Raw genomic sequence first — 57,671 nt, 5'->3', positions numbered from 1 at the left:
GCTAGCGACAGTGGGTAGCTGTACGGTTATTAGTGACACAATTCATATTGCAGTAAAACCTGAATTGAAGGTAACTAACATTGGAAGCACAGCTATTCCGATTTGTACGAACACCTTATTCCAGTTCAATCCAATAGGAAGTGTGGAGGGTGCTAGCTTTACCTGGACAAGAGCGAGTGTAGAAGGTATTAGCAATGCTGCAGTAACGAATGGTGGAGGCAGTATAAATGAGACCTTAATAAATATTACTAACGCTCCAATTGATGTAATATACATCTATAGGACTATTGGGAATGATTGTATAGGTGAGCCACAGAACCTAGTGGTGCGTGTGAATCCAATACCAGCAATAAATAATGTTCCTACCGATGCAGCTATCTGTAGTGGTAGTGCTTTTGACTTTACCGCTACAAATGCTGTTACTGGTACAACAACCTACAGCTGGGTTCGTCAGCCAGCCGAAGGTATCACAACTACCGCTACTTCTGCAACTGGTGCTACAGCCAGGATAAACCAAGTATTAACTAACACCACGACCAGTCCAGTCGATGTAACCTATACCTACACGCTTACTACAGCAGGTTGTTCTAGCACACAAGATGTAGTAGTGAGAGTGAATCCGAAACCAGCGCTGAGCAGTACACTCACGCCTGATGCAGTCTGCAGCGGCACAGCCTTCACCTACACGCCAGAGAGCGCTACAGCAGGTGCCACCTTCACTTGGACAAGGGCGTCCGTGACAGGTATCAGCAACACAGCCGTGGCCACGCCCACGGCTGTGGGAGGGGGTATCAATGAGACGCTAATTAACACCACTGCCACTCCTAAAGTTGTGACATATCGCATTACTGCAAGCGCCAACGGCTGTCCTGGCACCGCTGAGCTTGTACAAGTAACAGTTAATCCTAGCCCAGTACTTAATTCACCATTAACTGCTAGCACTTGTAGTGGAGCCACCTTCAGCTATACCCCAACAAGTGCTACGGCTGACGTGTCCTTCTCCTGGAGGAGGGTAGCTTCTGCTGGCAATGCAGCAGCTAATGGGGACGGTGCAATAAGCGAAGTTCTTACCAATACAACCAATTCGCCTATCACGGTAACCTACGAAATTACTACAAGTGCAAATGATTGTGAGGGAGAACCTCAGAACTTAGTAGTCACTATCAATCCACTGCCAGCTTTGAGTAGTCCCATGACTACAACTGTATGTAGTGGTAGCCCCCTTGCCTATACTGCAACCAGTACTGTTTCTGGTAGCACACGGTATGATTGGGTGCGTGAGACTGTAACAGGTATAACTACGACAACTGCAGTCAACGGCACTACCACCAGTACGACCGGTGCCAGCATCACCCATGTGCTGACTAACAACACGGCTAATCCGATTAACGTCAAGTATACTTTCACTTTGACGACGAATGGTTGCGCTGGACCTCCTCAGGACGTAGTAGTGACAGTGAACCCACGTCCACAGCTTAGCTCAACGCTTACTCCGGCTGCTGTCTGCAGTGGCACTGCCTTCACCTACACCCCAGAGAGTGAGACAGTGGGTGCCACATATACCTGGACTAGGGCAGCAGTGACAAATATCAGTAATGCTGCGGTGATCACGCCTGTTGCAGGTGGTATCAACGAGACACTTATAAATACCGGCACTTCTCCTGCTACTGTTACTTACCGCTTTACAACCACGTATGCTCCTAATGGCAGTACATGCTCAGGTAGCACGGAGGAAGTAAAAGTCGTGGTGAATCCTTCGCCAAAGCTGAACTCTCCGCTTGCAGTAAGTATATGTAGCGGAGCTCCGTTCAGCTATACCCCGGCAAGTGCCACTACAGGTACTGCCTTTACTTGGGAACGCCAGCCAGTTGAAGGTATAGCAATTGAAGGACCTGTATCAGGCTCTGGGGTAATCAGTCAGACATTTACAAATAACACATCAAGCTTTGTAAATGTAACCTACAGAGTAACAAGCAGTGCAAATAACTGTACTGGCCTGACCGAAAATGTAGTAGTTAGGGTGAATCCTAAGCCTGTTGCTACATTCATAGCTAGAGTAGGTACTACAGAAATTGGCTCAGTCATTAATTCTGATGGTGGAAATGTAACCTTCACTCCTACAGGAGCAACAGGAGGCACTTTCTCAGTTGTGTCCCCGTCCGGGTTGACAGGCTTTACCGCCGGTACCTCAACTGCTACCCTCATTCCATGTACAGCGTTAGGGACAGCGACTACGAGAGAAGTTATCATCCGCTATACTGTTACTGTTGGTTCTGGTAATGATGCCTGTACAAACTATGAGGAGAAGACCTTTACCCTGAAGCGCTCCACCTACAGAGCTATAATAACGACAAATCCGCCCGTATTCTGCAGAGGTGGCGGCGGCACAATCTATACAACTGCAGTATATAGAGATCCGCAGCCAGGTGATATCATTTACCCATACCTAGTAAATGAGAATGGTCAACCTGTAGATGGAAGCGGCGCCTTGATTCCAACAGGACCAGGTAATTTCCCGATACCCAATATGGCATACCCTTTCCCAGCGAATACTCCTGAATCAATCAAAGCTATGGCTTTCAGATTTTTCCAGCCAATAGTTAGTTCTGAATTGAAAGCAAGGCAAGTTACGCCAGGGTCATTCTCTTACCAATGGGGCAAAAATGATGAGCAGAACAGGAAGAACGATACATATCAGACTTCGGATGCGGGATTATCTTCTCAAGATTATTATGAGGTCGAAGTTCGTTCTACTAGCTTGTGCTCATCTGTAAGTATTGAATCAAATAGGATTTACAGCGCTGTACTAGAAGGTTATACAGTAGCACTTACTGCAACACCAAACCCAATTTGTCAAGGAGGGGAGGTTACATTCACAGCAACACTTGGCTCAGGCTTTCCTTGGAGTGTGGCTAATATGAAATTGGATTTTGTGTTATCTAGGGGAAATGTTGTATTGCACAACACTACTTACTCAGGCTCCAATACCTTTACCTTTACAACAGATGCAGCTGTAGCAGGAGGCTTCATGAATGGAGACCAAGTAACAGCAAGGTTTTCTACCGATGTGCTTGATTACTTGCCAAGTAGTAATTGTATCAATGCCCCAATTTCAAATATAATAACAATTGCCGTCCAACAAGCTGCAGCCATTACAGCAGAACTGGATAGCCCAATGGCAAGCTGTGTGGGTAATAATGTAACCTTTATGGTAGCTGCTACAGGTACTAACGTACAGTATGCTTGGTACAAGGCAGGAAGCGCAACAAGATTGGCAAACAGCACTGGTAAGATAAGCGGTGCCACAACTAGCGCGCTTACTATAGCTAATTTAACACTGGCTGATGCCGGAAATTATTATGTTGTGGTAAGTAATCCGACTAACTCTGCTTGCAGTACGCCACCTGTTACATCTAATCAAGCTGCGCTAGTAGTACAATCGCAACCTACAGCTGAACTTGTTGCGCCAATAACGAGCAAATGTGTTGAGGGCACTTTAACTACTTTCAACCTTACAGGCACCACAAACTATCCGGCTAAATGGGAAGTAGTAACTCAGCCGGCTAATGGTCTCGCTAATGTGAGCCAGACTGGTGTCGTGACGGTGTCAGGTAGCGGTACGGTTAGGGTGAGGTTGACGTCAGAAAATACGTCTGCTACTGGTTGCAACGCTGCTACACGTGAAGTAGACCTAACTGTATTCCCTCAGCCAGCAGCAACAGTACTAGTAGAAGGAGAATCAACATCAACAAAATGTCTTTCTACTACGACTGCTACATATACTGTAACAGGTGACTACACAGGCACCACTGCTAACTGGGTACTTTCGAACACAAGTGATTTTGTGATAGTAAATCAGAGTGTGGCGAATGGCGTAGCAACTGCGACTGTAAGAGCGAATAGAGCGGGTACAGCAACGATGACCTTGAATGCGTCTAATTTGGCAACAGGTTGTGCTCCTGCAAGTAGTGCCGTTACACTAACTGCAAACCCACTACCACTAGCCAAGACATTCAATAATCCATCCTACTGCTCATTAACAAGTAATGGTGCGAGAGTAGAAGTTAGTGATCCTCAGGCTGGAGTTGATTATCAAATTGTTGTGAATGGGCTGACTCGCACGTTAACTGTAGATTCTGAGAATAAAATCAGCGTAGACAACATACCCGCAGGTACTTATACAATACAAGGAATAAACAAGCTCACTGGTTGTACCAATAGCTCAGTAGGTGAAGTAACTGTAACGGATACCAAGATAATCGGAGCTGCTGGAAATATTACACACAAATGGGTTGGACCAGAGAAATGGGAGCTGACAGCCGTAGCTGACGAGGTTGTTGGTGTTACCATCCCTTCGGATGCCGTTTACAACTGGCTTGTTAAGTATCCAGGAGCTGATGATTTCGAGCCTTACCCTGGAAGTATTCATACTCAGACAATTATTGTGGAGAACTTACCAGTCGGCACAGAAGTTATAGCAACAGTAGTACTTGCAGATAATTGTCAACTAGTGCAATTCGTCCCTGGCGAAATCATCCCACTCCCAGTAGAACTCCTCTACTTCAACGCTACCAAACGCGGCAACGACGTTGTCCTCGATTGGGCGACGGCTTCAGAGCTGGATAACAAAGGCTTCGAGGTGCAGGTTTCCAGTGATGCGAAGAATTTCAGAGCACTGGGTTTTGTGGAGTCGAAGGTGAATACGACCAGCCTGAAGCAACTCTATACCTTTGTGGACAAGGAGAACGGCAAGCAGGGCGTGCGCTACTACCGACTCAAGCAGGTGGACCTGGATGGCAAGTTTGAGATCTTCAACATCAAGGCGGTACACTTCGATGAAGTGTCGGTGAATAAGGTGAAGGCATATCCGAACCCATTCCACTCTGAAGTGGAGCTGAGCATTGATGCGGAGCTGGACGGTGAACTTCAGATTACCGTAACCACGGCCACTGGCCAGCAATTGCTGCAGCGATCCGTGCAGGTGGCGAAGGGTACCAACATCGAGAAGCTCACGCTTGATCCGAATCTGCCGCGCGGGGTATACATCATTTCCACCCGCATGGGTGATTTTAACAGTCATTTCAAATTACTCAAACAATAAACTATTAGGGTTTAATAAGAAAACCCCGGGTATTTTACCCGGGGCTTTTATTTTTATACCTGACTCATTCCCGCACTTGCCGCATCACCACAAATGAAAAAGGAGCCCAGAAAGCAGCCCGATGACCCATGGCCTTAAGTCCGCCGTTAACCCAACTGTTGCATGTCTTGAAGAGGTGGAATTTACCGTTAGCTTCATAAAAATTGTCGCGGGTATGGTAGCCTTTGCCTTCAATCAACAAAAAATCGCCATTAGGCTGTTGTTGGAAGCTATCCAGAATGTACTGCACCAGGGCCTGGTACTGCGCTTTGGTAATGATAACGGGCTGTTGGTATTTATTCTGCCGGAGCGGTTGGGCAATGTACTCCACGTGCATGGCTGTGCGGGTAGGCCAGAAAAGCGAGGTGATGGCGGTGGTGAGGGTGAGGTCTTTCCACTCGGGCGTTTCCATGTAAAACTGCCGGTCGCCCCAGCCGAAACCCACATGGGTAAAAGAGCTATCGGCGCCGGCGTAGTCCTGCAGGTATAGCTTATCGCGCCAGTCGATAATATCGGTTTTGATGGGCAGCACCAGGTCTGTGTGCACCCCGTTATCGGTCACGAAGATCTCTATACCTTCTGTGGCCTGTGCGTAGCTACTGTTGACAGGTATAGCGCCGAGTGTTATTCCGGCCAGTATGTATAGCACGGTCATCAGGGCTAGTCCTGCCAAAAATGCCAGGAAACCTTTGCCGGTCTTTCGCCAAAACAGATACATAGCAATAGGTACGCACATAAGAAGTTGAATGTCAGGTATAGAAATTAAACCGAAGGCTGCCTGTTAAAATTCCACGCTGATTCTTCTGTTTTTTCTTTGCAAGGTATAGCCAAGCTTTAAAGGTATAAAATTGCCAGATTCAGCTTTTTTGCGCAGATTGTACCTTTATTTCCATACCCTCAACACACCCTCTTTAAAGAGCTAAATCATGCAAAACACATTGAAGCGATTGCTCGCTTTTGCCTTCGTGTTGCTGAGTTTGCAGACTGTCCTGGCACAGCAACAGGCACTGCAGACTCCAGAGCAGTTTTTGGGCTATACCTTGGGCAAAGAATTTACGACGCATGCCCGCATCACCGACTACGTAAACTACCTCGCACAGCAGGCCCCGAACAGAATCCGGGTGCAGGAGTATGGCAAAACCTACGAAGGCAGACCTCTGTTGCTAGCCTACGTGGCCAGCGACGAAAACCTGCCGCGTCTTGAGCAGATCCGGGAGAATAACCTGCGTCAGGCAGGTATAGCCAACGGACAGGTGCAGGGCAAGCAGCCGGCTATTCTCTGGATGAGCTACAACATCCACGGCAACGAGTCGGTGAGCAGCGAGGCGGTGCTGCAGGTACTTTACGATCTGGTAGACCCAAACAACCAGCAAACCAAAAAGTGGCTGGAGAACACTGTGGTGATCCTGGACCCGTGCGTGAACCCGGACGGACGGGAGCGCTACGTGCAGTGGTATAAGCAAACCCAGAACCAGGGCGGCAATGCCTCGCCTTATGCCTGGGAGCATTACGAGCCCTGGCCGGGGGGCAGACCGAACCACTATTATTTTGACCTGAACCGCGACTGGGCCTGGCAGACACAGATCGAGTCGAAGCAGCGTATGGCGCAGTATAACCAGTGGCTGCCACAGGTGCACGCTGATTTCCACGAAATGGGACCAGAATCGCCTTACTATTTCTCGCCGGCTGCTAAACCGCTTCACGAGAGCATCACCACATGGCAGCGTGATTTTCAGTATACCATCGGCGACTACAACCGTAAGTACTTCGACCAGAACAACTGGCTCTACTTCACCCGCGAAAACTTCGACCTGTTCTACCCAAGTTACGGAGACACCTGGCCTACCTTTAACGGTGCTATCGGGATGACCTACGAGCAGGGCGGCTCTGGCCGTGCCGGTCTGGCTTACAAGAAGCAGGACGGCGACACACTCACGCTGACGGATCGCATCGCCCACCACCAAATCGCCAGCCTGGCTACGCTGCAGGCTACAGCCGAAAAAGCAGATCAACTGACACAGGAGTTCCGCAAGTACTACGACAACAACCTGAAGAAGCCCGCAGGCGATTACAAGACTTTCGTGTTCCGGGCCGACGACCGCAGTGCAGGTAACCTCAAAGCGCTGACTGACTACCTAGATCAGCAGCAGATCCAGTATGGCTATGCAGGCAAGAGCAGCTCAAGCAAAGGCTTTAACTACGCTACCGGCAAGGAAGAAAGTGTGAAGGTAGGACAGAATGACCTGGTTGTGAGTATGTACCAGCCCAAGTCCACGCTCGTGAAGGTGCTGTTCGAGCCGAACTCTAACCTCGAAGATTCGCTTACCTACGACATTACTTCCTGGGCCATGCCTTACGCCTTCGGCTTGCAGGCTTATGCACTTAAGAATCGTCTGGAACCAGGCAACCAGAAACCAGCTAAAGCTGCTACTGCAATTAAGGTGGAGCGACCATTTGCCTATCTGGCCCGCTGGAACAGCCTGCAGGACGTAAAATTCCTGACCGAACTAATGGCGCAAAAAGTAAAAGTACGCATGTCGGAAAAGCCTTTCGAGATGGAAAACCGCCAGTACGAGGCGGGCACCCTGATCATCACCCGCACCGGAAACGAAGGTATGGGCGATAAGCTGGATGCTGTGGTACGCGCAACTGCCGAAAAACATGGCGTGCCGCTACAGGCTTCCACAACGGGCTTTGTGAGCAGTGGCGCCGACTTCGGTTCGGGCAGTGTGCGTTTCCTTAAAATGCCGAAGGTGGCTGTGATGTCCGGTGAAGGGGTGTCGCCTTACGCGTTCGGGGAGATCTGGCACTACTTTGAGCAGCAGATTGGTTATCCGGTTACGGTGCTCGGGACCGGGTATTTCGGCAGTGTGCCATTACACGAGTTCGATGTGCTGATATTGCCTGCGGGTTCTTATGGCCGCGTGCTGAACGAGCAGGCGCTGGAGCAGGTGAAGAACTGGGTGCGTGGCGGCGGTAAGCTGATTGCCTTGGAGAGCGCCGCAGGTTTCCTGGCTGGTAAGAAAGACTTTAATCTGCAAAAGAAGGCCGGCGATGAAGCAACTGAGAAAGAAAAAGCCAAAGAAACGAAAGAGGACCCTTACAAGCTGCTGCGCGCATACGGCGACCGTGAGCGTGACGCGATTTCAGAAGATGTACAGGGCAGCGTGTTCCGCGTAAATCTCGATAAAACCCATCCGCTTGCATTCGGTTACGGTGATACTTACTATGCTTTGGTGCGCACCTCAGACACCTTCAGCTTCATGAAAGACGGCTGGAATGTAGGCGTGCTCAAGAAAGACAACTATGCGACCGGTTTTGTGGGTGCCAAGGCAAAAGAGCGACTCAAAGACGTCCTGATCCTGGGTGCGCAGCCAATGGGCAGGGGACAGGTGGTATACCTGGCCGACAACCCGCTGTTCCGCGGTTTCTGGCACAACGGCAAACTGCTCTTCGGTAACGCCGTGTTCCTGGTAGGGCAGTAAGCGTTCCTCAGACAAGCTAAGCTCTTTAAAAGTACATCACATGACAGAAGCAGCGGCCCGGCTATACAAAGCCTGGTCGCTGCTTTTTATCGTGACTGCTTATCAGCATACGCGTATAATTTGTACCTTCACGTATACCTATCATCCTACCACCAAAGCTTAAAACTATGGATAGCATCATCGGCGCACCAAATCCGGCTGAATACGACGAGTTTTTTAACAGTTACATCGGCAACGCCAAAACCGACGATCTTCTGTCTGGGCTGGCGGCAAGCGAAGAGTACATTGTCAACTTCATGCTCTCGCTCAAGGAGCAGCAACTGAGCTACCGCTACCAGCCCGGTAAGTGGACTATCAAACAAATGCTGGTGCACATGGCTGACACAGAGCGCATTTTCGCCTACCGCGCCCTATGCTTTGCCCGCAACGATAAAACGGAATTGCCTGGTTTTGATGAGAATGCTTATGCAGAGCACAGCAAAGCAGATGCAAGACCGATCACGTCTATACTGGCAGAGTATGCAGCCGTTCGCCAGGCCACCATCGAGTTGTTCAAAGGATTTGATGACGAAATGCTGGGCCACACAGGTATAGGCAGTGGTCGTAGCGTGTCTGTCAGAGCCTTGGGCTTTGCCATTCTGGGCCACGAGATCCATCACCTGAACATCATCCGCGAGCGTTACCTGGTTTAACATAGTCTGATAGAGTTCGCTACACACAGGTATAGCAATCACAAATTGCTGCATTCTATACCTTGGTTCAGCGGTTAATTCTGGTTTATAGCTATATTTATATCCATGACTTTAACCAGAAGAAACATTGGCTTGCTGCTGGCTCCTTTGCTGGCTGTGATGATGTGGTGGCTGACGGACAGGCTTGAACCGGAGGCGCGCAAGGTAGCTGCCATCATGGTTTTTTGCCTGGTCTTCTGGATGACCGAAGTGATCCCGCTCTCCATGACAGCCTTTCTGGGGGTGATTATGGCGATACTGACAGGTATAGCGGATGTCAATACGGCTTTCCAGAACCTTGGTCACCCGATCATTCTGCTCTTTATCGGGAGTTTTCTGCTGGCCCGTTCCATGACCCGCCACGGCCTCGATAAGCGTCTGGCCCTCTTTATCCTGGCCCGGCCGTTCTTTCAGAAGAGCCTTTTTAGCATGTTTCTGGGTTTCTCGCTGGTTTCGTATGTGCTGTCAATGTGGGTGAGCAACTCAGTGACGGTGGCCATGCTGCTGCCGCTCACGATTGGAGTGTTGCAGTTGATACCGGATCCTGCCGCACGTAAAAGTTCAGCCCCCTTTTTCCTGCTAGGTATAGCGTATAGTGCTTCCATCGGGGGTGTTAGTACTATCATAGGCTCTCCTCCTAACTTGATTGGCGTGAACTACCTGGCCAAGGAAGGCATCAACATTGATTTTCTGCAATGGATGATCATGGCCATGCCTATTTCGCTCTGCATCTATGCCGCTATGTTGGTGTACGTGCGCTGGTACTTCAAAAAGTTTAACTTCAGTCCCGAAGGTATAAGGTCGTACGTTGAAACACAAACCCGTGAGCAGCCTCCTATATCGAAAGGCGAGCAGATCACGATGGGTGTGTTTATGCTGGCGGTGGTGCTGTGGTTGAGTCCGGGCGTATTTAACTTGTTGGGCATGCAAGAGGCCTATACCTTTATGAGCAGCTATTTTGCCGAGAGCACGGTTGCTGTACTGGCCGCGCTGCTCCTGTTTCTGATTCCGCCTGGGCAGGAGAACGAAGGAGAAGGAACTCTCACAACCGCAGACCTGGTCCGCATCGACTGGGATACGATCCTGCTTTTTGGCGGGGGCATGGCATTGGGGCAATTGGTGGTGAGTTCTGGCCTTGCCGACGCAATAGGCGCCAGCATCACTTCTTTCATTGGTCCGGACCAACTGCTGGTACTGGTGTTTTTGCTGGTGGGCGGTGTGATCATGGTGACCGAAGTAAGCTCCAATACTGCCATTGCGATCACTTTTGTGCCGATCGTCATCGGGATTCTCAATCAGCTGCAATTCCCGCAGCTATACCCTGTGCTGGGTGTCGTGATTGCCTGCAGCATGGCGTTTATGCTGCCTGTGGCAACTCCTCCCAACGCTATTGTGTACGGGAGTAAACAAGTGCCCATCGGTACCATGATGCGTACAGGTATGGTTTTGAATGTAGTAAGCACTGTTATCATTACGGCCTGGATTATTTTCTATATGTCGCTTTGATTTTATACTTTGTAATTTGCACTTTAATAGACACATATGGCTAACCGACGATTATTCAGAATTTTGCTCGCCATCGCCTGCTTTGTATTTGCAGGTGTAAAAGGCTGGCAGATATGGCAGGGAGAGTACGAATGGATAGATGTCTTTATCCTGATTGCTTTTTTGGCCTTTGGGATCATGTATGTAGTGGTACTGACCAAGAACACACCGCAGGAATAGGCTAAAAAGAGAAAAGCCTGAAAATTAAAAAATATCTTGGCAGACATTCTCAACTTTCAGGCTTTCAACTTTTAGCCAAAGGTACTCATTATACGCCCCTGTTTTTGATTGGGTTACGATTGCACCAGAAAAGTGAAATAATTTTTGGAATGCTTCGTTAGAGGAGGTTTTGTTAAGGAGAAAATTGCACTAATTTTTCTGATGTTTCGGGTGGGGATTGGGGAGGGAAGAGGTCGCTGGGGACTTTTTTTGGCAAGGGTCGCTACCCCCTGAGGTGAATTACCTCCCCTAGCCCCTCCTAAAAACAGGAGGGGGACTTTTGGCTATTGTTTTCCAGTTTGTCATTCTGGAAGGATCTTGGTAGAAGGGAGGGCAGGTAGTTGCTATAACACACCCCTGCCCCTAGGCGGTGAGTCTGTAGCTGCCAATTCAAGGTATAAGCTTTGAAGCACAGTGCACTGGCACGCATTGAGAGACATCCTTGCCCCGGAAGCAACGAATCAAACAGCCTTAGCCATGTGCGCTTTTCGGCGCTCCACTGTTTGAGCGTTCAGCGAGTGGGGGTAGGGGCCCTCGATTTGTGTCAAGACAAAAAGTAAGTGCCCGCCGCACAGACGAAGCAATGAAACAAAATCATTTGCTATACCTACAAACCAGCCACGCCGGCCAGACAAAAAGCCCTAGCTATACCTACAAAAACCAGAATTAAGCTAGCATCAAATCAAGCTGGATCCACATCCGCAACTACCCGTATCCCCTTAAAATCAGGCAGCAGGTACAGCTGTTGTATTACTTTAGAAATGGCCTGCTTGGCAGCTCTGAGGTTCACATTCTCCCTCGGCAGCTTCACGTGGATCTCATTCAGGAAAAGATTCCGGATCTTGAAAATGTAAGGTACTTCCGGTCCCAGCACCAGCTGTGCACCTAGCTGATCAGTCAGGTCTTTGGCCAAAACAATCGCAGCATTTTCTGATACCTTCTCGTCCATGTGCTTCACCGTGATACGGATCATGCGGGCGAAAGGAGGGTAGCCGAAGCGCATGCGTTCCTCGATCTCGTGCTCGTAAAGCGAGGTATAATCGTTGCTGTGCACCTTGCGGAAAATCGGCTGCAGCGGGTCGCGGGTTTGAATGAGCACCGTGCCCGGTTTTCCTTTGCGGCCGGCACGCCCGCTGACCTGCACAAACAGCTGATAGGCACGCTCGTGCGCCCGGAAATCTGGGAAATGGATGATGCTGTCGGCATTGAGTATACCTACCAGGCTTACATTTTCGAAATCCAGACCTTTGGTTACCATTTGGGTACCGATCAGCACATTGGTTTTGCCGCTTTCGAAGTCGGCGATGATCTGCTGGTAACTGTTCTTCTTCTTGGTTGTGTCCAGGTCCATGCGCTGTACCTCGGCATTGGGCAACATCAGTTTCAGGTCGTCTTCAACCTTCTCGGTGCCGAAGCCCATGCTTCTGAGCGTAGTGGCGCCGCAAGCCGGACAGTCGTGCGGCATGCGCTCGTGGTAGCCGCAGTAGTGGCAGCGCAGCTCGTTGTTATACTTGTGGTAGGAGAGGCTCACGGCGCAGTGCTGGCACTTGGGAATCCAGGAGCACTCGTCGCAGCTGATGAAAGGCGCGTAGCCGCGGCGGTTCTGAAACAGGATCACCTGTTCGTGCCGCGCCAGCCGCTCTTCAATGGCGGTAACCAGTTTGCCCGAAAAGTGGTTGTGCATGTTCTTACGCTGCTGTTCTTCCCGCACGTTAATCAATTCGATGGTAGGCATCTGCGCCTCACCGAAGCGTTTACTCATGGTCACCAGGCCCCAGCGGTCGGTCTTGCAGTTGTAGTAGGTCTCGATGGAAGGCGTGGCAGAGCCGAGCAGGGTTTTAGCTCCCTGCAGGTGTGCCATCATCAGGGCCGTTTCGCGGGCGTTATACCTAGGGGCCGGGTCGTACTGTTTGTAGCTGGGCTCGTGCTCCTCATCCACTATCACCAGCGACAGGTTATGGAAAGGCAGGAACACCGCCGAGCGTACTCCCACCACCATCTGGAAACGACCTGACAGCACACCCTGCCATACTTCAGCGCGCTCGTTGTCGGAGAACTTGGAGTGGTAGATACCTAGTTTATCGCCAAACACTTTTATCAGTCTCGTCACGATCTGCGCGGTTAGCGCAATCTCGGGCAGCAAGTATAGCACCTGTCCTCCGGCCTCCAGCGCATGCTTGATCAGGTCGATGTATACCTCGGTTTTGCCGCTGCCCGTTACGCCATGCAGCAGCACCGTGTCTTTTTCTTTGAACAGGCCCAGTATTTCGTCTTTGGCCTGTTCCTGGTGCTCCGACAGCTTCATAGGCTGCAGTGGCACGGTGTTGTCAACAGGGAAGCGCGAAATGATCTGGTCAAACTGCTCGAAGACGCCTTTTTTGATCAGCGAATCAATGGATGACTTGGAGAGGTGCGGGTTGTTGGCCAGTACGCTCTTCTCTATACCTGCTGCGTTGAGGTGGATGTTCTGATGCACTGGCACCTTCTGCAGGTAGTTGAGCAGAATGTCGAGCTGCTTGGGTTTGGTGGCGAGTTGGTTGAAGAGCTCCTCCAGCATACCTTCCTCCTGCACAAAATGCTCCGTGAGGCGAATCTTCTTGACCACTTTAGGCGAAAACCGGTCGCTCACCTGCTCAAATATGATGATCGCTTCTTTCTGGATCAGCGATTTGATGTACTTGTGGTAACTCTTCACCTGCAGCAGGTTTCCCACCTCCGTAAAAGTAAGGGCTGGGTTTTGCTGCAGGGCGTAGATGATCTTGACTTCCTGCGACGCCAACGGAATATCGTCTTCTTCCGGATTAAAATGCGGGTGCAGCTGTATGCGCGATTCGCTGCTGAGCTTAAGAGCCGAGGGAAGCGCCGCATTGATCACCTCACCGATGGTACACATGTAGTAATCGGCGATCCAGCGGAAAAGCTTGAGCTGTGGGGCCGTTACAATGGGCTTGTCGTCCAGCACATCCAGAATATACTTGGCCTGGTAGTCAGCAGGGGCGTTTTCGTGAATGTCGGCCACTATACAGCTGAGCACCCGCTTAGCGCCAAACTGCACAATTACCCGTGCGCCCACCAGCACCTCGTCGTTCATTTCGAAGGGGATGCGGTAGGTATACAGTTTCGGCAGGGGCAGGGGCAGAATCACGTCGGCAAAAAGCGTGACGCGATCCACGGCCGGCTCCGGCGGGTAATTGAAATTGAGTAATTCAGACAAGGGCGCAGGTATAGGTTGTGTATGCAAAGGTCGCAAAAAAGCCTGTAAATCCCGAAGGCTTTCAACAAGGTATAGCTATACCTGTTGCCTCACCGGAAGTACCGGAACAAGCTTTGTCCTTTGTGAAGTGATGGCTATACCTACAGCGATGGGAATTTCGGGTTTTCTCCATTTCCTTTCTGCAACTGCTCCAACGCTTCTGCGGCGGTGTGCACCGGCAGCTGGCAGGTCCTGTTATAGCACACAAATACCGTTGTTTTCCCATTGATGGCGCTGCGGTCTTTTAACAACGGTAGTTCGCTTTTACTTTCAGTGCCGGCCAGCAGCATGTTGGGGATGTAAAATGAGCTGAGCTCGGAGCGCATTTCCGGTGCCTGATGTCCCACAATAGCAACCTCGGCAGTAGGTTGCAGCTGGTGGTAATACAGACTGGCCCAGTTGCCCATGTGGCCGGGCTCCCTCACCACAAGTTCTTTCACCTGCGCCAGCATGGCAGCTGCAAGTTGCTGGTAATGCTCCTCGTCGAAGTAAAGCCCCAGCAGGTATAGGTTGGTGGCCATCACCGAGTTGGAAGACGGAATCACATTGTCAAGTAGCTCTTTTTTGCGGGCCACCAGTTTTTCTGCGCTCTGGTCTGTAAAGTAAAACAGTTGCTCCTGTTCATCCAGAAAGTTAGCCAATGTATAGTCTGTCAGCTGTTTGGCCTCCAGCAAGTATTTTTCGTCAAACGTGATCTCGTATACCCGGATCAGTGCCCGGATCAGCAAGGCATAGTCCTCCAGAAAACCGTTAATTGACGCCTTCCCTTCCTTATAATTATGGTATAGCCGATCACCCTGCTTGAAGTGGCGGAGTATGAAATCTGCATTTCGGATGGCAAGTTGCAGGAAGTGCTTGTTCCCAAAGGTATAGTAGGCATCTGCCAAGCCCTTGAGCATAATGGCGTTCCAGGAGCAAAGGATCTTGTCGTCCAGACCCGGACGAACGCGCTGTGACCGAACCTCCATCAGCTTTTCCTTCCAGGTTTTTACCATCTCCTCCAGCACCTCCAGTTCCAGCTCGTTTTCTTTGGCAAAATGCGCATCGCTGATGCGGCGGTGCAGGATATTCTGACCCTGTTCAAAATTACCAGTCGAGGTCACATGGTAGTATTTCGACAGGATGGGCTCTTCTGCTCCGAACAGGTCCTGCAGTTGCTGACGGGTAAACACATAGAACTTGCCCTCCACGCCTTCGCTGTCTGCATCAAGTGACGAGTAAAAGCCGCCCTCTTCGCTCATCAACTCACGCTCTGCAAATGCAATCGTTTCGTATACCACATCTTTGTAGAGCGTCTCTTTTGTGAGCAGATAAGCTTCTGCATATAAACTGATCAGCTGCCCGTTATCGTAAAGCATCTTCTCAAAGTGCGGCACCAGCCATTTTTCATCAACCGAGTAACGGGCGAAGCCACCCCCAATCTGGTCATACATGCCGCCATAAGCCATTTCATGGAGTGTGAGATTGATGTGCTTCAGAGCGGCTGTATTTTCGGTATGAGCATAATAGCGCAGCAAAAACAGCAGATTGGCCGGCATCGGAAACTTGGGGGCAGTACCGAAGCCGCCGTGCTTTTTGTCGAACTGCCGGGCCAGGTTACTGTAGAGCTCCTCAAACTCCTCCCCGCTCACTTCCGTCTGACTTTGCTGAAGTCCGAATCTTTTCAGTTCGTTCAGGTTGAGGTGTTGCACAAATTGCTCTGCTGACTTGTCGAGTTCCTGCCGGTCCTTCGTGTAAGCTTCTGCGATGTTGAGGAGCAGCTTCACCCATTGCTGGGGTGTAAAGTAGGTGCCGCCATAAAACGGCTTGGCCTCCGAATTCAAAAAGACATTCAGTGGCCAGCCTCCCTGCACACCCATGGCCTGCAAAGCGTCCATGTGCACGGCATCCACATCCGGCCGCTCTTCCCGGTCTACCTTGATGCACACAAAGTGCTCGTTCATGACGCTGGCAATCTTCTCGTTTTCGAAAGACTGATGCTCCATGACGTGGCACCAATGGCAGGCCGCATAGCCAATGCTTACCAGGATGGGTTTATCTTCCTTTTTGGCCTTCTGCAGCGCTTCCTCTCCCCATGGGTACCAGTTTACTGGGTTGTAAGCGTGCTGCAACAGGTAGGGACTGCTTTCGTTGATCAGTTTGTTCGGTGTCTTCTTGTTTTGGGCCATGGTCGTCGTATTGCGGGCTGCTGGAACTCTATACCTACGGACAAGGCAGGTAAAAGTATGCTGACGACGGGCTGATCAAAAGAATAAAGGGAGCAGTAGCTAGGGTAGGGGCTATACCTGAATTTACTTGACCAGCTGTTGCTTCAGGGCCTTTTCTTCTTCTGAAATATCCAGTTTATACCTATCCGCCAGCTGCTGTAATTGCTGAAGGGTGGTTTTTAGGAAGCTTTGGTGTGCATCTGATTCTGGATGAAAAGGCCGGTGGGCAATGGCTCTTCGCATTTTCTCCCACGCTTTAAGAAAGCCCCTGAAATCCTCGCCCAGGTAGGCATTCACAAACTTGTCCCAAATGTAATCTTCTGCCACTTCCGTCGGGTGTACCATGTCGCGTCCATAGAAACGGTAGTCGCGCAGGTCGTCCATCATGATCTCGAAGGCAGGGAAGTAGTGTGCTTGCTTGTTGTTTGCAGTAAGCTCGTGGCAAAGGAGCCGCAAAATGGATTTGCTGACACTATTGACTTCAATTGTTTCCTTGATGTGACGTACGGGGCTTACGGTAAGCAATACTTGAAGTGCGGGGTTAAAGCGCCACAAATCCTCTAGTGTCTGCTGCATATCGGCACGCAGGGCATCAAAGGAGAGGAGTTCGCGGCTGAACTGGCGGGCGGGCAGTTTATGACAATTGGCCACCACTTCACCGGAGCTTTGCAAACGATAGCCCACTGCTGTGCCGAGCGTTATGATCAGCAGGTTGGCTTGCTGTAAGGTATGGCGTGTCAAAGAGAGGCGTTCATTGATGCGCTCCAACAGGGTTTCACGAGAGGTGGAGGAGAGGGAGGAATGCAGGTCATAGCCATACCAGATGCCGTTGTGCTGCACCAGACTATCCGCGATCGGATGGGAGCCGCCGATGGAGGCTCGGAGCAGCTTGCCCACGGATAGTGGGTTAAAGATCGTTCCGAAAAGGTTCACCAGTACCTGCGCCTTATTTTCCTGTAGCCTGTGGCCGATTACTTCTGCAAAGCAGGAGCCAATGGTCAAGATGCCACTCGACAGGCTCAGATCAAGGCCACTGGCAGGTATGTGCAGTTCAGTCCGGAACATAGGTATAGGTATAGGTATAGGTATAGGTATAGGTATAGGTATAGGTATAGGTATAGGTATAGGTATAGGTATAGGTATAGGTATAGCGCAAATTAACCGGAAGCAGTAAATAAAAAAAGCGCCCTGCTTTTAGGGCAGGGCGCTTTTTGTGCTTGGTAGCGGCTAAGATTACTCAGCTACTACGTTGAAGCGGATCTGATGCTTCACTTCTTTGTGCAGGCTCAGCGTGGCAGTGTATTCGCCAGCTGTTTTCACGTCCTGATCAAAAGAAATACGCTTGCGGTCTACATCGTGACCTTTAGCCTTCAGAGCCTCAGAAATTTGGTTGGTTGTAACAGAGCCGAAGATCTTACCAGTCTCGCCTACTTTCGCAGGGATTTCCAGTGTGATATCACCGATTTTGTTTGCCAGTTCCTGCGCATCGTTCTGGATTTTCTCCAGTTTGTGGGCAGCCTGACGAACGTTCTCAGCTACAATTTTCTTGTTGGTTTTGTCAGCCAGCACTGCCAGTCCTTGTGGGATCAGGTAGTTACGGCCATATCCTGACTTTACAGTAACGATATCGTTCTTGTAACCAAGATTTTTAACGTCATCTTTAAGTATTACTTCCATGTTCGTTACCTCCTTATTTTAAAGAATCAGTTACATAAGGTAAGATAGCCAGGTGACGTGCGCGGGCAACAGCCTGGGCCACTTTACGCTGGAACTTCAGGCTGGTGCCTGTCAGTCTTCTTGGAAGGATCTTGCCTTGCTCGTTTACAAACTTAAGCAGGAAGTTGCCATCCTTATAGTCGATATACTTGATACCGCTCTTTTTGAAGCGGCAGTATTTCTGACGATTTTCTTGCTTGTGTACTCTTTCGTTAACTAGGCTCATTATGCTTTAACCTCCTCTTTTTTAGCCTGTGATTTGAATTCACCTTTTCTTCTGCGCTCGTTGTAAGCAATTGCGTGCTTATCAAGGGCAGTAGTTAAAAAGCGAACAACTTTTTCGTCGCGGCGATAAGCCAGCTCAAGCACATCAATTACAGTAGATGGAGCCATAAACTCGATGAGGTGGTAGAAACCAGTAGATTTCTTCTGGATTGGGTAAGCAAGCTTACGCAGACCCCAGTTCTCTTCGTGGATAATGTCGGCGCTATTTTCCTTAAGCACCTGTCTGAACTTCTCGACCGTTTCCTGCATCTGCGTCTCGTTCAACAGAGGCGTCAGAATGAAGACCGTTTCGTAATTTTTTAATTCCATTTGGTTATGAGAATTTTTTGTTTTAGGGTGCAAATATACGCCAATGATTCTGTAATCCAAAAACTTGCACTAAAATAAATCCTCGGTTAGGCAGGTTGCAGGCTTTGCGGTTGAAAGTTGAAATGGCGTCCAATTGGCGATAACATCAGATAGCGGACGCACTTTATAAATCGACTAATTCTATATATATAATAATGAGTGCAAAAAAACCAGGCGTGAGTGGTAGGGAGAGAGGAAAATTGGTCCGGAAATTAAATGAAAGCTAACGACAACAAAATCAACGTTTTATAAGTTCAAGTGTAGGTGTGCTTGCGGAGGCGGCTAAAGCAAGAAAAAAGTGGATAATTTTGTGCAGATTACACAACCTCTGGATGGGCTTATTTAGAATAATTTTAAATAAAATAGCCGATTCTGATAAAATAATGCAGAAAATAGTCCCTAAGTGATTGTACTTAAAGGGATATTGTCTATAGGGGTAAAAATAAGCATATAATATTTGATTAATGGGTTTCAGGTAGTAGATTTGTGCCCGTAAAGTAAATTCACCATTATACTAAACACAAGCGTCCTGGCTATGATTAGCTGTATACAAAGAGCAAAAACCAAATTCTTGATTGCCTTCTTGTTTACCCTGGCGGCCTCTTTCGGAGTGTCGACTACAGGGTTTGCACAAGGCGCAAGTCTGCCTGTTGATGATGCAGGTATTGTAAGTGCAGGCGAGTCCCTGTATAAGAACAACTGCGTGGTTTGCCACTCTGTGGGAAGCGATGTAGTGGTTGGCCCAGGTATGAAGGGTGTAAACGAACGCAGAACGCAGCCCTGGCTACTCAGTTGGATCAAAAACTCGCAGGCTTTGATCGCTTCCGGCGACAAGGACGCTGTGGCTATTTACAACCAGTTCAACAAACAGGCGATGCCTTCCTTCGCTTTCTCAGACGAGGAGATTGTGTCTATCCTTACCTATATCAAGTCTGCTGAGACTGCCGCTGCCGAGGCTCCTGCCGCTGGCGCTACAGCTGCTGCCGCCCCAGGTGAGAACGTGGGTACAGACGCCGTCGGTGCAGTTGGAGGCTATCTGGATATTATACTGGTAGTGCTGATCGTGGTGTTGATCGTGCTGGTTGTGACGCTTCTTTTGATCACATCGGTACTGAAAAACTACCTGAACAAGAATAAAAAGCTGGACGAGTACGACAATGAAATCGTAAACCAGCGCTTCGACTTCTCTAAGGTATACAAGTCTAAGACCGTAAGAACATTGGTGGTGCTTATCTTCGTGGTAGTGCTCATCGACCTGACGCTGGACAAAGCGATGGGTATTGGTATACAGCAGGGATATGCTCCTACGCAGCCGATTGCTTTCTCACACAAACTGCACGCTGGTGAACACCAGATCGACTGTAACTATTGCCACACAACAGTATACGAGAGCAAGAGTGCCAGTATCCCTTCGGCTAATATCTGTATGAACTGCCATAGCCAGATCAAAGCAGAGTCGCCTGAAATTCAGAAGATTTACAAAGCGATTGAGCGTAACAAGCCAATTGAGTGGGTGCGTATCCATAACCTGCCTGACCTGGCCTACTTCAACCACGCACAGCACACGCAGGTGGGTGGCGTAGAGTGCCAGACCTGCCACGGTCCTATCCAGGAAATGGAAGTGGTGTCTCAGTACTCACCGCTCACAATGGCATGGTGTATCGACTGTCACCGCGAAACTCCTCTTAACACAGAAGGAAATGCCTATTATGACAACCTGGTGAAACTGCACGAGTCAACTACGAAGAGTGCCTTCACAGTGTCATCAAACGGTGGTGCAGAGTGTTCTAAGTGCCACTATTAATCAGTTATAATTAAGGGTTCGAGTTTTCTAGATATAACATGCAAGACAGAATAAAATACTGGAAAGGAATAGAGGAGCTTGATAATACTCCTGAATTCGCGAAACATGCTCACAATGAGTTTCCAGAATTCCTGCCGATAAACGAAGCCAGAGGCGAGAGCGCATCCACAGGTTTGGCAGCTCCGCGCAGAGACTTCCTGAAACTGCTGGGCTTTGGTCTGGCTGCCGCCACATTGGCTTCATGCGAGGCCCCTGTAAGAAAGGCAATCCCATACCTGAACAAACCAGTTGACGTGGAGCCAGGCGTGGCGAACTGGTACGCTTCTACTTACTTCAACAACGGTGACTTCAACAGCATACTTGTAAAGACACGCGAAGGTCGTCCGATTAAAGTAGAGCCAAACCCTAGCTCAACGCTTACTCCGATGGGTACAAGCCCGAAGGCACAAGCTTCTGTGCTAAGCCTATACGATAACAATAGACTTCGTACGCCACTCATTAAAGGCAAAGAAGCTAAGTGGGAGCAGGTTGACAGCGAAATCCGTTCAGCTCTTGCCAGAGTAAACGGCAAAGTTGCCTTTGTTTCTTCTACTGTAATCAGCCCATCCACCAAGCAACTGATTAACGAGTTTGGTGCAGGACAAGGCAGCTTTGAGCACGTAACCTACGATCCGAACTCAGCTTCAGCCCTGATCGGCGCCAACGGTGGTGTTGTACCTGGTTATGATTTCAGCAAAGCCAATATTATTGTAGGCATTAGCGCTGATTTCCTGGGAACATGGGTAGCTCCGATCCCATTTGCTAACCAGTACATTCAGAAAAGAAAAATCACGGCTGAGAACTCCGACATGTCACGCCACTACCAGTTTGAGACGATTATGTCGCTTACAGGTGCTAACGCTGACGTACGTGTTCCTATTAAGCCATCCGAAGAACTGGCGATTGCTACAGCGATTTACAATGGTCTGTCAGGTCAGGGCGTAAACGCTCCAGCCAGCGTTGACAAGAAGGCCCTGGAAAACGCTATCAGAGACCTTCGTGCCAACAATGGCCGTGCTTTGGTAGTATCCGGCTCTAACGATCCAGCTGTACAAACGCTGGTAACAGCTATTAACAAAACGATCGGTGCAGAAGGCACAACCATTGATACCGCTTCTCCATACCTGGTGAAGCAGGGTAACGATGCCCAGATGCTGCGTCTGATCGAGGAAATGAATAATGGTAGCGTAGGTGCAGTGTTCTTCTACAATGCTAACCCTGTTTATGACCATCCGCTGGCAGACCGTGTGAAGACCGGTTTAGCGAAAGTGGCCCTGAAAGTTTCTTTTGCCGATAGAGTAGAGGAGACAGCAGCCCTTGTTGACTACGTAGCACCGGACAGCCACTACCTGGAATCCTGGAACGACTACGAGCCGAAGAGAGGCTTCCTGAGCCTGGCACAGCCAGTGATCAGCCCAATCTTCATGACGCGCCAGGCACAAGACAGCTTGCTGGCCTGGAGCGGTAACAAAACAACTTTCTACGATTACATCCGCAATAACTGGAAAAAAGGCGCAGCAGGAACTGATGCGCAGTGGGAGAAAGTTGTGCACGACGGTATACTGGAGAACGGAACCAGCATGCTGGCGTTGAGCCCGGCTACTGCCAGCACATTGACAGCGGCAGATGCAGCAGGCAGAGCTCCAAGAGCAGTTGCTGGCGGCAGCGTAGAGGCTGTAGTTTATGAAAAAGTAGGTATCGGCACAGGTTCAGAATCCAACAACCCATGGTTGCAGGAAATGGCTGACCCGATCACGAAAGCGACCTGGGACAACTACATTACGATGCCACGCAAGATGGCGGAGGAGTTGGGTGTTTCTCAAGGTAACGTCCTGAAAGTAACTTATGCCAATGGCAAGACACTGGAGCTTCCGGCGCTGGTACAGCCAGGTCAGGCACAAGGCACTGTAGGTATAGCCATGGGCTACGGCCGTCAGCTGGACTCTATGCCAACTGCCAAAGGACGTGGTGCTAACGCTTTCCCAATAGCGACAGTTGCTGACAATAGCATCCTGTTCGCAGGTGCAGTTAAGCTAGAGAAAACAGGTTCTACAGTGGAGATTGCCCAGACACAGACGCACCATACCATTATGGACCGTATTGTAGTGCAGGAAAACACACTGGCAAACTACAAGGCAAATCCAAAAGAGGTAACGCAGTACGTTAAAATAGCCACGCACGAAGGCCCTGCTAAACCTTCTGCTATCTCGCTTTGGGATGACTACGAGTACAAAAACCACCACTGGGGTATGGTAGTTGACCTTAACTCATGCATTGGTTGCGGTGCTTGTACCGTAAGCTGCCAGGCAGAAAACAACATTCCGGTAGTAGGTAAGGAAGAAGTACTGATGCGTCGTGAGATGCACTGGATGCGCATCGACCGTTACTACAGCGCGGTTGAGCACGAAGCGAAAGATTACAAGACAATGGAAGATCCGGCGGAGAATCCAAGCGTAATCTTCCAGCCGATGATGTGCCAGCACTGTAACCACGCGCCATGCGAGACAGTATGCCCGGTTGCCGCTACAATGCACAGCTCTGAAGGTCTTAACCAGATGGCTTACAACCGTTGCGTAGGTACCCGTTACTGCGCAAACAACTGCCCTTACAAAGTGCGTCGTTTCAACTGGTTCGCTTACGCTAACAATGACAAGTTCGACTTCAACATGAACAACGACCTTGGCAAGATGGTGTTGAACCCGGATGTAACGGTTCGTTCAAGAGGCGTGATGGAGAAATGCTCTTTCTGCGTACAGCGTATACAGTTAGGCAAGCTAGAAGCGAAGCGTGAAAGCAGAAGACCGGTTGACGGTGAGATTGTGACGGCTTGTGCGCAGTCATGCCCTACCAATGCGATCATCTTTGGTGATATGCTGGATCCGGAAAGCCGCATCTCAAAAACTCTTGCACGCGAGAAAGGCGAAAGAGCCTTCCACGTACTGGAGGAAATGAACGCGCAGCCGAACGTGACGTACCTGACAAAAATTAGAAACTTAGCTTAATTTATAAATTAGATAGCGCTATGCAGCACGTATCTCCGATAAGAGAGCCTCTGGTAACGGGGGGTAAAACATACCACGATATCACCGAAGATGTCTGCAGACAGGTGGAGGCCAAGCCCAACGCACGTTGGGCGGCAGCCCTTGCTGTAGCTCTTGTAGGTCTGGCTATTTTCATTTATTCCACTTACCGCACACTGTGGTTCGGTATAGGTGAGTGGGGGCTTAACAAAACTGTAGGTTGGGCATGGGACATCACCAACTTCGTGTGGTGGGTAGGTATCGGTCACGCCGGTACGCTGATTTCAGCGATCCTTCTACTGTTCCGCCAGAAGTGGAGAACTTCCATTAACCGCGCGGCAGAGGCGATGACGATCTTCGCCGTAATTTGCGCCGCGATGTTCCCGGTTCTGCACATGGGCCGTCCCTGGTTGGCTTACTGGGTTCTCCCACTGCCAAACACCTTCGGTTCGCTTTGGGTAAACTTCAACTCACCGCTTCTTTGGGACGTGTTCGCGATCTCTACTTACTTCTCTGTTTCGCTTGTATTCTGGTACATCGGTCTTATACCTGACTTTGCTACCATCCGCGACAGAGCAACTGGTCCAATTGCCCGCAGAGCCTACGCAGTTCTTTCCATGGGCTGGACTGGCTCCGCAAAAGCATGGTCTCGTCATGAAACTGTATCCCTGATCCTTGCTGGTCTCTGTACACCTCTGGTACTTTCTGTACACACCATTGTATCCATGGACTTTGCAACGTCCGTAATTCCAGGCTGGCACACCACTATTTTCCCCCCATACTTTGTGGCAGGTGCGATTTTCTCCGGTTTCGCCATGGTACTGACGCTCATGATCATTACCCGCAAAACGTTCAAACTGGAAGATTACATCACACTGGAGCACGTGGAATCCATGAACAAGGTAATTATCCTGACAGGTTCTATCGTGGGTGTGGCATACATTACAGAGTTCTTTATTGCCTGGTATTCCGGTGTAGAGTATGAGCAGTACGCCTTCATCAACCGCGCAACCGGTCCTTACTGGTGGGCTTACTGGTCCATGATGACATGTAACGTAATTACGCCGCAGCTTTTCTGGTTCAGAAGCATCAGAAGAAGCCTGACAGCTACTTTCATTATCTCCATCTTCGTAAACATAGGTATGTGGTTCGAACGATTCGTAATCATCGTAACCTCACTGCACAGAGACTTCCTGCCATCTTCATGGGCTATGTTCTCTCCGACTATCATCGACATTGGTGTCTATGTTGGAACAATCGGTCTGTTCTTCACGCTCTTCCTGTTGTTTGCTAAGTTCTTCCCAGTAATCAACATGTTTGAGGTGAAAGCCATTCTGAAGTCTTCATCTGAAGTGAAGCACCACCCGAATGATGCAATGCACGGTACTAACAAGGATTCGCACACTAATACACATCCATAGCAATGACTAAAAAATTCGTTCTAGGTATCTACGATGATGAGGATGTCCTGCTGCAGGCCATCGAGAACGTCCGGGCTGCCGGTACTAAAATTTACGAAGTTTTTTCGCCGTACCCAATTCACGGAATCGATGATGTATTAGGTATCAAGCGTTCAAGGCTTCCAATTGTAGCATTTTTATGCGGTCTGTTCGGAATGTGTTTCGCGCTCTGGATGCAGATCTGGATGCTTGGTTTCGACTGGCCGATGATCATCGGTGGTAAGCCGCACATCGCCTTGCCAGCATTTATTCCGGTAACATTCGAACTTACCGTTCTATGCTCTGCATTCGGTATGGTGATCACTTTCTTTATTGTCACAAAGCTGAAGCCTTCCATCAAGGTGAACGTTTTTGACAAGCGCTCCACGGACGACAAGTATGTGATGGCGATAGAGGTAAAAGAAGGTGTGACTGATATTTCAGCCCTTAACAACCTGCTTCGCTCAAATGGTGCCATCGAAGTAAACGAGAAGGAGGTAATCAAATAATGAAAGGTCTACTAAATTTAGGTATTAAAGCCTCTGCCGTACTATTCTCAGGTGCCGTGCTGGTAGCATGCAGCAGTGAGAAAGACCCAGGTCTTGAGTATGCTCCGGACATGTACCACTCTGTGGCGTTGGATCCTTACTCTCAGGTAAAGGAAAACTTATACAACCCTGGCGGTATGAACATGCGTGAACCGGCTCCAGGTACGGTAGCGCGCGGTAAAATGGGCTACAACATGTACTTGTCCAAAGACGAGGCTGAAGTAGCAGGTGCTGAACTTAAAAACCCGCTGGAAAAGAATGGGCTTAATCTGGCAGAAGGACAAGTGCTTTACACCAGATTCTGTGCTCCTTGCCATGGTGAGCAGGGCGACGGACAAGGTCTTGTAGGACAGAAGTTCAAAGGTGTTCCCTCTTACTCTGCTGGCCGGGTAGCCACTCTTCCTGAAGGTCACATTTACCATGTGATCACAAATGGACGTGGCCGCATGTTACCACATGGCTCACAGGTTAATCCGACGGAGCGTTGGAAAATTGTCATGTATGTGCAGCAGTTACAGGGTGGCGAAGTGCCAGCTCCTGCAGCGGCAGATACGACAGCAACAGGTACTACACCTACTAACTAAGTCTAAGGCATAATATCAAAAGGATAATGACAGAAGAAAGACTCATCATTTCCAGAAAAACAAATAACAAGTTTTTCTTGATGATAGCTATAGGTGTTGTATTGCTTATAGCCGGTATAATCATAGCTGCGCTGAGTGGTGGCCACCAAGCCGAAGGGCATGGTGAAGCGGCCGCCGCCGGACACGAGGCAGCTCATTGGTCCAAAAGGCTCTACATGAACCTTTGGTTGAATAACGTTTACTTTACTGGTATTGCGCTGGTAGGCGTGTTCTTCGTAGCCGTACAATATGTGGCTTACGCAGGTTGGTCTGTACTGATCAAGCGTATACCTGAGGCCATGGGTTACTACCTGCCAATAGGTGGTGCCGTGATGCTGATCACATTCCTTTTAGGTGGTCATGACATTTTCCACTGGACACATGATTACCTATACAACCAGTTCTTAGAGGATGGTGTGACGCCAAACCCTCAGTACGACCCCATTATTGCTGGTAAGGCGCCTTACCTGAACTTCTGGTTCTTCCTGATCAGAATGGTAGCTTACTTCGTGCTATGGATATTATTCTTCAACTGGTTGAGAAGAAACTCTCTTAACGAAGACCTGAACGGAGGCACTAACTACTATCACAAGAGTATTAGAATCTCTGCTATGTTCCTGGTGGTTTTCGGTGTGACTTCTTCTACTTCTGCCTGGGACTGGGTACTTTCAATTGATACACACTGGTTCTCAACCATGTTTGGCTGGTACGTATTCGCCAGCTGGTGGGTATCTGGCCTGGCGGTGATTACGCTGACTGTGATCATGCTAAAACAGAACGGCTACCTGAAAATGGTAAATGCAAACCATTTACATGACCTGGGTAAATTCGTATTCGCTTTCTCCATCTTCTGGACATACATCTGGTTCTCTCAGTTCATGCTGGTATGGTATGCAAACATTCCGGAAGAATCTATTTACTTCATCGAACGCCTGGGTGGAAACGGCGGCCATTTCAAGTGGATATTCTTCGTTAATCTTTTAGTTAACTTTGCATTCCCTTTCCTTGTTTTGATGACAAGAGATGCAAAACGCCAGATGATTATGTTGAAGATTGTTACAATCGCCATCCTGATTGGCCACTGGCTGGACTTCTACCTGATGATGATGCCGGGTACACTGCGTACAGATGCTGGTATCGGATTTATTGAGATTGGCACTACATTGATCTTCCTGGGAGTTTTCCTGATTACATTCACAAAAGGGTTGGCAAAAGCCTCTCTTGTGCCAGTAAATCACCCTTTCCTGGAGGAGAGTGTTCACCATCATGTTTAGTCATACTAAAAGCATTATACAATGATTACGTTAGCCATAGGTTTATCCATCGTCCTGTTACTAGTAATACTGTTCCTGCTATTCAGGATCGGTACGCTAGCCTCCATTTTCAGAGGATCGACACAGCGCGCTGCAGGAACCACCAAGACAAGTAACAAAGTAAATAGCATTCTGATGCTCCTCTTTCTGATTGTTGGAGGAGCGGCATTTGCCTGGTCCTTTGCTGATGCATGGGATGACATGAACCAGCCGATTGCCTCTGTGCATGGCGCCTGGACAGATAGTCTTTTCTGGACTACGATGATTGTGATCGGAATTGTATTCGTGATCACGCAGATTCTCCTTTTCTGGTATTCTTACAAATACCAGCATAAAGATGAAAAGCGTGCCTACTACTACCCTCACAACAACAAACTGGAGATTGTTTGGACCATGATTCCTGCAGTTGTAATGGCACTATTGGTATTTGCCGGTTGGAAAACATGGACAAACATCACAAGTGCTGCACCTGCTGACTCTGTAGTAATAGAGGTGATGGGCAAGCAATTTAGCTGGTTAGTTCGTTACCCAGGTCCCGATGGGAAATTAGGAGAAGCCAATGTGCACCTCATTGACGCTACCAATGAAATAGGCGTGGACTTCAGTGATCCAAACGCTATGGACGACTTTATGCCACGTGAGATTCACGTGCCAAAAGGTAAGCCCGTACATTTGAAGATACGCTCCCGTGACGTTATTCACAGTGTGTTCCTGCCGCATTTCCGTGTAAAAATGGATGCCGTGCCAGGTATGCCGACTAAATTCTGGTTTGTGCCAACAAAAACAACAGCTGAAGTACGCACCGAAACCGGAAACCCTGATTTCAACTTTGAATTGGCTTGTACTGAAATCTGCGGACGTGGCCACTTTGCGATGCGTTTTATCTTAGTTGTTGATGAACCTGAGGAATATGAGGAGTGGTTAGCTTCGCAGACGCCTTTTATCGAGCAGAACCCACAGCTTCTTACAAAGTTCACCCAGGATTCAAAAGATCAGGTGGTACTGGAGAAGAGTACAGAAGAAGTAAAAACAGAGTTGTAGCATTAACTAAAATCAACAATGTCGAGTACAGATATCTCTCTAAATAAGGATGTACATCATGCTCACGACGAGCATGATCATCATCACGACCAAAACTTCTTTGAGAAGTACATCTTTAGCCAGGACCATAAAGTAATTGCAAAACAGTTTCTTTTTGCAGGTATCTTCTGGGGCTTTATTGGTGGTTTCCTGTCTATTATTTTCCGTTTACAGCTTGGCTGGCCTGAAGCTACTTTTACTTTCCTGGAGCCTATTTTAGGTAACTGGGTTGTGAATGGCAAAATTGATCCGGAGTTTTACCTGGCACTCGTTACCATGCACGGTACAATCATGGTGTTCTTTGTACTGACAGCTGGTCTGAGCGGTACATTCAGTAACTTCCTGATTCCGTTGCAGATCGGTGCCCGCGACATGGCGTCTGGTTTCATGAACATGCTTTCTTTCTGGATATTCTTCCTGGCAAGCGTGATTATGTTCTGGTCACTGTTCATCGAAACAGGTCCTGCTGGTGGTGGTTGGACGGTTTATCCGCCACTGAGTGCATTACCACAAGCTATCTCCGGCTCAGGTTTGGGTATGACGTTGTGGTTGATAAGCATGGCATTGTTCATTGTATCGCAGTTGCTGGGTGGTGTAAACTACATTACCACTGTGATCAACCTGAGAACAAGAGGTATGTCGATGACGAAGCTGCCTTTGACAATCTGGTCTTTCTTCCTGACTGCCATACTGGGTCTGCTTTCTTTCCCGGTTCTATTGTCAGCTGCATTGCTTCTGATCTTTGATCGTAGCTTTGGTACAAGTTTCTTCCTTTCTGATATCTACATTGCAGGAGAGGCTCTTTCAAACACTGGTGGTAGCGCCATTCTGTTCCAGCACTTATTCTGGTTCCTTGGTCACCCAGAGGTATACATCGTAATCCTTCCAACTTTCGGTATTGTTTCCGAGGTAATTGCTACCAACTCTCGTAAGCCGATCTTCGGTTACAGAGCCATGATCGGTTCCATGTTGGGTATTGCCGTGCTATCGTTTGTAGTATGGGCTCACCATATGTTCGTGACAGGTATGAATCCGTTCCTGGGATCAGTCTTCATGTTCCTGACCCTCATTATTGCAGTACCATCTGCAGTGAAGGTGTTTAACTGGATCGCAACTCTTTGGAGAGGTAATATCCGCTTCACTACGGCAATGATGTATGCGGTTGCCTTCGTATCGCTCTTCATCTCGGGTGGTTTGACTGGTATCATCCTTGGTAACTCAGCATTGGATATTCAGCTGCACGATACCTACTTCGTAATCGCTCACTTCCACCTTGTGATGGGTGCTGCAGCTTTCTTCGGTATGTTCTGCGGTATATACCACTGGTTCCCGAAGATGTTCGGCCGCATGATGGACGAAAAACTCGGAGCCGTTCACTTCTGGTTGACATTCCTGTCTGCTTACCTGGTGTTTATGCCAATGCACTATATCGGTATCGCAGGTTTCCCAAGAAGATATTATTCCTGGACTGGTTTTGATGCGTTCAACACCTTTACTGACCTGAACAGCTTCATCAGTATTGCGGCTATTCTGGGCTTTACAGCACAGTTGATCTTCTTGTTCAACTTCGTATACAGCATTTTCAAGGGTCGCCGTGCTACTGCTAACCCATGGCACTCGAACACACTGGAGTGGACGACTCCTGTTAACCCGGGACACGGCAACTGGCCAGGTGAGATCCCAGCTGTTTACAGATGGCCTTATGATTATAGCAAACCAGGTGCTCCTGAGGATTATATTCCACAGAACGTGCCTTTCTCTCAGACGCAGTCTTCAAACCTGCCTTACGAGAGAGATTTAGAATAGCTTAAATGATAGATAAATCTTTTCCATACAAAAGGTTTAGGAATATTGGAGTACTAACAGTATTAGCTGTTTACTTTCTAATATTAGTTGGAGGAATCGTGCGGAGCACGGGCTCAGGAATGGGATGTCCGGACTGGCCCAAGTGTTTTGGCAGTTGGGTTCCTCCAACTGATGTTAGCCAATTACCAGATGATTATCTGGAAGTCTACAAGGAACAACGTGTAGAAAAGAATCAGAAACTAGCAGGGTTTCTGGATAAGGTAGGTTTTGACAAAGCCGCAGGCGAACTACGCGATCACCCACTGCAGCACATTGAAACAGATTTCAATGTGACAAAGACGTGGATTGAATATATCAACCGTCTGGTAGGGGTCGTGATCGGGGTTTTAATTTTCCTGACGGTACTGTATGCTATACCTTACCTAAAAACTGACAAGTCTGTTTTCTATCTCTCGCTTCTAAGTTTTATACTGGTTGGTTTCCAAGGTTGGCTGGGCTCTATTGTAGTGTCTACTAACCTGCTGCCGGTTACTATTACGATACACATGGCACTGGCCCTTGTGCTGGTGGCATTACTGCAGTATGCAGTTATTCGTTCACAGGCTACTTTTATTTCGCCACGGTTTAAAGCTTCCAGGCACCTGTTTTTTGTCATTGGACTCGTAGCCGCCGCTACTTTTGTTCAGATACTGATCGGAACGCAGGTACGTGAGGAAGTGGATGTCGTAGCTTTTGAAATGAATGGAAGTAACAGAGATCTTTGGGTAGATCAGCTTGGGCTGAGTTTCTATATCCATCGCTCTTTCTCAATCCTGTTACTGGCGATGCATGTTTATATGGCTTATTTAATTTATAAGCTAAAAGACCGCCAGTTGAATATGATGGTAAACTGGATGATGGTGCTGCTCGTTGCTGAGATCGCATTTGGGGTAATCATGGCTCATTTTGCTATCCCTGCAGTTTTGCAACCATTGCACCTGACGATAGCTACCCTGCTATTCGGTGTTCAGTTTCTAATATTGATTTTTTATTACTACGCCTCTAAAAAGGCGGTCGAAAAACCGGTAGTGGTTCTTAACTAATGATTACAGACAGATCAGAATCGGTAGTGACTCTAGCCAGTACGGCAGAAAAGGCATCAGCATACTTTAAACTCCTCAAGTTTAGACTGAGTTTTACGGTGGCTTTCTCAAGTGCCATAGGCTATATACTAGGGCACCCGGGAGGAAGTTGGATAAAGATTGCATTGGTGATGCTGGGAGGGTTAATGGTCACAGGCGCAGCCAATATTGTGAACCAGATACTGGAGAAGGACCTCGACAAGTTAATGAAGCGCACGGCAAACAGACCGCTTCCAACGAGTACGCTTAGTGTAGCGGAAGCTGCTACTTTCGGTGTGCTGATAGGAGTAGGGGGCTTGTCGATTCTGGCCGGTTTCTTTAATACGCTGACGGCAGCGATTGCGCTGTTGTCGCTCATTCTTTATGGATTCATTTACACGCCACTAAAGCGAATCAGCCCCATCAATGTTTTTGTTGGAGCTATACCTGGCGCATTGCCTCCGCTGATCGGTTGGGTAGCTGCGACAGGAGTCGTAAGTGTGGAGGCATGGATTCTTTTCGGGATACAGTTTATCTGGCAATTTCCGCATTTCTGGGCGATTGCCTGGGTGCTGGACGAAGATTACAAAAGAGCTGGATTTAAAATGCTTCCAATGGAAGGAGGAAAGAATCTGAAAACTGCGATACAAATCATGATCTATACCTTGCTTCTGATTCCGCTTAGCTTGTTGCCTTTGCAGTTTGGGATGACAGGTACTACCTCAGCGCTTATCGCTGTGATCTGTGGTGTATTGTTTTTGGCTCAAACTTTTCATTTGATGCGCACTTGTACCAATAAGGCCGCAATGAACATTATGTTTGGGTCGTTTTTGTATTTGCCTATCGTGCAGATAGCTTTCGTTTTAGATAAAATTTAGAATATGGATATGGTTGCCAAATCATTGGGGGAGGAGAACAACACAGGAGGAATTCATCCATTAAAATTCACACTGTCGTTGCTTATTATTAGTATAATTATGATGTTTGCAGCCTTTACGAGCGCTTATTTGGTGCGTCGTGCGGAAGGCAACTGGTTAGAGTTTGACCTGCCAAACATCCTATTGATTAACACGGTGGTTATCGCCCTGAGCAGCGTTACCATGCAGCTTGCCCATAACGCTGCAGCTCAGGACAATATAGCCAGGCTGCGCCTTATGTTGTACTTAACGTTCGGGTTAGGCATCGCTTTTCTGATCGGACAGTGGAACGGATGGGCCGAATTGGTAACCAATAATGTGTACTTTGGAGGAGAAGCAAGTAACCCTTCCGGTTCATTTATGTATGTATTAACAGGTGTACACGGTTTTCACCTGATCACTGGCCTTATTTATGTGGCAGTGGTAATAATGTCAAGTTTACGTTACAAGGTCCACTCCAAGAACATGCTGCGTATACAGCTATGCACCATTTACTGGCACTTCCTGGGCGGCCTTTGGCTATACTTGTATATATTTTTGAGATTAAATCACTAAACACGTTTTTTTCAATACTAAACTATGTCTACATCAACTACGCTGGAAGAACCTAAAACAGGTACATGGGATGGTGGCAATGAACCACTAAAAGCGAGCTATGGAAAACTCATGATGTGGTTTTTCCTGCTCTCTGACGCATTTACTTTTGGGGCATTCCTGATCGTTTATGGTTTGTCGCGTCACAGTCACCTGCCTTATACAGGCAGTCCGGAAGACTTTCAATTCTCAACGGAATGGTGGCCTATACCTGAGAAAGTGTTCAATGCTTTCCCTGGTTTTCATGGTGTAGATCTGCCGCTGGCATTCGTGGCCTTGATGACCATGATCCTCATTCTGAGTTCTGTAACAATGGTACTGGCTGTGGAAGCTGGTCACCGCATGGACAAAAATGACGTTCAGAAGTGGTTGCTTTGGACAATCTTGTTTGGTGGTACTTTCCTTGGTTGCCAGGCTTGGGAGTGGACACACTTTATCGTGGGCACTGACGAAGGTATGCTAATGGCTGACGGCTCCAGGGTTTTTGGTGCTAACATGACCATGAACCAATATGGTCCGCCTTTGTTTGCTAACCTGTTCTTCTTTATTACTGGTTTCCACGGCTTCCACGTAACTATAGGGTGGGTACTCTTGGTGATTGCCTTCATCAGTACAGTAAACGGAGTATACCATAAGCGTGGCCATTACGAGATGGTGGAGAAGATTGGTCTGTACTGGCACTTTGTAGACTTGGTATGGGTATTCGTATTTACTTTCTTCTACCTGATCTAATTAATAAGTCAAACTCTAAAACAGATGCAGTATCCGTGGAATACCGGATACTGCCTTATAAAAATAAAGCATACTATGGCAGCTCATTCGGATCACTCCAACGATTTTCACCAGACAGGTGAAATACCTAAAGCGCAGACAAAGGTTATCTGGAAAACGTTTTTTATCCTGGTAGCCTTAACGGCGGTTGAGTTTCTTTTCGCTTTTACAATGGATGCAGGTACACTGCGTAATGCTATCTTCATTGTGTTGACCATTTTTAAAGCATTCTATATTGTAGCGGAGTTCATGCACTTAAAGCATGAAACGAAGGCTTTGGTCTGGTCTATCATTATACCGCTGGCCCTTATCATGTGGCTTATGGTAGCACTTATTTCGGAAGGAAGTTATTACTTCGATTCCATTACAAACTACTTCAACTAAGTACATAGATTATGAGTAACTCAAAGGCACTAATATTAGGGATCCTACTATTAGTGCCTCTTCTTATTTTTATATTTATCGGTAGTTTTGGTGAACACCACTACACACTCCGTAAATATTTCCCGCAGGTTACCGCTACCGGCGATGTTGTACGTGATGCACAGGGGGACACCCTATTCAACCAAGTACCTGTCTTCGAGTTCACTTCCCAGCAAGGGCAGACAATTTCTCAAAACGAGCTGGATGGCAAAATCTATGTAGCGGACTTCTTCTTTGCGACCTGTCCGGATATTTGCAAGGAAATGTCGTCGCAAATGGTTCGTGTGCAGGAAGCCTTTCAGGATGAAGAACAGGTAAAACTTGTATCTTTTTCTGTTAACCCGGAGCATGACACCCCGGAAGTGCTACGTGAGTACGGAGAGCGCTATAATGCCGATCCTGCCAAGTGGTACTTCCTAACCGGAGACCGCGATAAAATTTACAACCTTGCACAGAAGGGTTTTTATTTGCCCGTGATGAAGGTAGAAGGTCAGCAGGACTTTATTCACAGCGAAAAATTTATGCTGGTGGATAAGGACAGGTATGTGAGAGGTATTTATGATGGTACCGACAAAGAGGATGTGGATCGCCTTATACTGGAAATTAAAGTTCTTTTAGATGAATACAGTAAATCGAAATAGCCCCGCTGCTGGTAATGACAGGAAATTCTTAGCAGTAATAGCTATTTTGTCGATTGCTATACCTGTCGTAGTGGCCATGCTTTTCTTTATGCCAAAGGAAGGTTCAGATGCGATTGATGTGTCTTTCCTGCCAACACTACACGCCATTTTGAATTCCCTGACCGCCACTCTCCTGGTTATCGGTTATTACAATATTAGAAAAGGCAATATAAGAGTCCATCGCACGGCCATGGGCACCGCTTTTGGGTTGTCTGCTATCTTCCTGATATCATACGTGACTTACCATTTTCTGGGAGAGCGCACGATATATGGCGGAGATGGCATCTTGAAGCTTTTCTACTACTTTATACTGCTCACGCACATTGTGCTTGCCGTGGTGATCGTGCCATTGGTACTCCTCTCCGTGTATTTTGCCTTTTCTGAGCAGTTTGCACGTCACCGTCGTATATCAAAGTGGACCTTCCCGATCTGGCTCTACGTGGCTGTAACGGGTGTACTTGTCTACATTTTGATTTCTCCGTATTATAGTTAGAACCAGGAACATTAAACGCTTGTTTTAAGATTATGAAACGCCAATCATTCAGAATACTTTTTGCGGGCTTGCTGATGCTTACGCTGATTTTTGTGTCAACTGATGCCTATAGCCAATGCGCCATGTGCCGTGCCACTGTAGAGTCTAACGTTGGAACCGGTAAAACAGACTCTGACTCGCAGGTAGGAGCGGGGCTGAACACGGGCATCCTATACCTCATGCTGATTCCTTATTTACTTGTCGGTACAGTAGGATTTATGTGGTATAAGAGCAACCGAATGAAAAAAGCAAAGGCCGCTTAAGCAGCAAGTTTTGCAGCTATATCTGGCCGAATCGCTTAAATTTAATTACGGTCATTTCTATTTTTTACAGAGGACCACATACAGGCTAGTTACCCTGTATGTGGTCCTTTTTAATAGGTTGATGATTTCTGGAGTGAAATTTGATCCGCTATTGCCATGGAATGCGCACGTATTCCTGAATTAAATGTGGCTGTAGGCCATCGATTGCATTTTAGCCACCTATTAGTCATGCTCTTATAACACGAATTGCTTAAATTCGTGGGTAATCCATGTTGCCTTGAATCGGAATATTGCGCCAATAATCTTATTTGCCCTTGCTGTGCTGTGCTTTATGGCGACAGCTTTTTTGCATTATAAGGTACCGGCTTCCTGGCTTGATACTGAAAGAGAGCAGACCCAACAGCACATAACCAAGCGGGTACAGGCGCTCTTGTCAGATGCACAGCAGGAAGCAAACCGCTTGGGGAATCAACTTCAAAAAGATCAGATAAGCTTTTCAAAGCTGCTCTCCAAGACGCATTATCCTACTTTTATCTATAAGAATGGGCGACTGGTGTTCTGGTCCGACCATACGGTTATACCTGACCTGGATCTGCCACCAACAGCCCGCTCCATCTCGACCATCCGGAACAGTTACGGTACTTTTGTAGTCATGCCGCATCGTGTCAGCAATTATCATATTTTCACTTACATACCGCTGCAGGTTGATTACGGTAAGACCCAGGATTACCTGTCGTCGGGTTTGCAACAGAGTATTTTCGGAAAGGCGGATGTGCGCCTGGTGCTCGAAAATCCGGGAAGATTGCCGCAGGTAAAGACCAGTGGGGGAGATTTTCTTTTCGCAGTTGATCATGGGTCAGGAAGGATCGATGCCGGGTTTGACAGCCTGCAGCTTGTCCTGCTTATCCTGGGGACCATCTTCTTTATCTGGTTCAGCGTTTCGTTAAGCAGGTTTTTTTTAAAACGACAGTGTTATACTGAAGGCATTGTGTTACTGCTGGTGCTGCTGATAGGCTTTCGGTTTGGACTTTTATTTCTCAACCTTCCGTTTCTGATTGTGGAGACGGAGCTGTTTGATCCGCGCCTTTATGCCGCTTCTTTCTGGTCTCCTTCTGTTGGTGATCTGGCGCTTAATGTGTTACTCCTCGTTACAGTAGCCTGGGCTGCTTATTACCTCTTTCACAAAAACGAAGTCCTCACTGCTGTTAAAGCCTACTCACCGGAAAAGAGCAATCTAGTGCTCGGGATTGCCATGCTTGCCTTCTTTGTGCTGTTGGCCATTCTGTTCCGATTTTACTATGGTATATACCACAACTCTCCGCTTGCACTAGATATCAACCAGTCCATCGAACTGGAGCGGTATAAGCTAGTGATGTACAGTCTGATGTTTCTGCATACCGTGGCCCTGAGTCTTTTTGCCTATATGCTGGCCTCGGTCGTGAATGTGCTGCTGCGAAAGTCAAATGGCTGGTGGCCATATAAGCTTTTGCTAGGTATAGCGGTTGTACTGACAGTGCTGGCGCTGGTATTCAATATGCGCTGGGTACCCGTGCTCCTGATCGGTATTGTTTTCTGGGCACTCATCCTGTTGGCAGCACAGCATCGGCAGGCGATTAGTTTGCCCTACCGGACCTACCTTTTTTTCTTTTTGATCATCGCCGTCAGTAGTTTGACGGGTGCTGCATCGCTTTACACACACTTCCAGAGTGAGTTATTGGCTTATAAGCAGAAGTTTGCATTTGACTTGATGCAGGGCAACGACGTGTTGGCGGAGTATCTGCTGGAAGAGGACGTAGCGGTGCGCGTGTCAGAAGACGTGCTGATTCAAACGAAAATGAAGGGCCCCTATGTGGATGCCTTCTTTATCAAGCGGAAAATATCCCGTCAGTTTCTGCCGGACTATTTTGATAAGTATGAAGCTAACATTCTTTTGTTTGACAGTCAGGGGCGTACACTGGAGAGTGCCGATACAACAGCTGCTACACTAGACGAACTGCGGAAAAAGTACGCCACGGCACGCAACAAGACAGAGTACGAGAACCTATACCTGGTAAATGACCCGGCGCGACCGCATACCCGTTTTTATTTAAAGCTGATCGAAGTGCCCCTGGGGACGCAGTTGTATGGGACTATCGTACTGCAGTTGAGCCTGAAAGAGTTGCTCCCAAACAGCCTGGTGCCAGAGCTACTGGCAGGGCAACAGCATCAGCAGCCGTTTCGGGCCGATATTCTGAGTTACGGAATTTATGAAAATGACAGGCTGACATACAGCGAAGGAGAATTTGACTACGCGACCAATTTCGACCGAAGTCAGTTGAAGCACAAGGAGCTATATCGGCAGGGAGCCACCGAAGAGGGCTTTCACCATCTGGGCGTAAAAACCGATTCTGGTCCGACGGTGATCATCACGACAAGTAAGTACGGAGCCCGCGAAGTGCTTTCTAATTTTTCGTTCCTCTTTCTATACTTTACTGCCTGCCTGATTGTGGTGGCCTTACTCTATGTTTTACTCAATCGGGAGCGACTGCGTGATTTTCAACCTAACTTCAGTACCAAGATTCAGCTTTTCCTGAATTTCGGCATTCTGCTGCCCTTGATGCTGGTGAGTATCGTGACGGCTAGTCTGGTAACGGGCTCTTATAAAAAAGATCTGCTTTCATCTTACGAGAAAAAGGGAGAGGCCATTCAGGATCATTTGAGCAGGCCAACTACACTCGAAGTGATGCCGGACCGCAATCACCTGCTTCGTCGTGTTGCTTCTATTGCGGCTTTGTCAGAGGCTGATGTCAGTCTTTATGATCGTAACGGGCGCCTGATGGTAACCAGCCAACCGCTCATTTTTGAGTCGGGCCTACTTTCCAAACTGGTTAATCCGCATGCTTTTGCGGCCATATCAGAGCGACAGGCCCTGCGGGTGCTCTTCGATGAACATGCCGGTAACCTGAGCTTCAATGCGCTATACCTACCGCTGCGTCCGGACAACGACCCCGAAAAGCTGATCGGCTTTATTGGTATACCTTTCTTTGACTCCGAACGGCAACTGGACCTGAAACTGATTGAGCTGATTACGACCACAATGAATATCTTCACCGTGATGTTTATCGTGTTCATCATCCTGACTTTCTTTGCCTCCAGAGCCCTGACGGTGCCGCTGCGCATGCTGGCCGATAAGCTGAAGCATACCTCCCTGACAGGTAAGAATGAGATGCTGGCGTATGAAGGAGCTGATGAGATCGGGATGCTGGTGAATGAGTATAACCGCATGTTGCTGACGCTGGAGCAGAATAAGGTAGAACTGGCGATGCGTGAGAAGGAAGCAGCCTGGCGGGAAATGGCAAGGCAAGTAGCGCACGAGATCAAAAATCCGCTCACACCTATGAAGCTCTCGCTACAGTACCTGCAGAAGGCGATTGCTGAGAAGAACCCGAACACGGAGCAGATGATCAACAAAATCTCGCATACCTTGATCACACAGATCAACATCCTGAGCGACATTGCGACCTCCTTCTCTAACTTCACCTCCATGCCCGAGCCGAAAGCTGAGTTGATGGACCTGGGGGCTGCCCTACACAAAGCAGCGGACCTGCATACAAACCCGGCCTCTGTGAAAACAAAGCTGCGCCTGCCTGAGAACCCGGTGATGGTGATGGCCGATGAGGCACTGCTGGTGCGTACCTTTAATAACTTGTTGCTGAACGCTATACAGGCCGTGCCAGCGGAGCGGAAGCCTCTGATCAAAATAGATTTGAAGGTAGAAACAGATAACACAGCACTTGTGTCTATTGCTGATAACGGGAGCGGTATACCTGCCGACATTCAGCACAAGGTGTTTATACCTAATTTCAGTACCAAGTACACGGGCTCAGGTATAGGACTGGCCGTAGCCAAGAAAGGAATTGAAAACGCAGGTGGTCGCATTTGGTTTGTGACAGAAGAGGGAGAGGGGACGACGTTTTATATTTCTTTACCGATGGCCAACACATGACGCGATGCCTGATCACCGGTGTTCTGCTTTTGCTGCTGAGCCTGCCTGTGCTGGCCCAGGCACCCGTGAACAACCGGCATTGCAAGTGGCTATACCTGACCGACTACCCCCAGCAGCTCGATACGCTGACTATTGACGTCAATACCATCACGATTGTAGGTCCCCGCAAAAACCAGATTAAGTTCGAATACAATTACTATACCCATGAGTTCAGGTTAACCGAGTTTCCGGCACCTACTTATCAGATACTCGATACGCTGGGAAACATGGTGCCTATACCTGACTCGGTGCTGGTTTGCTATAGAACGTTGCCACTGAGTCTGGCCAAGCCCGCTTACCGCCGCGACATTATGAAGCTGGATCGAAGCGGCTCACCCAAGGAGTTATATAAGGAAGATTTTGCCCAACGGGAAGAGATTTTCAAGACGCCCGGGCTGAACAAAACAGGTAGTATCTCGCGCGGTATTTCCTTCGGTAACACACAGAACGTATTTGTGAACTCTGCGCTGAACCTGCAGCTCGACGGAAAACTGACCGACGACATCAGCATAACGGCCGCTATCACGGACCAGAATATACCTTTCCAGCCGGAGGGAAATACGCAGCAACTGAATGAGTTTGACCGGGTATACATCACGCTCAAGCATAAGCAATGGCAGTTGTCGGCTGGGGATGTGGTGCTACGAAGCAAGCCGTCCTACTTTATGCAGTTTTACAAGAACGTGCAGGGTGGCGCCTTTGAGACTACCTTTGGCAAATCACCCGAGAAACTGGGTACTACTACTGTGGCTGCTTCAGTGTCGAAAGGGAAATTTGCATCGCAGGCAGTAGAGGCGCTGGAAGGCGTGCAGGGACCTTACCGATTGCGTGGACCAAATAACGAGCGCTTTATCATCGTGCTGGCCAACTCGGAGCGGGTGTTTCTGGACGGTCGCCTGCTCACACGCGGTTTCGACTTTGATTATGTGATCGACTATAACCAGGCCGAGATCACCTTTACAACCCGCCACGTCATCACCAAAAACTCCCGCATTCGGGTAGACTTCGAGTATTCTGACCTGAACTATAGCCGCAGCATCTACCACGCCAGTCATTACCAGCAACTGGGCAAGGCGCAGGTATACGCCAACTATTACAACGAGTCCGATAACCCGAATAACCTGCTGCACCTCGACCTGCGCGACGATGAAAAACGCCTGCTCGCAGGTATAGGCGACAGTTTGGACATGGCTGTAACCTCGGGCGCGACGCAGGTTCCTTTTGATCCGGCACAGGTGCTGTATGCTCAGCGCGACACGATGGTAGATGGCCTGCCCCAACAGGTATATGTGTTCTCCAGCAACCCGGATTCAGCGATTTATAATGTGCGTTTCTCTGAAGTAGGAGTTAACCGGGGCGACTACGTGTCATCCAATAATGCGGTGAATGGCAGGGTGTACCGCTGGGTGGCTCCGGTTAATGGTGTTTCGCAGGGTAACTATGCTCCGGTACGTATACTGCCCACACCCCGCAAAAAACAACTGATCACGCTGGGTGGGAATTATGAACTGCAGAAAGGCGTGAACTTCTTTCTGGAAGGGGCCGCTTCGCAAAATGACCTCAACCGCTTCTCGCGCCTTGATGCGCAGGACGACAACGGGGCTGCCATGCGGGTTGGGTATACCATACAGGACCGGGAGCTACCTTTTCTGGGCAAATACCGGCTGAACAGCACGCTTAATTACGAGTACACTGACGTGAATTTCGAACCAATCGACCGGTACCGCCCTATTGAGTTTGATCGCGACTGGAGTCTGGACAACCCGAATCAGAAAGCCGAAGACCATATCTTTAATTTTTCGGTAGGAGCGGTGCAGGATCCGCAGAACCTGGTGAACTATCGCATCAGCCGGCGATACCGGCACCAGCAGGTGGATGGTACACAGCACCAATTGGATCTGAACCGTGCGTTTGGCAAGCTGGAATTGCGCAACAGTTTCTTCATGCTCCACAGTGACCAGACTACCCGCGAGTCGGAATGGTATAGAGGCGATGTGGGGGCCAGGTATAGACTCGGCAAAATTGAGCCCGGCTATATTTACCGTTTCGATAAAAACAAACTTACGGCCCTCGGGAGCGATTCGGTGACAGGCTCCGCGATGTATTTTGATGAGCATGTTTTTTTTGTGGAGAGCCCCGATACAGCCAAAACCCGCTTCCGGGTAGATTACAGTTACCGCACCGACCTACGCCCAACGGCAATGGGAGAGATGGGGGCACCGGAAGTAGGGCAGACTTACAACGCCATGCTCCAGCGCAGGTATGGCCGCGACAGCGACATTGCCTTGCAGGCCACTTACAGGAACCTGGAACTTGAGCAAGGGCAGGATGAAGAGACTGTGCAGTCGCGCATCGATTGGAACACTTCTTTCTTGGATGGTAGCTTCCGCTCCGAGATGAGCTACTCGGTAGGTACGGGTCGTGAACTGAAGCGCATCTTTGTTTTCAGGGAAACCATGCCGGGGCAGGGTACGCACTACCTGCGCGAAGGCGGCAACCCGAATGACCTGAACGATTACCTGGAGGCACAGACGGTGGACCAACGCCGCTTCATCAAAGTTTTCCTGCCGACAGATGAGTACATCAACGCCTACACTAACCGCTTCACGTACCGGCTGAACAGTAACGTACCCCGTAGCTGGCGAAGCGCTGAAGGCTTCAAAGGCTTTATGGCGAAGTTCTCCGCCCTGAGTTTTGTGAGCATCGACAAGAAAACGACGGATGATGAGGTGATGAATCGATTTAACCCGTTCAGTGAAAATTTCGAGGATGAGTTTCTGATCTCGCTGATAAAGTCGCTTCGCAATACGGTTTATTTTAACCGAAGCAACCCAAAGTACGGGCTGGAGTACACCTTGCAGCAGAATCAGCAGAAATCACTGTTGGCAAACGGCACCGAAACCCGAAGCGTGGAGAACCACCAAGTAATTGCCCGCCTGAACCTGAATGAAGTACTGAGTTCTAAGGTCAGCCTGGCTCAAAATGTGCGCGACAACCGCTCCAATTTCCTGAGTTCGAAGAACTTCAGCATCGTGTCGCAGGAGCTGACACCGGAGCTGGCTTATCAGCCCAATGCCAAGCTGCGCTTTACGGGCACATATCAACTGGCGCTGCGTGAAGACAAACTCTCTCCCGCTGATGCTGAGCAGCAAGCCACTTTCCATGAACTGGGATTGGAGACGAAGCTAAGCCAGGTGAGCAAGCGCACCGTATCCGGCCTTGTGCGATGGGTGAATATCGAGTTCGATGGGGATATGAACTCCTATGTGGGATACGAGATACTCAATGCCCTGCGTCCCGGGAACAACCTGACCTGGTCATTCAACGTGCAACAGCGTCTGAGCAATGGCCTGAACATTTCCCTCAACTATGACGGGCGCAAGGCAAACAGTGTGGGCGCGGTGCATACCGGGCGTACGCAGGTTTCGGTGCTGTTTTAGTAGTTTACTTTTCTGCTTATTTTATCCGAATTTGCTAGATTGAATGGAAATTGTGCAGCATCTATATTTAGAGGCTTGAGCATTGTTTACATTTTATTATCAATCAGATGAGATACGCGATGTTGGTTTTTGGTATATTTTCTTTCTGCAGCACCTTTGCTGGGACAAGAGTATGCTGTCATACCTAATAATTTGAAACCGCTGCATCAGAGTGGTTGGGCTTGGGAATTGAAGGAACCAGTAGGCGACCAAGGTCTCGACAGCGCAAAATAAAAACCACTAAAAGTATTTAGTAGTTATCAGAAATATAAATGCCCCGCTTATGGTTTCATATGCGGGGCATTGCTATACCTGCCGAAAGATAAATCATTCAGTTTGCATCGTTAATAATACTTTCCCTCCATCAGGTAGTTCTGCACATAATCCCTCACACCTTCCTCTAAGGTATAGAACTCACGATCGTAACCGATAGAGCGAAGCTTATTCATGTTAGCTTCGGTGAAGTATTGGTAATTGTCGCGTAAGTTCTCCGGGGTGTCCATGAAGTCGATGCTAGGTGCAATACCCATGGCATCGAATGTGTTGAGTGCCAAAGCCATAAAAGTACGGGCTTTACCAGAACCAAGGTTGTAAATGCCGGAGTTTTTGCGGTGCTGCATCAAAAACATACATACCTCTACCACATCTTTTACATACACAAAATCACGCATCTGTTCGCCGTCAGCATAGTCGGGGTTGTGCGAGCGGAAAAGCTTCATGCTGCCCTTTTCTTTGATCTGATTATAGGCATGGAAAATAACGGAGGCCATCTTGCCTTTGTGGTACTCGTTGGGACCGTACACATTGAAGAACTTTAGTCCTGCCCAGAAGAAAGGCTTCGCCGTCTGCTCCAGTGCCCATTTATCGAAATCGTTTTTAGAGTCGCCGTATGGGTTGAGCGGTTTTAACAATGGAATGGTTGCTTCTTCGTCGTCGTATCCGAGAGTGCCAGAGCCGTAGGTGGCTGCTGAGGAAGCGTATACCAGCGGAATCTGGTACTCGCAGCAGGCATTCCATACCTGCTTGGAGTAGTTCAGGTTGAGCAGGTCGAACACATCTTTATTGAACTCCGTGGTATCGGTGCGGGCACCCAGGTGGAAGATGAATTCGACCTCTTCGTAGTTACCGTCGAGCCACTCAAAGAAACCGTCACGGTCTACATATTCCTTTATCTTTTTCCCTTTCAGGTTTCCTTCTTTTTTGGCGACAGAGAAATTGTCCACCACCACGATATCATTAAAATTAGCTGCGTTAAGCCTGCTCACAAGGCAACTCGCAATAAAGCCGGCAGCACCAGTTACAACGATCATAATTCAGTTTTATAGGCTGTAAAGTTATATTGCGTTAAATTTACGAAAATAAACGGAGCCGAAGCGCACATCGCCCTGGCGCTCCTTCAATCAGAAACCGATCTATACCTTGTATCCATACCTGAACAAGTTTTTGACAGTATGTCTGCTGCTCTTTTGCTGCGCCTGCGGCTCGGGCAAGGAAGAACAGGCAGGGGAGGAGTTGGTGCTGCAGGATGACCTGGGACGTGATATTAAGCTAAAGAGACAGCCGGAACGGGTGATGGCCTTTGCCTCTTCCATGACCGAAATGCTGTTTGCCGTTTGCGACACGGCTGCCATTGTCGGGCGCACGCCCCAATGCGACTACCCGGCTGCCGTATATAGCAAGCCTGTCGTAAACAATTATCCTGTTGATCTGGAACAGGTACTGGCCCTGAAGCCTGACCTGATCTTTACGGTAGAAGGTATAACTCCCCTGGATATGGCTGCCCGGCTGGAAGAGTTAGGTATACCTGTCTATTATCAAAAGTACCGCAGCGTAGCGGATATTCTGAAAGGTATAGAAGACATTGGCCGTATCATGAATCGTGAACAACAGGCAAATTATCTGGCCGATTCGCTGCGCCAGCAGGTGCAGGAGATCGAGCGCAGGTATAGCAGTCAGGCAAAGCAACAGCACGTATTGGCAATTACCTGGAGCGACCCGATCTATGTGTATGGGCAGAACACTATTCTGACAGATCAACTACGTATACTCGGTGCCCAAAATGCCGTGCAGGAAGTATTTGATCAGCCCTACCCGGCACTCACACGCGAATATATTCTCAAAATGAACCCGGATGTGCTGTTAGGAGGAAGTGTAGAGCGACTGGAGCGAGAGTTTTTCAGTCTATACCCAGAGCTACGTAAAATCGCCGCTTACCAGAACAAGCGCATTTACCAACCTACCGGCAATCTCATCGAACGGCCAAGCCCCCGGGTAGTAGAGTCGATCCGCGAACTTGAAAGCTTCCTATACCCATGAGCAGAGCGCTATACTTTGCAGGGGCTATTCTGCTGATCCTGGTGGCGCTGGTGTTCGGGCTGCAGGTAGGTACATTTGAGGTGGATCTGGCTACGATTCAGGAGGCTTTCTTTCATTACGACCCGGATAATACGACGCACTTTGCTATTACGCACCTTCGTCTGCCCCGACTTTTGCTGGCCTTGGTGGTAGGAGCATCGCTGGCTTTTTGCGGTTACCTCATGCAGGCCATGGTCAATAACGGACTGGCCGATCCATACCTGTTGGGTACTGCTTCCGGCGCATCGTTAGGTGCAGTGATCGTGTTCTTTGGTTTTGTTGAAGTGTCGATTGGAGGCTTTTACATGCCGCCCGTGTTTGCCCTAATAGGAGCCTTTGTGGTAACGCTGGTCGTGGTAGTGCTAGGCTATCGGAAGCGCCAGCTTATACCTGCGCAATTGCTGTTAGCAGGTATAGCCATCAGTTCGCTGGTGACGGCTATGGTCGGGTTACTCACTTTTCTGTCTGATTCAGAAGGGAAACTCAAGTCGGTGATATTCTGGTCGATGGGGAGCTTCGAGCGGGCTAGCTGGTCACTGCTGCCATACCCTGCTACAGCCTTGCTTGTTGCGCTCCTGCTATTTGCTTTTCTGCAGAAGCAGCTGAACATTTTGCTGCTTGGTGCCGACCGGGCACAAGCTTTGGGAGTGAATGTGGCGAAAACCCGATGGGCCATTCTGGCTGCTGTTTCAGTGGTAACAGGCTTTGCGGTGGCTACCTCCGGACCCATCGGATTTGTAGGCCTGATCATTCCGCACGTCACCCGCGGATTGATGGGGGCAACAGGCAGAAGCAACCTGCTTTTCTGCGCTTTTGTAGGCGGTCTGTTCATGCTCCTCTGCGATCTTTTGTCCCGTATCTTATATCCGCCGGCCGGCCTGCCAATTGGAATCATTACATCGTTCTTTGGTGTTCCTTTCTTCGTATATTTGCTGTCCCAAAAGAATTATAAGTTTAGCAGTTAAATGATTTACGTAAGCAGATTAGAGCATTTTAACGCAGCCCACAAGCTGCACAACCCGAACTGGTCGTTGGCGAAGAATAAGGAGGTGTTCGGGCCGTGTGCGAATACCAACTGGCATGGGCACAATTATGAACTGATCGTGACCGTAAAGGGCAAACCAGACCCGGATACCGGTTTTGTAATAGACCTCAAAAAGCTGAGCACGCTTATCCGCAGGAACATCATTGAGAAGGTAGACCATAAGAACCTGAACCTCGATGTGGCCTTTATGGAAGACAAGCTGGCCAGCACCGAGAACCTGGTAGTAGAGTTCTGGAAAATTCTGGAACCTAAAATCGCTGAAATTTCTCAAGCCAAGCTGCATAGCCTCAAATTATATGAAACCCCACGCAACTACGTGGAGTATTTTGGCGAATAAGCAATCATAGCCATTTGGCTATACCTGTTCCATTGCTTTCTTCGTTTCTGCCTTAGTCAGGCAGCCCCAAACGCATACACATTACATGAAATATTACATTATAGCCGGCGAACGCTCAGGCGATCTGCACGCTTCTAACCTCATCAAACAGCTCCGGGAAAAAGATCCCGAGGCTGACATAAGAGGGTGGGGAGGCGATATGATGCAGGAGGCTGGCATGCACCTGGTCAAGCACTACCAGGAGATGGCCTTTATGGGCTTTGCGGAGGCTGCCGTCAATTTTTTTAAGATACTGGGCTTTTTGCGTGAGTGCAAAGAGGATATCACAGCCTTTAAGCCGGATGCGATCATTCTGGTGGACTATGCCGGTTTCAACATGCGGATTGCCAAGTTCGCCAAAGAGCATGGTTTGAAAGTGTTCTATTATATCTCCCCTAAAATCTGGGCTTGGAACCAAGGCCGAGTGCACAAGATCAAGCGCCTTGTAGACCGCATGTTTGTGATCATGCCCTTTGAAGAGGAATTCTATGGTCGCTTTGACTACAAGGTGGACTATATCGGCAATCCGGTAGCAGACTCAGTGAACGACCACGTGGTGGCGCCTGATTTTAGAGTCCGGAACCATATTCAGAACAACAAGCCCATCATTGCACTGTTACCGGGTAGCCGTAAGCAGGAGATCGAAAACATGCTGGAGGTGATGCTGAGCGTGCTGCCTTCTTTCCGCGATTACCAGTTTATCGTAGCCGGCGTTTCGAACTTCTCAAAAGAGTATTACGAGCAGTACAACAAAGATCCGAACATCAAGGTCGTTTACGACCAAACCTACGACCTGCTATCGCACGCAAAAGCTGCGCTTGTCACTTCAGGCACGGCTACACTCGAAACCGCATTGTTTGACGTGCCGCAAGTAGTATGCTATAAGACCAGCGCCATTTCCTATGCTATCGGTAAGCGTGTGATCAAGGTGCCATATATCTCGCTCGTTAACCTGATAGCCGATAAGCCCGTCGTAGCTGAGCTGATTCAGGAAGATTTCACTGCCAAGAAAATTGTGGCTGAGCTGAAAAACATTCTGTTTGATAAATATGCCATGCAGAAGCAGCAGGAGGGCTATGCGCTTGTGAAGAAGAAAATAGGAGAGTACCGTACCGCCGAGCGTGCCGCTGAACTGATGGTAGGCTATCTGAAAGAGAAAATATAAATGCCGCGCGTTTCGCTTAACTGCTATACCTGAAAAGAGCAGCTATACCTAAAAATAGAAGGCCTCAGCTGATTACAGCTGAGGCCTTCTATTTTTATAGTGTCTTTATACCTTAAGCAACACGAAGCTGCTTCAGAGGCGATTTGTCAAATTTATCGCGGGCATACTCGCCCGTAATCACCAGTTCTTTAGCGCCTTCCTCAGACGGCAGTTCAAACATAGCATCCGTCATGATGCCTTCGCAAATGGAGCGTAAACCACGGGCGCCGAGCTTATACTCTGCTGCTTTCTCTACAATGTAGTCCAACGCATCGTCATCAAAGCTAAGGCTGATGTTCTCCATTTCAAACAGACGCTTGTACTGCTTCACAATAGAGTTTTTAGGCTCCAGTAAGATCAGGCGAAGCGTATCTTTATCAAGCGGGTTCAGGTGCGTGAGCACTGGCAGACGACCGATGAGTTCAGGTATAAGGCCGAAGTTTTTCAGGTCTTGCGCAGTCAGGTAACGCAGGAAGTTCTCTTTTTCTTCTTCGTCGTCCTGCTTTGATTTTGAGAAACCAATCGGACGCGTGTTCAGTCTGTTTTTGATCAGGCGATCTATACCTACAAAGGCACCACCGCAAATGAAAAGGATGTTCTCGGTGTTTACCGTGATCATTTTCTGCTCAGGGTGCTTGCGACCACCTTGCGGCGGCACGTTCACTACCGTACCCTCAAGCAGTTTCAGCAAAGCCTGCTGCACCCCCTCGCCACTCACGTCGCGGGTAATAGATGGGTTATCGCTCTTGCGGGCAATCTTGTCGATCTCATCAATGTATACAATACCGCGTTCAGCAGACTCTACATTATAGTCGGCTGCCTGAAGCAGGCGTGTCAAAATGCTCTCTACGTCCTCGCCTACATAGCCAGCCTCCGTTAATACAGTCGCGTCCGCTATGCAGAAAGGCACTTGCAGAATACCAGCCATCATGCGTGCCAGGTAGGTCTTGCCTGTACCTGTCTCGCCTACCATGATGATGTTTGACTTCTCGATCACCACATCATCTTCGTTGGTGCGCTGCATCAATCGCTTGTAGTGGTTGTATACGGCCACTGACATTACTTTCTTCGCCTCGTCCTGTCCTACCACAAACTGATCAAGGTACTCCTTCATCTGTCGCGGCTTCATCAGGTTAAATTTAGGCGTGCGGCTGTTGGCGCGTATCTTATTTTCCTCATTCAGGATTTGCTGTGCCTGTCCGATACAACGGTCGCATATATGCGCGTTGATTCCGGATATCATCACAGATACGTCTTTTTTGTTCTTGCCACAAAATGAGCAGGTAATTTCAGCCATAAAAAAGTTTGTTCAGAAGATTTTATTGGCCCTCTCGGGTGTAATTCAGAAGCAAAGGTACAAAATTGAAACCTTACTAAGGTAGTATTTTAATTTCTAAAATGTTGATATGGTTATAAAAAGTAGCCATAAATTAAAAAATTGCTATTACTGTATCTTGATTTAAAAGCCTGTAATTCAGTAATTTGTAAGCTTTTAGTATCCACATACCTGTGTTGATAAATTTTTAGGTATAGTTCTATTTTCAGGATTGGTATTATAATGGTGCAATTCTTTCTTGCAAAATAAAATAGCAAAGCCCATACCTGTGTACAGGATGGACTTTGCTATTTTACTCACAGGACATTACTGTCCGTATGGGGCTTAGTCTTTCTTGCGGTGCAATACTTCGTCAATCAGGCCATACTCTTTCGCTTCTTCCGCTTTCATCCAGTAGTCGCGGTCGGAGTTGTCGTATACCTCTTGGTATGATTTGCCAGAGTGCTCTGCCAGAATCTCATACAGCTCCTTCTTGAGCTTCAGGATCTCACGGGCTGTGATTTCAATATCAGAGGCCTGTCCCTGCGCACCACCCATTGGCTGGTGAATCATGACGCGGGCGTGCGGCAAAGCAGAGCGCTTGTTCTTAGCGCCACCGGCCAGCAGCACAGCACCCATAGAAGCGGCCAGACCTGTACAGATCGTCGCTACATCCGGGTTCACATACTGCATAGTGTCGTAGATGCCGAGGCCGGCGTATACGGAACCACCCGGGCTGTTAATGTACAGCAAAATGTCTTTCTTCGCATCAGCTGATTCCAAAAATAGCAATTGGGCAGTAATAATGTTGGCGATAAAATCGTCTACCTGCGTACCCAGGAAAATAATGCGGTCCATGATCAGGCGTGAGAACACATCGATCTCACGGAAGTTCGTCGGACGTTCCTCAATTACAGAGCGCGTCATGCTTTCAATGGTATGCATGGCACGGCCTTCTACATGACTAATATATTGATCTACGCCCAGGCCACTCATGCCCTGGCCCTTTACGGCAAATTTCCGGAACTCGTCTTTGTTAAACATCATCTTGTTTAGATTTACGGTTTGGTCAAAAATAAAAAAGTCCTTTAAATAATAAAGGACTTTTTAGGTTAAATATTATTAATCGTTATTACGATAGGTTTTTGAAGTCCTCTGTAGATATTGTCTTCTCTACAACAGTCATCTTTTCTTTTAGTTTAGCGAGCACCTTCTCGGCCAGCAGTTGCTCGTACTCATTAATGTAGTTACGGCCATTGTCCTGCTGCAGATACTGGTTAGCATAGTTATTCATGCTCTCTACCAATTCCTCCGGAACCTCTGGCATGTTGAACTGCGCCAACATTTTCTCTTTCGTGCTGCTTACCACCTCTTCGTTGGATACTTTCAGCTCGTTTTCTTCTACAACCTTGTTCTTGATCATAGACCACTTCAGCTCCTTCAGGTACTTGTCGAAGTTCTCTTCGATCTGCTCTGTAGTCAAACGGCCTTCATTGGTCACCTGCAACCAGCGCTTGAAGAACTCAGTCGGAAGCTCTGCCTCTACGTTGTCCACTAAGGTATCAATGATATTGCGGTATAGCAAGTTGTCTGCCTCGCGCTCGTAGTTCTCCTTGATCGTCTCACGGATCTTAGCGTCGAACTCTTCTTCCGTTTTCACTTCGTCCTTACCGAACAGCTTGTCAAACAGCTCCTGGTTCAGTTCAGCAGCCTCAGTACGGTTGATTTTCTCTACTGTGAATTCGAACTCACCGTTCAGGTCAGCTACTACATCTTTGCTCAGGCCAGTTACGTGAGCCAGTGCGCTGTTGTCATCACCAAATGCCTTGCGGATATCGAAACGGATCACGTCACCGGCTTTTACGCCCATGAACTGATCTTTACCTTCTACTACACGGCTTGTAGGGATTAGCGTTTTAGACTCGAACTCGCCTTCTACTTGCTTCAGGTCACCGTAGATGAAGTCACCTTCTTCAGAAGTTTCCGGGTTTGTTGTTTTGCCGAACTGGCGCTTCAGGTTTTCGTAAGCTTCGTCCACTGTAGTCTGGTCCAGCTCCACAGTGTAACCCTCTACGCTTTTATCCAGCGGAAGGTTGAAGTCTGGCAGTAGACCAACGGCATACGTAAATTCAAAATCTTTCTGGTTGTCCCAGTCAATGTTCTCCTGGCTTGGCTCCGGAAGCGGCTCGCCCAGCAGTTTTACATCGTTGTCCTTGATATACTTAGAGATCTCCTCCTGAAGAAGTTTGTTGATCGCCTCAACCAGTATGCTCTTGCCATACATCTTCTTGATAAGTCCTGCAGGCACTTTACCAGGTCTGAAGCCTTTGATCTGAGCTTTCTTGCTGAATTCTTTTACTTGCTGGTCAACTTTAGTAGCATAGTCCGCCTCTTCCAGGACTACCTTCAGTTGCGCGTTAGTGCCGTCGGTTTGATTTAATGTAATATTCAAGGCTTACAAAAATTTTAGTGATGATACATCTAGTAAAAACAAACCCCCAACATGGGCTGTTGAGGGTTTCGTTTGTGTGCGGATGGAGGGACTCGAACCCCCATGCCTCGCAGCGCTAGATCCTAAGTCTAGTGCGTCTACCAATTTCGCCACATCCGCATGTGTGCTTGTTTGTAATGATGGTGCAAATTTACGAACGCTATCTTTAAATGCAAGAGTGAGGTCTAAAAAAAGCGAATATTTTTTATTCTCTATCCCGAGCAGTGCAGCAATTGAGAGCTTAGTGATTCAGCATCAACAAATTGCACGATTCGCATAGCATTGTGTGCATGAAAGCGGATATTCATGTATATTTGAAACTTAAAACGCCTCTGCCTCACTTATACCTATAGAGAAGTAGAATAAGGATGGCTGCAGGCTCGCCCGGCCTGAGCACCCTATACTTTCCAGCTTTAGCATGAACATGATCGATCCAGAAGCAGAACGCAAAGAGATCCTTAGACATTACCGCAGATTACTTCGGCACGCCAAGCCTTTCCTGAAGGACAACGACGCCAAGATCATCAAAAAGGCTTTTAATACTTCTGTGGAGGCCCATAAAGACATGCGCCGCAAATCAGGAGAGCCTTACATTCTGCATCCACTGGCTGTGGCGCAGATCGCGGTGGAGGAGATTGGGCTCGGTACCACTTCTATCGTAGCGGCCCTGCTGCACGACGTGGTAGAGGATACCGATATGGAGGTGGATGAGGTTGAGCGTGAGTTCGGTACGAGTGTAGCGCGCATCATCGAAGGATTGACCAAGATATCCGGCGTATTTGACTATGGTACCTCGCAGCAGGCCGAGAACTTCCGTAAGATGCTGCTCACGCTGTCGGATGATGTGCGGGTTATCCTGATCAAACTGGCCGACCGCCTGCACAACATGCGTACGCTCGACAGCATGCCACGCCACAAGCAGCTCAAGATTGCTTCCGAAACCATGTACCTGTACGCCCCGCTGGCACACCGCCTCGGGCTTTATGCGATCAAGTCGGAATTGGAAGACCTATACCTGAAGTACACCGATACCGATACTTATAAGGACATTTCGACCAAGATACGGCAGACGCGCAGTGCCCGAGGAAAGTTCATCAAAGACTTCATCTCTCCGATTGAAGAGGAATTACGTCGGCACGGCTTTAAATTCAACATCAAAGGCAGACCAAAGTCTATCTACTCCATCTTAAAGAAGATCAAGAAACAGAACATCACGTTTGAGGAGATCTACGACCTGTTTGCCATACGCATTACGTTGGATGTGCCACTTGAGCATGAAAAAGCAGCCTGCTGGCAGGTATACTCTATTATAACAGACTTCTACCAACCAAACCCGGACCGCCTGCGTGACTGGGTGAATACCCCAAAAGCCAATGGCTACGAGTCGTTGCATACGACTGTGATGAGCAAATCCGGTCAGTGGGTGGAGGTGCAGATTCGGACCAAGCGTATGGACGAGATCGCAGAACGCGGCTACGCCGCGCACTGGAAATACAAGAGCGACGGTAGTGGGGGCGAGTCCGGCCTGGAAATGTGGATAAACAAGGTGCGCGATATGCTGGAGAATAACACAGCCAACGCACTGGAGTTCATGGACGAGTTCCGCAAGAATCTGTTCGTGGAAGAGGTTTTTGTCTTTACTCCTAAGGGCGAACTGCTGATTCTGCCCGACCGGGCCACCGCCCTTGACTTCGCGTTTGAGATTCACTCAGAAATTGGCTTGCACTGCCTTGGGGCTAAGGTGAACCAAAAACTGGTACCGCTGAGCTTCCGGTTGCGCAATGGTGATCAGGTAGAAATACTGACGTCGCAGAAGCAGAAACCAAACGAAGAATGGCTGGACTATGTGGTGACCTCCAAAGCCCGCTCCCGTATCAAAGAGTACCTTCGCGAAGACCGCAAGAATAAATCGGAGCAGGGCAAAGCAATGCTGGAGCGTCGCCTCGTATACCTGAAAGTGCCTGAAACGCAGGGAAATCTAAATAAGTTGATGGCCTTCTTTAACGTGCCAACGGTGCAGGATCTGCACTATCGCATCGCCACCGGCCATATTGATATCAAGAACATCAAAGAAGTGATCTTTTCTGCACAGGCAGAACGGGGCGCTTCAATGCTCGAGCCCAAGTCCTTTGACCGGGAAGTGCAGAAAATACGCGGGGTGACTTCTGATATGCTCGTGATAGGGGAGAACACCTCGAACATGAATTATAAAGTAGCCACATGCTGCAACCCTATACCTGGCGACGAAGTGTTTGGCTTTGAGACAGAGGGGGACGGCATTGAGATTCACCGCACCACCTGTAAGAAAGGGATAGAACTAATGTCTAACTATGGCAACCGCATCATCAAGGCCAAGTGGACGGATCAGAAGGAACTGGCTTTCCTGGCAGGTATACGCATCAAGGGAACAGACCGCGTTGGTCTGGTAAACGACCTAACCCGCATCATCTCAAACAGCCTTCGGGTAAACATGCGCTCCATCACAATAGATTCGCATGATGGAATCTTTGAAGGGAACATTATGGTTTTTGTTAATGACACCGGCCATTTGGACAAGTTGATCCAGCGCATGGGCAAGGTGACGGGTGTGCTGACAGTCGAACGATTCGACTAAGTCGCCACACCTATTATATATAAGAGCGAAAAGACATGGTAACAGACCTGCAGAATAGAATAGAGCAAGTAAAGAAAATTTTCACAGCATACCTGGAAAGCAAGGGGCTTCGCAAGACGCCGGAGCGCTACGCCATCCTGGAAGAGATCTACTCCCGTTCCGGTCACTTTGATGTGGAGTCACTCTACATCAGCATGAAAAACAAGAACTACCGCGTGAGCCGGGCCACGGTATACAATACCCTGGACTTGTTAGTGGAGAACGACTTGGTAAGCAAGCACCAGTTTGGCCGCAACCTGGCTCAGTACGAGAAATCATACGGCTACCGGCAGCACGATCATGTAATCTGTACGGAATGTCACAAGGTGGTGGAGTTTTGTGATCCGCGTATCCATAATATACAGACCATGGTGGGCGACCTTCTAAATTTTCATATCTTGCACCATTCCCTAAATCTTTACGGGGTATGCGGCGATTGCCGCGCCAAAAAAGCAACAGAACAACAGCATGAAGTATCAGACAGAGCTAAAGGATAATGTCCTGTTCATCAGACTGGAGGGAGACCTAGTTGCAGGACCGGATACCCAGCAACTGATGAACGTTGCCGAAGAGCAAGTGGAAAATAAAGTAATGCTGTGTGCTGTGGACCTTTCCAGTGTCCGCTTCATGGATAGCAGTGGCATGGGCGTGCTTGTTTCGCTGCTAACAAAGTTTCGGAATAGGGGAGGAGAGTTGGTTTTGATTAAGCCTTCTGACCACATTCGAAAACTTTTGATCGTTACGAAGCTGAATGCCATTTTTACCATCGCGGAAAATGATAACTTCGCAGCGCAATTCTTAAAGGAATCAATTTACTAACTTATAAATGGCAGTTGACATACTTATAGGTCTGCAGTGGGGCGACGAGGGCAAAGGCAAAATCGTCGACGTACTGGCTCCTACCTATGACATTGTGGCCCGCTTCCAGGGAGGCCCTAATGCAGGACACACACTCGAATTTGAAGGCACCAAGCATGTGCTTCACCAGATCCCTTCCGGTATATTTCACCCGCATATTCAGAATATTATTGGTAATGGCGTTGTGCTAGACCCAATCGTGTTTCGCATTGAGATGCAGAAACTACAGGATCGCGGTGTAGATGCATCCCAAAATCTGTTTATTTCTAAAAAAACCTCCTTAATCCTGCCATCGCACAAAATGCTCGACCGAGTTTCGGAAGAAGCCTTGGGCACAGGGAAGATCGGTTCTACACTGAAAGGTATAGGTCCGACTTACCAGGATAAGATCGGCAGAGTGGGACTGCGTGTTGGCGATATTCTGGCAGATGATTTTCAGGATCGTTATAATAAGCTGGTAGACCGTCACCGCAAAACAGTGGAGTTCTATGGCCAGTCCCTGGACCTTGGCGAGCAAGAGCAGATTTTCTTTGAAGCAGTAGAATACCTGCGAACGCTTAAGTTGGTCGACAGCGAGTATATGATCAACGATGCCCTGAAGAATGGCAAGCGTGTATTGGCTGAAGGAGCGCAAGGTTCATTGTTGGATGTTGACTTTGGCACATACCCATTTGTTACATCTTCCACTACACTGGTAGCAGGTGCCTGCACAGGTCTTGGAGTAGCGCCTCGTCACATTGGTGAGGTATACGGGATCTTCAAAGCATACTGCACAAGAGTAGGTAGCGGACCTTTCCCTACAGAATTGCTGGATGAAGTAGGCGACCAGATCAGGAAGTCAGGAAATGAGTTTGGCTCTACCACAGGGCGTCCGCGTCGCTGTGGCTGGGTAGATCTCCCAACCCTGAAGTATTCCATTATGCTTAATGGCGTGACGCAGCTCAATATGATGAAAGCTGATGTGCTGACAGAGTTCGACACAATCAAGGTATGCACGCATTATAAGCTCGCATCTGGCGAGATAACGGATCGATTGCCGCACTCTTTGGATACAGAGACCATGGAGCCGATCTATGAAGAGCTACTAGGTTGGAAAGTCGACTTGAATCAGATTGATACAGTAGAAGCATTACCGGAAGCCTTCAATAACTATATGACTTTCCTGGAGCAGCATCTGGAGGTACCAATTACTATAGCATCAGTTGGTCCTGACAGGAAGAGCACATTAAGAAGAGAGAAGGTGAGCATATAGCGAACAAGGAGATTCTATAAAAGAAAGGCTTTACTCTGAACGGGTAAAGCCTTTCTTATTTAATGATGGATAAGAATAGCTTAAGAAGCGAAAGAGCTAAGCATAAATGAAGGGATTAAAATTCGTCAGGAGAGGCCTCTAAAAATACAGTCAATGTGGAACTTAAGAGTAGAAGTAATGTGTTATCTCTAAGCTGTAGCTGAACAAGTATAGGTATAGTTAGACAAGTATAGGTATAGTTAGACAAGTATAGGTATAGTTAGAAAGAATAGCGAGTTAAATGGTTAACTGTATCTTTATAGAAAGGAATTTCCAACAGCGAGGGCCAGGAAAGTAAAAACTGAATAAAAATATCAAAATGATTCCCGGTGCTTTTCAGACAGTTAGGCGAAACCCTCTCAGTACGGGGGCCAAAGTTGGTAGGGACTGCTTGCATGTTCAGAATTTTTGTGGACCTTTGCACTCCCAACCCGGTTAAACGGATAGGGAAACGGCAGCCGGCAGGGCGGCCACGGATGCAGAAGCTGAGAGGCCAGGCACTCCGGAACGAGACTGAAAAAAAACTTTGGCCGGGGCCTTGCAAGTTAAAAAAGCTGCTTACCTTTGCCACCCGCTTCACAAGGAAGCGTTCCTGGGAAAGGCCGCTAACACAGCCCGCAGGAAAAAGGAAAAAAAGTTTTGCAGAGTGCTTGAAGATGTAAAAGTTCTTCTTACCTTTGCAACCCGCTCTGAAACGAA

Annotated in this window: 44 protein-coding genes and 1 tRNA gene (1 of these 45 running past the window's edge); 32 read left to right on the top strand and 13 right to left on the bottom strand. The window is 48.4% G+C overall.

Annotation, left to right across the window (positions count from 1 at the left end; all coding sequences use genetic code 11):
• Positions 1-5,101: the 3' portion of a PKD-like domain-containing protein gene (locus L1278_RS00220; RefSeq protein WP_253400500.1), read on the top strand. Its footprint begins 2,756 nt before the window's first position; only the last 5,101 of its 7,857 coding nucleotides appear in the window; its start codon lies off the left edge, out of view; it ends in the stop codon at positions 5,099-5,101.
• 64 nt (positions 5,102-5,165) lie between these two features.
• Here L1278_RS00220 and L1278_RS00215 read toward each other — a convergent pair whose 3' ends face one another.
• Positions 5,166-5,858, bottom strand: coding sequence for a TIGR02117 family protein (locus L1278_RS00215; RefSeq protein WP_253400499.1), 693 nt, complete (start codon positions 5,856-5,858; stop codon positions 5,166-5,168).
• Positions 5,859-6,066: 208 nt separating this feature from the next.
• Here L1278_RS00215 and L1278_RS00210 point away from each other — a divergent pair, with 208 nt between their 5' ends.
• The 5 genes from L1278_RS00210 to L1278_RS00195 all read left to right on the top strand — a co-directional run bounded on the left by L1278_RS00210 (position 6,067) and on the right by L1278_RS00195 (position 11,081).
• Positions 6,067-8,625, top strand: coding sequence for a M14 family metallopeptidase (locus L1278_RS00210; protein WP_253400498.1), 2,559 nt, complete (start codon positions 6,067-6,069; stop codon positions 8,623-8,625).
• Between the two features lie 40 nt (positions 8,626-8,665).
• The gene (locus L1278_RS19485; RefSeq protein WP_256488305.1) at positions 8,666-8,788 is read left to right on the top strand and encodes a hypothetical protein; all 123 of its coding nucleotides are present in this window, start codon (positions 8,666-8,668) and stop codon (positions 8,786-8,788) included.
• Positions 8,789-8,792: 4 nt separating this feature from the next.
• Positions 8,793-9,317, top strand: coding sequence for a DinB family protein (locus tag L1278_RS00205; protein ID WP_253400497.1), 525 nt, complete (start codon positions 8,793-8,795; stop codon positions 9,315-9,317).
• Positions 9,318-9,422: 105 nt separating this feature from the next.
• Positions 9,423-10,862, top strand: a complete 1,440-nt coding sequence (locus tag L1278_RS00200; RefSeq protein ID WP_253400496.1) for a DASS family sodium-coupled anion symporter — start codon at positions 9,423-9,425, stop codon at positions 10,860-10,862.
• A gap of 36 nt (positions 10,863-10,898) precedes the next feature.
• The gene (locus L1278_RS00195) at positions 10,899-11,081 is read left to right on the top strand and encodes a hypothetical protein (RefSeq protein WP_253400495.1); all 183 of its coding nucleotides are present in this window, start codon (positions 10,899-10,901) and stop codon (positions 11,079-11,081) included.
• Positions 11,082-11,802: 721 nt separating this feature from the next.
• Here L1278_RS00195 and priA read toward each other — a convergent pair.
• The 6 genes from priA to rpsF all read right to left on the bottom strand — a co-directional run bounded on the left by priA (position 11,803) and on the right by rpsF (position 18,890).
• Positions 11,803-14,334, bottom strand: a complete 2,532-nt coding sequence (gene priA, locus L1278_RS00190) for a primosomal protein N' (RefSeq protein WP_253400494.1) — start codon at positions 14,332-14,334, stop codon at positions 11,803-11,805.
• A 140-nt stretch (positions 14,335-14,474) separates the two neighbouring features.
• Entirely contained in the window at positions 14,475-16,541 is a 2,067-nt protein-coding gene (locus L1278_RS00185; RefSeq protein ID WP_253400493.1) for a thioredoxin domain-containing protein, read from the bottom strand.
• A 123-nt stretch (positions 16,542-16,664) separates the two neighbouring features.
• Positions 16,665-17,645 carry a GSCFA domain-containing protein gene (locus L1278_RS00180; RefSeq protein WP_253400492.1) on the bottom strand — a complete coding sequence of 327 codons (981 nt, stop codon included), beginning with the start codon at positions 17,643-17,645 and terminating at the stop codon, positions 16,665-16,667.
• Positions 17,646-17,813: 168 nt separating this feature from the next.
• Positions 17,814-18,257: a 50S ribosomal protein L9 gene (rplI, locus tag L1278_RS00175; RefSeq protein ID WP_220625684.1), complete on the bottom strand. Its 444-nt coding sequence runs from the start codon at positions 18,255-18,257 to the stop codon at positions 17,814-17,816.
• Positions 18,258-18,270: 13 nt separating this feature from the next.
• Positions 18,271-18,522: a 30S ribosomal protein S18 gene (gene rpsR / locus L1278_RS00170; RefSeq protein ID WP_068838643.1), complete on the bottom strand. Its 252-nt coding sequence runs from the start codon at positions 18,520-18,522 to the stop codon at positions 18,271-18,273.
• Positions 18,522-18,890 (bottom strand): 30S ribosomal protein S6, encoded by a 369-nt coding sequence (rpsF, locus tag L1278_RS00165; protein ID WP_253400491.1) that lies wholly within the window; start codon positions 18,888-18,890, stop codon positions 18,522-18,524. Before rpsF ends, rpsR begins: the two co-directional genes overlap by 1 nt.
• A 610-nt stretch (positions 18,891-19,500) precedes the next feature.
• Between rpsF and L1278_RS00160 the strand changes: the two genes are divergently transcribed.
• The 18 genes from L1278_RS00160 (at position 19,501) to L1278_RS00075 (ending at position 43,345) form a co-directional block, all read left to right on the top strand.
• Complete coding sequence (locus L1278_RS00160; protein ID WP_253400490.1) at positions 19,501-20,733, top strand: c-type cytochrome; 1,233 nt, start codon at positions 19,501-19,503, stop codon at positions 20,731-20,733.
• A 38-nt stretch (positions 20,734-20,771) separates the two neighbouring features.
• Positions 20,772-23,774 carry a TAT-variant-translocated molybdopterin oxidoreductase gene (locus L1278_RS00155; RefSeq protein WP_253400489.1) on the top strand — a complete coding sequence of 1,001 codons (3,003 nt, stop codon included), beginning with the start codon at positions 20,772-20,774 and terminating at the stop codon, positions 23,772-23,774.
• A 20-nt stretch (positions 23,775-23,794) separates the two neighbouring features.
• Positions 23,795-25,213 carry an NrfD/PsrC family molybdoenzyme membrane anchor subunit gene (gene nrfD / locus L1278_RS00150; RefSeq protein WP_253400488.1) on the top strand — a complete coding sequence of 473 codons (1,419 nt, stop codon included), beginning with the start codon at positions 23,795-23,797 and terminating at the stop codon, positions 25,211-25,213.
• A gap of 2 nt (positions 25,214-25,215) precedes the next feature.
• Positions 25,216-25,740: a DUF3341 domain-containing protein gene (locus L1278_RS00145; protein WP_253400487.1), complete on the top strand. Its 525-nt coding sequence runs from the start codon at positions 25,216-25,218 to the stop codon at positions 25,738-25,740.
• Positions 25,740-26,363 carry a cytochrome c gene (locus tag L1278_RS00140; protein ID WP_253400486.1) on the top strand — a complete coding sequence of 208 codons (624 nt, stop codon included), beginning with the start codon at positions 25,740-25,742 and terminating at the stop codon, positions 26,361-26,363. Before L1278_RS00145 ends, L1278_RS00140 begins: the two co-directional genes overlap by 1 nt.
• 26 nt (positions 26,364-26,389) lie before the next feature.
• Positions 26,390-27,676, top strand: coding sequence for a quinol:cytochrome C oxidoreductase (locus L1278_RS00135; RefSeq protein WP_253400485.1), 1,287 nt, complete (start codon positions 26,390-26,392; stop codon positions 27,674-27,676).
• A gap of 21 nt (positions 27,677-27,697) precedes the next feature.
• Positions 27,698-28,756: a cytochrome c oxidase subunit II gene (locus L1278_RS00130; RefSeq protein ID WP_253400484.1), complete on the top strand. Its 1,059-nt coding sequence runs from the start codon at positions 27,698-27,700 to the stop codon at positions 28,754-28,756.
• 18 nt (positions 28,757-28,774) lie between these two features.
• Positions 28,775-30,601, top strand: coding sequence for a cbb3-type cytochrome c oxidase subunit I (locus tag L1278_RS00125; RefSeq protein ID WP_253400483.1), 1,827 nt, complete (start codon positions 28,775-28,777; stop codon positions 30,599-30,601).
• Positions 30,602-30,606: 5 nt separating this feature from the next.
• Complete coding sequence (locus L1278_RS00120; protein ID WP_253400482.1) at positions 30,607-31,683, top strand: heme A synthase; 1,077 nt, start codon at positions 30,607-30,609, stop codon at positions 31,681-31,683.
• A complete protein-coding gene (gene cyoE / locus L1278_RS00115) occupies positions 31,683-32,579 on the top strand; it encodes a heme o synthase (protein ID WP_253400481.1) in 897 nt (298 codons plus the stop codon). The genes L1278_RS00120 and cyoE overlap by 1 nt, the downstream gene beginning before the upstream one ends.
• Before the next feature lie 3 nt (positions 32,580-32,582).
• Complete coding sequence (locus tag L1278_RS00110; protein ID WP_253400480.1) at positions 32,583-33,173, top strand: cytochrome c oxidase subunit 3; 591 nt, start codon at positions 32,583-32,585, stop codon at positions 33,171-33,173.
• Positions 33,174-33,197: 24 nt separating this feature from the next.
• Positions 33,198-33,944 (top strand): cytochrome c oxidase subunit 3, encoded by a 747-nt coding sequence (locus L1278_RS00105; protein WP_253400479.1) that lies wholly within the window; start codon positions 33,198-33,200, stop codon positions 33,942-33,944.
• A gap of 75 nt (positions 33,945-34,019) precedes the next feature.
• Positions 34,020-34,367, top strand: a complete 348-nt coding sequence (locus L1278_RS00100; protein WP_253400478.1) for a cytochrome C oxidase subunit IV family protein — start codon at positions 34,020-34,022, stop codon at positions 34,365-34,367.
• 11 nt (positions 34,368-34,378) lie between these two features.
• Positions 34,379-35,047: an SCO family protein gene (locus L1278_RS00095; protein WP_253400477.1), complete on the top strand. Its 669-nt coding sequence runs from the start codon at positions 34,379-34,381 to the stop codon at positions 35,045-35,047.
• Complete coding sequence (locus tag L1278_RS00090; RefSeq protein WP_253400476.1) at positions 35,025-35,579, top strand: DUF420 domain-containing protein; 555 nt, start codon at positions 35,025-35,027, stop codon at positions 35,577-35,579. The genes L1278_RS00095 and L1278_RS00090 overlap by 23 nt, the downstream gene beginning before the upstream one ends.
• A 32-nt stretch (positions 35,580-35,611) precedes the next feature.
• A complete protein-coding gene (locus L1278_RS00085; RefSeq protein WP_253400475.1) occupies positions 35,612-35,881 on the top strand; it encodes a hypothetical protein in 270 nt (89 codons plus the stop codon).
• A 331-nt stretch (positions 35,882-36,212) separates the two neighbouring features.
• Positions 36,213-39,866, top strand: a complete 3,654-nt coding sequence (locus L1278_RS00080; protein WP_253400474.1) for a HAMP domain-containing sensor histidine kinase — start codon at positions 36,213-36,215, stop codon at positions 39,864-39,866.
• Positions 39,863-43,345, top strand: coding sequence for a hypothetical protein (locus L1278_RS00075; RefSeq protein WP_253400473.1), 3,483 nt, complete (start codon positions 39,863-39,865; stop codon positions 43,343-43,345). The genes L1278_RS00080 and L1278_RS00075 overlap by 4 nt, the downstream gene beginning before the upstream one ends.
• Positions 43,346-43,728: 383 nt before the next feature.
• Here L1278_RS00075 and rfaD read toward each other — a convergent pair whose 3' ends face one another.
• The gene (gene rfaD, locus L1278_RS00070) at positions 43,729-44,694 is read right to left on the bottom strand and encodes an ADP-glyceromanno-heptose 6-epimerase (protein WP_253400472.1); all 966 of its coding nucleotides are present in this window, start codon (positions 44,692-44,694) and stop codon (positions 43,729-43,731) included.
• Between the two features lie 109 nt (positions 44,695-44,803).
• Here rfaD and L1278_RS00065 point away from each other — a divergent pair, with 109 nt between their 5' ends.
• The 4 genes from L1278_RS00065 (at position 44,804) to lpxB (ending at position 48,325) form a co-directional block, all read left to right on the top strand.
• Positions 44,804-45,700, top strand: a complete 897-nt coding sequence (locus L1278_RS00065) for an ABC transporter substrate-binding protein (RefSeq protein ID WP_253400471.1) — start codon at positions 44,804-44,806, stop codon at positions 45,698-45,700.
• Positions 45,697-46,704, top strand: a complete 1,008-nt coding sequence (locus L1278_RS00060) for an iron ABC transporter permease (protein ID WP_253400470.1) — start codon at positions 45,697-45,699, stop codon at positions 46,702-46,704. The genes L1278_RS00065 and L1278_RS00060 overlap by 4 nt, the downstream gene beginning before the upstream one ends.
• Positions 46,705-47,121, top strand: a complete 417-nt coding sequence (locus tag L1278_RS00055; protein WP_253400469.1) for a 6-carboxytetrahydropterin synthase — start codon at positions 46,705-46,707, stop codon at positions 47,119-47,121.
• An 85-nt stretch (positions 47,122-47,206) separates the two neighbouring features.
• Entirely contained in the window at positions 47,207-48,325 is a 1,119-nt protein-coding gene (gene lpxB, locus L1278_RS00050) for a lipid-A-disaccharide synthase (protein ID WP_253400468.1), read from the top strand.
• 112 nt (positions 48,326-48,437) lie between these two features.
• On the opposite strand, the gene clpX is transcribed toward lpxB, so the two are convergent.
• From clpX to L1278_RS00030, 4 genes are all read right to left on the bottom strand, one after another.
• Positions 48,438-49,661, bottom strand: coding sequence for an ATP-dependent Clp protease ATP-binding subunit ClpX (clpX, locus tag L1278_RS00045; RefSeq protein WP_116542706.1), 1,224 nt, complete (start codon positions 49,659-49,661; stop codon positions 48,438-48,440).
• Positions 49,662-50,024: 363 nt separating this feature from the next.
• On the bottom strand, positions 50,025-50,723 hold the full coding sequence (locus tag L1278_RS00040; protein WP_255594129.1) for a ClpP family protease: 699 nt from the start codon (positions 50,721-50,723) through the stop codon (positions 50,025-50,027).
• Positions 50,724-50,811: 88 nt separating this feature from the next.
• A complete protein-coding gene (gene tig, locus L1278_RS00035; RefSeq protein ID WP_253400467.1) occupies positions 50,812-52,131 on the bottom strand; it encodes a trigger factor in 1,320 nt (439 codons plus the stop codon).
• A gap of 77 nt (positions 52,132-52,208) precedes the next feature.
• Positions 52,209-52,290, bottom strand: a tRNA-Leu gene (locus L1278_RS00030).
• A 298-nt stretch (positions 52,291-52,588) separates the two neighbouring features.
• Here L1278_RS00030 and L1278_RS00025 point away from each other — a divergent pair.
• Genes L1278_RS00025 through L1278_RS00010 form a run of 4 tightly spaced genes read left to right on the top strand, consistent with a single transcriptional unit; the run spans position 52,589 to position 56,933 of the window.
• Positions 52,589-54,784, top strand: coding sequence for a bifunctional (p)ppGpp synthetase/guanosine-3',5'-bis(diphosphate) 3'-pyrophosphohydrolase (locus L1278_RS00025; protein ID WP_253400466.1), 2,196 nt, complete (start codon positions 52,589-52,591; stop codon positions 54,782-54,784).
• A gap of 35 nt (positions 54,785-54,819) precedes the next feature.
• Positions 54,820-55,320, top strand: coding sequence for a Fur family transcriptional regulator (locus L1278_RS00020; RefSeq protein ID WP_220625712.1), 501 nt, complete (start codon positions 54,820-54,822; stop codon positions 55,318-55,320).
• Positions 55,292-55,642, top strand: coding sequence for an STAS domain-containing protein (locus L1278_RS00015; protein ID WP_253400465.1), 351 nt, complete (start codon positions 55,292-55,294; stop codon positions 55,640-55,642). The genes L1278_RS00020 and L1278_RS00015 overlap by 29 nt, the downstream gene beginning before the upstream one ends.
• A 7-nt stretch (positions 55,643-55,649) precedes the next feature.
• Complete coding sequence (locus tag L1278_RS00010; protein ID WP_253400464.1) at positions 55,650-56,933, top strand: adenylosuccinate synthase; 1,284 nt, start codon at positions 55,650-55,652, stop codon at positions 56,931-56,933.
• 259 nt (positions 56,934-57,192) lie between these two features.
• On the opposite strand, the gene L1278_RS00005 is transcribed toward L1278_RS00010, so the two are convergent.
• On the bottom strand, positions 57,193-57,671 hold a 479-nt coding region (locus L1278_RS00005; protein WP_253400463.1), incomplete at its 5' end, for a hypothetical protein.

The organism is Pontibacter sp. HSC-36F09 (assembly GCF_024171605.1).
GTDB lineage: Bacteria > Bacteroidota > Bacteroidia > Cytophagales > Hymenobacteraceae > Pontibacter.
Note: the sequence above shows the minus strand (reverse complement) of the source record. Positions and strands in the feature narration are given on the sequence as shown.

Excerpts from the sequence above, each read along its gene's own strand:
- L1278_RS00120 (WP_253400482.1), top strand. The coding sequence starts at position 30,607 with ATGATAGATAAATCTTTTCCATACAAAAGGTTTAGGAATATTGGAGTA.
- L1278_RS00055 (WP_253400469.1), top strand. The coding sequence starts at position 46,705 with ATGATTTACGTAAGCAGATTAGAGCATTTTAACGCAGCCCACAAGCTG.
- L1278_RS00125 (WP_253400483.1), top strand. The coding sequence starts at position 28,775 with ATGTCGAGTACAGATATCTCTCTAAATAAGGATGTACATCATGCTCAC.
- nrfD (WP_253400488.1), top strand. The coding sequence starts at position 23,795 with ATGCAGCACGTATCTCCGATAAGAGAGCCTCTGGTAACGGGGGGTAAA.
- L1278_RS00110 (WP_253400480.1), top strand. The coding sequence starts at position 32,583 with ATGGATATGGTTGCCAAATCATTGGGGGAGGAGAACAACACAGGAGGA.
- L1278_RS00140 (WP_253400486.1), top strand. The coding sequence starts at position 25,740 with ATGAAAGGTCTACTAAATTTAGGTATTAAAGCCTCTGCCGTACTATTC.
- L1278_RS00210 (WP_253400498.1), top strand. The coding sequence starts at position 6,067 with ATGCAAAACACATTGAAGCGATTGCTCGCTTTTGCCTTCGTGTTGCTG.
- L1278_RS00090 (WP_253400476.1), top strand. The coding sequence starts at position 35,025 with ATGAATACAGTAAATCGAAATAGCCCCGCTGCTGGTAATGACAGGAAA.
- L1278_RS00105 (WP_253400479.1), top strand. The coding sequence starts at position 33,198 with ATGTCTACATCAACTACGCTGGAAGAACCTAAAACAGGTACATGGGAT.
- L1278_RS00205 (WP_253400497.1), top strand. The coding sequence starts at position 8,793 with ATGGATAGCATCATCGGCGCACCAAATCCGGCTGAATACGACGAGTTT.
- L1278_RS00185 (WP_253400493.1), bottom strand. The coding sequence starts at position 16,541 with ATGGCCCAAAACAAGAAGACACCGAACAAACTGATCAACGAAAGCAGT.
- L1278_RS00080 (WP_253400474.1), top strand. The coding sequence starts at position 36,213 with ATGGCGACAGCTTTTTTGCATTATAAGGTACCGGCTTCCTGGCTTGAT.
- L1278_RS19485 (WP_256488305.1), top strand. The coding sequence starts at position 8,666 with ATGACAGAAGCAGCGGCCCGGCTATACAAAGCCTGGTCGCTGCTTTTT.
- L1278_RS00015 (WP_253400465.1), top strand. The coding sequence starts at position 55,292 with ATGAAGTATCAGACAGAGCTAAAGGATAATGTCCTGTTCATCAGACTG.
- L1278_RS00130 (WP_253400484.1), top strand. The coding sequence starts at position 27,698 with ATGATTACGTTAGCCATAGGTTTATCCATCGTCCTGTTACTAGTAATA.
- L1278_RS00010 (WP_253400464.1), top strand. The coding sequence starts at position 55,650 with ATGGCAGTTGACATACTTATAGGTCTGCAGTGGGGCGACGAGGGCAAA.
- L1278_RS00155 (WP_253400489.1), top strand. The coding sequence starts at position 20,772 with ATGCAAGACAGAATAAAATACTGGAAAGGAATAGAGGAGCTTGATAAT.
- lpxB (WP_253400468.1), top strand. The coding sequence starts at position 47,207 with ATGAAATATTACATTATAGCCGGCGAACGCTCAGGCGATCTGCACGCT.
- L1278_RS00025 (WP_253400466.1), top strand. The coding sequence starts at position 52,589 with ATGAACATGATCGATCCAGAAGCAGAACGCAAAGAGATCCTTAGACAT.
- L1278_RS00195 (WP_253400495.1), top strand. The coding sequence starts at position 10,899 with ATGGCTAACCGACGATTATTCAGAATTTTGCTCGCCATCGCCTGCTTT.
- L1278_RS00040 (WP_255594129.1), bottom strand. The coding sequence starts at position 50,723 with ATGTTTAACAAAGACGAGTTCCGGAAATTTGCCGTAAAGGGCCAGGGC.
- L1278_RS00180 (WP_253400492.1), bottom strand. The coding sequence starts at position 17,645 with ATGTTCCGGACTGAACTGCACATACCTGCCAGTGGCCTTGATCTGAGC.
- L1278_RS00200 (WP_253400496.1), top strand. The coding sequence starts at position 9,423 with ATGACTTTAACCAGAAGAAACATTGGCTTGCTGCTGGCTCCTTTGCTG.
- L1278_RS00100 (WP_253400478.1), top strand. The coding sequence starts at position 34,020 with ATGGCAGCTCATTCGGATCACTCCAACGATTTTCACCAGACAGGTGAA.
- L1278_RS00135 (WP_253400485.1), top strand. The coding sequence starts at position 26,390 with ATGACAGAAGAAAGACTCATCATTTCCAGAAAAACAAATAACAAGTTT.
- L1278_RS00145 (WP_253400487.1), top strand. The coding sequence starts at position 25,216 with ATGACTAAAAAATTCGTTCTAGGTATCTACGATGATGAGGATGTCCTG.
- clpX (WP_116542706.1), bottom strand. The coding sequence starts at position 49,661 with ATGGCTGAAATTACCTGCTCATTTTGTGGCAAGAACAAAAAAGACGTA.
- L1278_RS00085 (WP_253400475.1), top strand. The coding sequence starts at position 35,612 with ATGAAACGCCAATCATTCAGAATACTTTTTGCGGGCTTGCTGATGCTT.
- L1278_RS00020 (WP_220625712.1), top strand. The coding sequence starts at position 54,820 with ATGGTAACAGACCTGCAGAATAGAATAGAGCAAGTAAAGAAAATTTTC.
- rplI (WP_220625684.1), bottom strand. The coding sequence starts at position 18,257 with ATGGAAGTAATACTTAAAGATGACGTTAAAAATCTTGGTTACAAGAAC.
- L1278_RS00095 (WP_253400477.1), top strand. The coding sequence starts at position 34,379 with ATGAGTAACTCAAAGGCACTAATATTAGGGATCCTACTATTAGTGCCT.
- rpsR (WP_068838643.1), bottom strand. The coding sequence starts at position 18,522 with ATGAGCCTAGTTAACGAAAGAGTACACAAGCAAGAAAATCGTCAGAAA.
- rfaD (WP_253400472.1), bottom strand. The coding sequence starts at position 44,694 with ATGATCGTTGTAACTGGTGCTGCCGGCTTTATTGCGAGTTGCCTTGTG.
- cyoE (WP_253400481.1), top strand. The coding sequence starts at position 31,683 with ATGATTACAGACAGATCAGAATCGGTAGTGACTCTAGCCAGTACGGCA.
- L1278_RS00060 (WP_253400470.1), top strand. The coding sequence starts at position 45,697 with ATGAGCAGAGCGCTATACTTTGCAGGGGCTATTCTGCTGATCCTGGTG.
- rpsF (WP_253400491.1), bottom strand. The coding sequence starts at position 18,890 with ATGGAATTAAAAAATTACGAAACGGTCTTCATTCTGACGCCTCTGTTG.
- L1278_RS00075 (WP_253400473.1), top strand. The coding sequence starts at position 39,863 with ATGACGCGATGCCTGATCACCGGTGTTCTGCTTTTGCTGCTGAGCCTG.
- L1278_RS00215 (WP_253400499.1), bottom strand. The coding sequence starts at position 5,858 with ATGTATCTGTTTTGGCGAAAGACCGGCAAAGGTTTCCTGGCATTTTTG.